Here is a 57,242-nt window from a genome sequence, read left to right on the forward strand (position 1 = left end):
TAAGCAGCTATCTATTTGTGATCGTTTCGACCTCAAAGCCGAGCACGCCTCGGTTGGCTTTGCTGAACCGGGCGCCGATCAGGTGCATCGGTTCGCCCCCGCCGTCCATCACGTCAGCCAACTCACCGCCAGCGAGAACGTCACAAAAGCCGCCGCTGTTGACACCAGAATGATGCGTGCAATGCGGCCGTTGTCGGCGCCAAAGCGCTCGGCCAGCAAGGAGACGTTGCTGGCGCTGGGCAGCGCGGCCACCAGCACCAGCACGGTGAGGGCAAAGCGGTCCAGCGGCAGGCCCAACTGGATCGCGCTGCTGCCCACCAGCAGCACCAGCAGCGGGTGCAAAAACAGTTTGAGCGCAGCCACCGGCAGGTAGTCCCCCAACGGGATGGGCGGGTGCTTGTGCCGGGCAGCCAGCATCTGCGAGCGCGCCAACACGGCGCCGATGGTGAACAAAGCGACCGGCGAGGCGGCATCGGCCAGCAGGCCGACCGTTTGCGCTACCGGCTTGGGCAACTCCAGTTGCAGGGCCGAGGCCAGCGCACCGAGCAAGATAGCCCAGGGCAAAGGGTTGCCGGCCACGCCTTTGAGGGCGCTTTTGAACGCCTTGCTGGCGCCGTGCACGTCCGTCCCGTCCAGCCTTGAGAACGCAATGCACAGCGAGGTGGTCACCAGCATGTCGATCACCATGGTCGCAATCACCGGGCCGGCCGCCTGCGCGCCCAGCAAGGCCACCAGCAACGGCACACCCATGAAACCCGAGTTGGGGAACGCCGCCACCAGCGCACCGAAGGCGGCGTCGTTCCAGCCAATGCGACGGTTCAAGCTGATGGCCACCGTGAACGCCACCATCACCAACGCGCAGACCGAATAAGTCAGAAAAACACCGACGTCGAGCAACTGCGGCAGCGGCGTATTGGCGCCAAAGCGGTACAACATGCACGGCAGCGCAAAAAACAGCACGAAGCTGTTCAGGCCGGTGACCGCCTCCAACGGCAACAGGAGCCGCCGAGCCGCCGCGTAGCCGCACAACACCAGCGCGAAGAAGGGAAAAGTAATAGAGAAAATTTGCAGCACGCGGGTATTGTGTCAGCAGAGGTCGCCAAGCTTCGCTGCCGTCCCGGCGCCTTTGGAGGCCACGGCGGACCCGGTCCGGCATCCATGGCGTGGTGGCACGTCTGTATGATGCGCGGCTTTGCAGCACCGATCGTTCATCGGTTTCATGAATGTCATCTTCCCCCTCCTCCGCATCTGCCGGCCTCAATCTGGCGCAACAGGAAGCCGTCAACTTCATGCACGGGCCGTGTCTGGTGCTGGCCGGCGCCGGCTCCGGCAAGACGCGGGTGATCACGCACAAGATTGGTCGGCTGATCCAGGCCGGCTTGGCGCCCAACCGCATCTTTGCCATCACCTTCACCAACAAGGCCGCGAGCGAGATGCGGGAGAGGGCCAAGGAGCTGATTGGCAAGGCGGCGCGCGAGGTGGTGATTTGCACCTTTCACGCACTGGGCGTGCGCCTGCTGCGTCTGGACGGCGCGGCGCTGGGCCTGAAACCCAATTTTTCGATTCTGGACAGCGACGACGTCACCAGCATCCTGAAAGATGCGGGCGGCACGGTCGATGCGGCCACGGCGCGCAGCTGGCAATGGACCATCAGCCTGTGGAAAAACCAGGGGCTCAACGCCCAACAGGCCGCGGCGCTGGCCAAGGATGACAACGAGCGCATCATCGCCCGCGTCATGGCGCACTACGAGGAGCGGCTGACCGCCTACCAGAGTGTTGACTTTGACGACCTGATCAGCCTGCCGCTTAAATTGCTACAAAATCATGAGCAAGTCAGGCAGAGGTGGCAGGGGCTTGCAGGCCATATTCTTGTGGACGAGTACCAGGACACGAATGCCACGCAGTATGAATTATTGAAGCTGCTGGTGGGCGGTAACCCGGCAACGCAAGCACGGTTTACCGCCGTCGGCGACGATGACCAGTCGATCTACGGCTGGCGCGGCGCCACGCTGGACAACCTGAAGCGCCTGCCGGTCGATTTCCCGACGCTCAAAGTCATCAAGCTGGAGCAGAACTACCGCTCCACCAGTGCCATCCTGCGCGCCGCCAACAATGTGATCGGCCCCAATCCGAAGCTGTTCCCCAAGAATCTGTGGAGCGACCTGGGCGAAGGCGAACCGGTGCGGGTGGTCGACGCCGACAGCGAAGAGCACGAGGCCGAGCGCACCGTGGCGCGCATCCAGAGCCTGCGCGCCAGTGGCCTGCCGCACGGCGGGCCCCAGTTCAAGGAGTTGCGCGACTTTGCCGTGCTGTACCGCGCCAACCACCAGGCCAAGACCTTCGAGAAAGCGCTGCGCAAGGCGCATATCCCGTACAAGGTGTCGGGCGGCACCAGCTTTTTTGACCGCGCCGAAATCAAGGATTTGTGTGGCTGGTTCAGGCTCTGGATCAACAACAACGATGACCCGGCGTTCTTGCGCGCGGTGACGGTCCCCAAGCGCGGCATCGGCCACCAGACCCTCAGCGCTTTGGGCGTTTTTGCCGGGCAATACAAGATCAGCCTGTTCGAGGCCCTGTTTTCATCCTCATTGGGCAGCGTGCTGAGCAGCAAGGCGGTCGGCAGCTTGCATGAATTTGGCCGCTATGTGAATGACCTGGAGTTTCGCGCCCGGCGCACGCTGGGGGCCGAATCAGCCAAGGCCTTCTTGCTGGAGTGGCTCAAGGACATCGGCTATGAAAAGCATCTGTATGACGGCGAGGACAGCGAAAAATTGGCCGCGGCGCGCTGGACCAATGTGCTCGATTTTTGCGACTGGATGTCCGCGCGCTGCGGCGGGCAACTCGACGACGCAGCCGGGGTCTCCACCACCGTTGAGCCCAAGTCGCTGCTGGAGGTGGCGCAAACCGTGTCGTTGCTGTCGACTATTCAAGAGCGTGAGACCGAGCAGAACGTGGTGACGCTGTCGACCCTGCACGCCGCCAAGGGCCTGGAGTGGCCGCATGTGATGCTGGTGGGCGTGACCGAGGGCATGCTGCCGTTCAAGCTGAAGGACAGCGGCGAATCGGGTGCCGCCTCGGTCGGCGGGTCGCAGCAGCAGCATGAAGCAGCCAATGAGGCCACGGCCGTGCACCTGCAGGAAGAGCGCCGCCTGATGTATGTGGGCATCACGCGGGCCCAGCGCAGCCTGGCGGTGAGCTGGCCGCGCAAACGCAAGAAAGGCCGCGAGATGGTGGCCGCCCTGCCCAGCCGCTTCATTGCCGAGATGGCGCTGGACCAGGCCACCACCAAGGAAGACCCGCGCGCCAAGCTGCGCGCGCTGCGCGCGGAGTTTGCGCAAAAGGCGCAGGAGGCGCAGGCCATACAAGTGCTGGCGCGTCCGCTCTAAGGTCGCGGCCAGTTTGAAATCTGAAACAATGACCCATGTTGTCCCTCCGAGCAAGCCAACCATGAACCCGTTGTGTACTACTATTTTAATAGCTACTTGCGCAGTAACGACGGGGGCTAGAGCCCAGAATGATATAGATGTTTCGGCAGTGCCCACGGCCTGGCAAGCGTGCGCGAATCTGACCGGGGACAGCGAAGCGCGGCTGATCTGCTTTGACCGCTGGGCAGCGCAGCAGGCCGGCGCCGCGGCAAGCCGTTCGCCGTCGCCAGGCGCATCGGCGCTGGCGCAGACGCCGGCCACACCCGCTCCAGCACCCGTTGCTCCCGCGCCGGTGACTATCACCATGGAAGCGCCGGCCGCCCACAACTGCAAGAACAAGCTGTTTTCCGAACTGTCGCGGTTTTGGGAACTGGAAGCCGGCAGCGACTGCGGCACGTTTGGCATTCGCGGTTTTCACCCCATCAGCCTGTCGTGGATCGGTTCTGACAGCGTCAACACCCAACCCAGCTCGCCCGTGCCCGAGCACACGGCGGCCGAGGCTTTGGGCTATGACAAAAACGAGGTCCGCATCCAGCTCTCGGTGCGCACCAAGATGGCCCAGGGCCTGCTGACCGGGCAGCAGGAGCTCAAGCGCGACTCGCTCTGGTTTGGCTACAGCCAGCAGTCCAACTGGCAAATCTTCAGCAGCGATCTGTCGCGCCCGTTTCGCACCACCGACCATGAGCCGGAACTTACCTACATCTACCCGACGGATTTTCAATTGCCGCTGGGCTGGCGCCTGCGCTACAGCGGCTGGAGCCTGGTGCACCAGTCCAACGGCCAGCCCCTGCCGCTGTCGCGCAGCTGGAACCGCAATGTGCTGATGGCCGGCATGGAGAAAGGCAGCCAGTTCCTGGTCAATGCCAAGCTATGGAAGCGCGTGAATGAAAACCAGGCCAATGACGACAACCCCGACATCAGCAACAAAATTGGCCGCGCCGAAGTGGCGGCTTTTTGGACCCCCAACCAGGACAACACCCTGGGCGTGACCCTGCGCCACTCGCTGCGCGCCGAAGCCAACGGCTCGGTGCGGCTGGAATGGCTCAGGCAACTCACCAGCAGTGGCCTGCCCGGCGGCCAGGACGCCTTGCGTTTTCACACCCAATTGTTCAGCGGCTATGGTGATTCGCTGGTTGACTACAACCGCCGGCGCACCGTGCTGAGCATCGGTTTGAGTCTGGTGGACTGGTAGCCGCGCGCGCAGCCGTTGCGCGCCGAGCATTGCGCGCCGCGGGCTTGGCCCCAGGCTTGAAAGCTGCTACATTACGAAAAATTGTAAAAATCTACAAATATCGTAATGTACGGGTTCAGCCTTGCGGCGGCCCACCGAGCGCATGAAGGTCAATCCGAAAAATCTCATCCTCGATCTCATGCTGGCGACCGGCGACAAGCCGATGGCCGCCCGCGATGCGATCCTGGCGGGCTCCCTTTTCCATATCAGCGAAAACAGCCTGCGGGTCACCTTGGCGCGCCTGTCGGCGGCGGGTCTGATCGAGACAACGGAGCGCGGCGCTTACCGTCTTGGGCCTGCGGCCACCGATTTGGCCGGCGAGGTGGCCACCTGGCGCACGATGGAATCCCGGCTGCGGGCATGGCAGGGCAGCTATATCGTCGTCCACTGCGGCGCGTTGGGTCGCAGCGACCGCGCCGCCCCGCAGCGGCGTGAACGCGCCCTGCAGATGATGGGCTTGCGGCTGTTGGAGCGTGGTCTGTATATTCGTCCCGACAACATCGAGGCGGATCTTGACGAGGTGCGCCAACGTCTCTTCAAACTTGGACTGGACCGCAATGCGGCTGTTTTTCGGGCCAGTGGCCTCGACCCGGCGCGTGAGGCCGTCGTGCACCAGCTGTGGAACGGTCAGGCGCTGACTCGAACCTACCGGCAGCTGCGCGTCGATCTGGAGGCGTGGCTGGCCCGCGCGGACCAGCTCCCGCTGGATGCAGCGGCGCGCGAATCGTTCCTTCTGGGCGGCAAAGCCATTCATCAATTGGTCTTTGATCCGCTGTTGCCGGAGCCGTTTGTCGACACCCGCGAGCGCCACGCTTTCATCCAGGCCGTGCACCATTTTGACGAAACCGGTCGTGCCATCTGGAACCGCTTTTTTGCATCCGTCGCCGACACCCCACCCGCTCTTCATCTCACCCCTCAACCCGCCGAACTGGAGACGCTCAATGAATAACCGTATGAACCCCGCACCCAACTCGCTCTACCTGGCCGACACCCATGAGCTGAGCAACTTGTCCACCGAGCTGTGCGACTACAACATGTACACCGAAGACGCAGCCTTGCGCGAGGCGGTGCAACGCGAGGGCGGGCAGTGGGCCGACGCTGAAGTCAGCGAGTTTGGCCAGATGACAGGCTCGGCCGATTATCTTGAGCTGGGGAACCTGGCCAATAAGTTCCAGCCCGAGTTTGATACGCATGACCGCTTTGGCAATCGCATCGATCTGGTGAAATTTCACCCAAGCTATCACCAGTTGATGAAAACTTCCATCGAGCACGGGCTGCACGCCTCACCCTGGACCGCGCCGCGCGCGGGCGCGCACGTCGCCCGCGCTGCCAAGAGTTTTCTGCATGGCCAGGTGGAGGCGGGTCACGGCTGCCCGATCACCATGACCTTCGCCGCCGTGCCCGCGCTGCGCCTGCAGAGCGACCTGGCCAGCGTGTGGGAGCCCAAGGTCACGGCCCGCGTGTATGACCCGCGCAACGTCCCGGTGGAACACAAAAAAGGCGTGACCATCGGCATGGCGATGACCGAGAAGCAGGGCGGCTCGGATGTGCGCACCAACAGCACGCGCGCCTACCCGGTGGGCACGGGTGGGCCGGGCCAGGCTTACGAACTGGTGGGGCACAAGTATTTTGTGTCGGCCCCCATGTGCGATGCGTTCCTGGTGCTGGCGCAAGCGCCCGGCGGCCTGTCGTGCTTCCTGCTGCCGCGCTGGCGCCCGGACGGCAGCAAAAACCCGATGCAGGTGCTGCGGCTGAAGAAAAAAATGGGCAATGCGTCCAACGCATCGTCCGAGACCGAGCTGCGCGGCGCGCTGGCATGGATGGTCGGCGAAGAGGGGCGCGGCGTGCGCAACATCATCGAGATGGTCAGCATGACCCGCTTTGACTGCATGATCGGCTCCAGCGCGGGCATGCGCATGGCGGCGTCGCAGGCGCTGCACCATTGTTCCGTGCGCTCGGCGTTCGGGCAGGTACTGAACCAGCAGCCGCTGATGCAAAACGTGCTGGCCGACCTGGCGCTGGAGAGCGAAGCCGCCACCACGTTGACGATGCGCATGGCGCGCGCCATGGACAACCGAGCCGATGAACAGGAAGACCTGCTGGTGCGCCTGGTCACGGCAGTGGGCAAATACTGGATTTGCAAGCGCACGCCCAACCATGCCTACGAAGCCATGGAGTGCATTGGTGGCAGCGGCGTGATGGAAGACAGCATGATGCCGCGCCTGTACCGGGAGGCGCCCGTGAACACCATCTGGGAGGGCAGCGGCAATGTCCAATGCCTGGACGTGCTGCGCGCGCTGTCAAAAACACCCACCGTGGCGGATGCTTTTTTTGCAGAAGTCAACCAGGCGCGCGGCGCCCAGGCCTTGCTGGACCGGCATATTGCCGCGCTGGCGACCGATCTCAAAGACTTGGCCGATTTTGAGTACCGCGCGCGTGATGTGGTCGACCGCATGGCGCTGGCTTTGCAGGCCTCCCTGCTGGTGCGCCACGCCCCGGCATTCGTGAGTGATGCGTTCTGCGAGTCACGCCTGGGGCAGGCCGGTCAGCACAACTACGGCACGCTGCCGCGCGGTGTTGATGCCGGCGCCATCATCGCGCGCGCGACACCCAGGATCGCACGGGCCTGAAGCGCCCGCCACTGGAATGCGCCCAGTCAAAGCCGTCAACGCATAATCGAACGTTCGCGAATCACCTCCCCCTGTGGGGATGTGCCGCATTAATTCTCAGAAGGCCAGCGTGAAAAAAACGTTTAAATTAGACATTGAAGGCAAAAACCGTGACCGGGTGCTGGAAGCCACCAAACACGAGATCCGCAAGTACGTCAAACGCCAACGGCGGGTGCCGCTGCCCGAGGGCGTGGACTATTGGGATTTTGACTGCAGATTTGGCAGCAATGAAGCCAGCGCCACGGTGGTCCATTTCGCCACCATCACGAGTTTGATTGATGCGCTGGCCAAGGACGGTGGCGCTGAGTTTTACCTGGAACTATTGGCCAAACCCGGCCATCGCGCGGCCCGCGCGGCCGGTGCTGAGCCGTCTGATCAGGCCGACCGCGACTGACCCAAGCATGCCGGGCCCGCCGCCCGATCCCAAGTGCGGGGATAATCGCCTGTTTTTAAAACTATCTGGAGTATTTCATGGCCAAAGAATTCCGTACTGAAGCTGAGCGCAAAGCCAGTCCCCGTCCTGTCGCCCCCAAAGGCGTGTGCTACACCGCCGGTCACGGCCAAATGCGCAGCCTGGAACGCGGCGTGGCCACCAACAACAAGAAAAACCCCGGCAAGCGCTGCAAAAAAGGCGGTTAATCGCCCTTCACAAACCGGCGCCGTCATCGCACGTTGCGCCAGTGCTTGCCGCCTGAGCGCCAGGGTTTAAATCCACCCCAGCAAGGCCGCCAGCCCCAGCCCCAAGAAGATCAAGGCAGACACGATGTGCACCGCGCGCAGCGGCAGCAGTCGTGTCATGCGTTCACCCAGCCAGACCACCGGCGCATTGGCCAGCATCATGCCCAGCGTGGTACCGGCTATGACTGAAAAATAAGCGTGGTATTGCGCCGCCAGCATGACGGTGGCAACTTGGGTTTTATCCCCCATCTCCGCCAGGAAAAAGGCGATGACGGTGGTGCCGAAGACACCAAACCGGGGCGCCGCGCCCGTTTCGTTGTCATCCATCTTGTCGGGAATCAACATCCAGACCGCCATGGCGATGAACGAGCCGCCCAGCACCCAGCGCAGCACATCCGGTCCCAGCACGGTGGTCACCCAGGCCCCCACAGCCCCTGCCAGGGCGTGGTTGGCTATTGTTGCGACAAAAATGCCCAGCACAATCGGCCAAGGCCGGCGAAAGCGCACCGCCAGCAGGAGTGCGAGTAATTGGGTTTTGTCACCCATTTCGGCCAAGGCCACGATACCGGTTGAAACGAGAAAAGCTTCCATCCCTTAATGTTAGCCTTGATGAGCGGCGCGCCCGGGCGCTTGCCTGAATGGGTGGGAACAAATCAAAGCAAAGCAAAGGCTTACATCAGACCGATGCGGTCAAATCAACGCCCAAGTAAGGCAATTACCACGCCGCGCTGATCGCGGCCAACTGCTTTCCGCTGGCACTGACCTATTTCTTCCCGCCAGGGCCTGCGCCCATACCGCCGCCCATTCCCCCACCCGCGCCAGCCCCCATGCCAGCGCCAGCCCCCATGCCAGCACCGGGGCCAGGGCCAGGGCCAGGGCCAGGGCCAGGGCCAGCACCGGGACCAGGGCCCATCGCCGGACGCGAGGTTGGTGGGGTTTCAGGCAGCGTGACGCCCTTGGCCTTGGCCCGTTCCTGCATTTGTTTGTGATGCTCCAGCCGGTAGGTCTCGCGTTCTTGCTCCGTCTTGAGGCTGCGCATTTTGGTCCGGTATTGGTTGCGCTCTTGCAGCGTCATCAACTGACTGCCGTAGATCGGGTCTTGCAGCCGCACCTGGTCCCGGGTCCGGTCTTGCGTTTGGTCCCGTGTCTGGTCCTGCGCCATGGCGCTGGCGCTCATCCCAGCGGCCAACAGTGAAACTGCACCGGCCAGTGCCAATCGGGTCACACTGGTTTTTCGTGTCTTCATGCTTCGCTCCTAGTGTAAAAAATGGTGGGGCGTGCTCACCCCCTCTCAAAAAAACGTCCGCTGACACATCAATCCAACTGATTCTGGTAGCGGACGTCCCAGCCTTTGTTGAGGCTTCTCAATGCTCCGGGTAAGTGAAAGTATCAGGCGTTACCCAACGCTTCAGAGTTGAATCCGCCCGACGGGCCCGCGCGGCGACGCCTTGACAAGGCCAGCGCACCCAGCGCCAGCACCATCAATGCGCCAATCGACGGCTCCGGCACCACCTGTGTCAGATACACGCCGGCCCAGCCATTCTCTGCGTCTGCCATGCTGGCACTGACCGCCAGCCAGCCATTGCGAAAGCCGTCGCGTTCGATCGACAGCGCCACAATGGGCAGGTCCGTCGCCATTGAGTCCAACACCTCACCGAACATCGCCGAGGTCAACAGCGCATACGGCTCCAGCAGGTCGCTCAGATCGAGATACAGTCCAAAAATGCCGGTAACGGGCTCAGTCGCCTTGAAGACCACTTTCGCCCCGTCGCCCGCGATGAAAGCCGTCGAACGCCAGCGTGCGCCCTCCTCATCTTCAGACTCCTCACCGCCACCCTGGCCAGCGTTGCCCGAGAAGTTCCAGAACAGGAAGTCCTCGTAGTCAGAGCCGGTCTGCGAAACCAGCTGCAGATTGCCGGTGACCGTGTCTTTGAGGAAGATGCCCTGGTGCAGTGGCACCTCACGGGTGGTCTGACCTGTGGGATTGCCGTTGGCGTCCGGGTCGCTCTGGCCCATGCAGGCGGCCAATACCGACGCGTTACCGTCAGCCGCACATCTCAGCGTCACCTGGCGCGTCTCGGTTCCCCACGCGCCCCAGAACGACACATAGCGGCCGTCGAAGGACAGGCCTTCGCCCAGTCGGTTCAGTGTCGTGCCAGTTGCGTTGGTGACGCCAGAGACGGTTTCCCCGATGCTGACCAAGGTGGTGAGACCGGGCTGGCCGACTTTGGCCCGGTAGATGCCGCCCGCGGTCGGGGCGTCTTCATTGTCCAGCCCGGTGAACACGACTTGGCCCTTGGCCGCGCTCGGTGGTGCGGTCGAGCCGAACGTCGTACCAGCAGGAACATAGGGACTGGCGGGCATCTCCATCCCTCGCCACGCGATGGCGACGGCGCCCGCCGTTCCGCCAGCGCTGACAATGTCGCGGTAGAACACACCGGTCTTGCCCACCGTCTCTTCGGTGTAGTTGCCCTTGAAGGCGATGTACTTGCCGTCGAATGCGGCTGGCGCACCGGGGAACTGGTCAAAGCGCAGGCCATCGCTGCTCACCGCGGGCTGCGGAATCTGGAACTGCGGGAACGCGGGCACTGCGCCCAGCAGGCTCGCGCCGGTGGTGAGCGTGCCGCCGGGCGTGGCGTAGATGCCGGAGGTGCCGACTCGGGTGTCAGCTCCGGTCGAATCGGTGTACTCCCAGACCGGCTGCGACTGGCCACGGGTGGCGACCAGGTTGGAGCCGCTGTCGATGCGCGCGAACGACGGGAACTCGTTGAACGTCGCGGCGAGATTGTTCGGCTGGGGCACGAGCGAACCCTGGGTGGCGATGGCTTGAACCGGTGCCAGGGTCTTCATGTCACGCTGGAACACACCGGAAACCCGCTGTCCACCGACGCCACCCTGGCCGCCTTCGCCGCCCTGGGTGCGGCCGCGAAACACGACCATCGCCTCGTCGTTGACCGACGGGGGGCTATAGCTGTTGAACGTCTTGGTCGAGTCCGGATTGGTCAAATCCGGTGCCACAAAACTGTTGTTGACGACGGTCGTCCAGTTCAACACTGGCGCTGCAGCCACGCCAGGTGCCCAAAAAATACAGCCGAGAGCTGCCGATAACACGCCTAACGAAAAAATTCTATTTGTTACCAAATGTCTCGTTGTGTTTGATTTCTCCGGCCTGTTTTTAATTTCGGATGCATCAACAGCCGCAATGGCGTCAATCCCCCGCAAGTCGGTTTTCAGCCCCGCATATTTATTCATCATGTTTTCCCAATTGAAGGCCCTAGCGCCGTCAGGCCAACAGGTTGTGGTTCAGGCGCAAGATCAATTTAGAGAGAAGCGCGGTTATTTCTGTTGACAATTCGTATCACTCAGTTACCAATTTGAAATATTTCGTAACACGTTGACAATCATCAAAGGGGACGGGCGAGGTTTTTTCTGGCCAATGGGTGCCGTCTCAAGACAAGGCGAACCCGCAGGGAATGGAGCCGGTTTGATTCTTCTGTGCACAGCAATGGGTTTGCTGTCTTCATCCTGGCTCGGTTTTTGCTTTAAATTGGTGCATTTGGCGTTTTCACACAGTAAACGCACCAATTAAATTCATTTCATATCAAAAGGTTTTCATGGAAGCACTCAAACAGGGCGCCGACACCTTGTTCATCTTGCTCGGCGCCGTCATGGTGCTGGCCATGCATGCGGGTTTTGCATTTCTGGAGCTCGGCACAGTCCGCCGCAAGAATCAGGTCAATGCGCTGGTCAAGATTCTGGTGGACTTTTCGGTCTCGACCATCGCGTATTTTCTGGTGGGTTATGGCGTGGCCTATGGCACCCATTTTTTTGTCGGCGCCGAGCAGTTGGCCGCCAAGAACGGTTTCGAGCTGGTCAGGTTCTTTTTCTTGCTGACGTTTGCCGCCGCCATTCCGGCCATTATTTCGGGTGGCATTGCCGAGCGCGCCCGCTTTTGGCCGCAACTGATCGCCACGGCGGTCATCGTCGGCTTTGTCTACCCGTTCTTTGAGGGCATTGCCTGGAACCAGCATTTTGGCGTGCAGGGCTGGATCAAAAGCCTGACCGGCGCCGAGTTTCATGACTTTGCCGGCAGCGTGGTGGTGCACGCGGTGGGCGGCTGGGTTGCGCTGCCCGCCGTGATCCTGTTGGGCGCGCGCGCCAACCGCTACCGCAAGGACGGCGGCATCTCGGCCCATCCGCCGTCAAGCATTCCATTTCTGGCGCTGGGTGCCTGGGTGCTGACGGTCGGCTGGTTTGGCTTTAACGTGATGAGCGCGCAAACCCTGGACAAAATCTCGGGTCTGGTGGCGGTCAACTCGCTGATGGCGATGGTGGGCGGCACGCTGGCGGCGCTGGTGGCGGGCAAAAATGACCCCGGCTTTGTGCACAACGGACCCCTGGCAGGGCTGGTCGCCGTGTGTGCTGGCTCCGATCTGATGCACCCATTAGGCGCACTGGTGGTGGGTGTGGTGGCCGGAGCGCTGTTTGTGCGCATGTTCACCCTGACGCAAAACAGATGGAAGATTGACGACGTGCTGGGCGTGTGGCCATTACACGGCCTGTGCGGCACCTGGGGCGGCATTGCCGCCGGTATTTTTGGCAGCCAAGCGCTGGGCGGCCTGGGGGGCGTGAATCTGGGTGCCCAACTGATGGGCACCGCCATGGGTGTGGCTTGGGCCGTGGCGGGTGGTCTGCTGGTTTATGGCGGGCTCAAAACCGTCATGGGCTTGCGCCTGAGTCAAGAAGAAGAATACAACGGCGCCGACCTGTCCATTCACATGATCAGCGCCACGGCCGAGCGCGAAGCCAACTGGTGAAGCCCTTCAGGGCAGAACAGGATCAGCGCGTCATTGCTACTGTTTAAATAGCGTGTTGTGCATATACAGCGGGGGCTAGAGGCCTATTTCTTATATATTCCCCAGCCTACCCTCGGGCCCGTCACAGCGTCCGGACCGGCGCCGTCTATTGCGGTGCGCTGAGCCGCTTGACCCCGGCCACAAAGCGCGACAGCGTTTCCGACAGCACGCCACGCGGGATCACAATGTCAATCAACTGAAAGCGCCCGCGGGTTGCAATCGCCTTGTCCAGCGCGGCCTTGAGCTCGGCGCGGGTGTTGACCCGCACCCCATCACCCCCCATGCCGGCTGCCATTTCGGCAAAACCCCAGTGGTCGAGGTCATTGAAGCCAGACTCGGGCTGGAAGGTGCGCAGCATTTCCCAACTGGCGTTGTTGAACAGCAGCACGATCGGGTCCCAGCCGTAGCGTCGGCAATTGCCCAGCTCCCAACCGGTCATCTGAAACGCGCCGTCACCGACCAGGATCAGCGGGCGCTCACCGGTCGCGGCCTGCAGACCCAGGCCGGCGGGTACACCAAAACCCATGGTGGCGTAGTAGCCGGGCGCGATCAGGGCGGTGTGTTCAATGTCCAGCGCGGTAAACAGGCAGTCACCCATGTCGGAGGCAATCGGCAGTTTGCCGTGCCTGGCCATCAGGTCATTGACGGCGGTGGCAATGTCAGTGGGTGTGATGGACCCGGCGTCCGCCACAAAGCCGTGCGGATAGCTCTGGTGTTTGACCGAAAATTTCTTGCCGGTGGCCTGCACCCGCTCAAGCAGGTGGTCCACCAGCGCCGCCAGCGGTATATGCGAATAGGTGTGGTAACCCATCGTGACCTGGCCAGCCAAGGCGCGTATGGTCTTGCGCATGTCAATTTTCTTTTCCGACACGGCAAAATTGGTGTCCGACACGATGACACCGAGCAGAAACAAACCATCGGAGTTCTCCACCAGTTGCGTCACCTCGGGCAAGCCCGCCACGCCGAGGTAGGTGCCGACCAGGGGTGCCTCGGTTTGCGCCAGCAAGCCGATGCCCATGAAACTGGTGACCACCGGCAGCGCCAGTCGACTTGACAATTCGGCGACTTTGGCCTCCAGCCCGAAACGCCGCACTTCGACGCCGGCCATCAGGACAGGCGCGCTGGCCGCGCCCAAGCGCTGCAAAATTTCTGTCACGCACGCGTCCAGCGCATCCGGGGCAACCGCCAAAGGGGGCTGCGCCGTCACCGGCAAGCAGGGTTCGGCCACCATGTCGCGCGGAATCTCGATGTACACCGGTTGCGAATGGCGCAGGCAATTGGCCAGCGCCCGGGCGATGTCGGCCGGCGCGCGCTCGGCATCATCCAGCCGAACCTGGTCGCAGGTAATTTCCTTGTAAATCTGGAACTGCGAATCCAATGTCTTGGCTTGGTGGTGCAACAAGAGTCCGGATTGAGATTCACCCTTGCCTGGACCACCCGACAGCACTACCAGCGGTGATTTCTCGGCGTAGGCCGACGCCACCGCATTGACCATGTTGAAGGCGCCGGCGCCATAGGTCACAGCCGCCACACCCAGGCCACCGCTGATACGGCCACAGGCGTCAGCGGCAAAACCCACGCCCGGCTCGTGCGACAAGGTGTACAGCGGCAGGATGGCGGACTTCTCAATAATGCGAAAGTACGGCAGCGCAAAGTCGCCGGGGATGCCAAAGATTTGCCGTGCGCCGTGCGCCTTGAGGGCGTACAACAGGGATTCGGTGAGGTTCATGGGACGGGTCTTGTTCAGTACAGGAAGACGGTGATTATTTCACCGGAACGGACATCCTGGCACAACTACCGCCTGGCCCGCTCATACAAAGGCGTCACTTTGGGCAGGTTGCGTTCAATATCGCTGATGCGGGTGCTGCCCGAGGGGTGGGTAGACAGCCACTGCGGCGGCGCACCCCGATTGGCGGCGGCCATTTTTTGCCACAGCGTGACACCGGCGCGCGGGTCAAAGCCGGCACGAGCCGCCAACTCCATGCCCACCAGGTCAGCGTCAGATTCGTCGCTGCGGCTGAACTGCAGCGTCAGTAACTGCGCGCCGTAGTTGGTCACGGTTTGACCCAGATCACCCAAGCCAAGCACCTGTCCCAACAGGCTGGCGCCGATGCCGGTGGCGGCATTTTTGCCCAGGCGAGCGCGGGCGTGCTCCCGCAGGGCATGGGCCATCTCGTGCCCCATGACGGTGGCGATTTCAGCATCAGTGAGTTTGAGTTGTTCCAGGATGCCGCTGTAGAAAGCAATTTTTCCGCCCGGCATACAAAATGCGTTGATCTGCTTGCTGCCGATCAGGTTGACTTCCCAGCGCCAGTTGCCGGCCCGCGGATTCCAACCGCTGGCAAATGGAATGATCTTGTTGGCAATGGCGCGCAGACGCCGCACCTGAGGATGGTCTTTGCTGCCCAGCGCGTGCTGCGTCGCCGCCTGTTGCAACAACCGGGCGTATTGCTGGCCGGCTGAGCGCTCCACCGTTTCGGCCGGCACCAGACTGCTGAAGACCGAGTTGCCGCCGACATCGACGCCCTCACCTGCCAGCGCGATCGGTAATGTGGCGCCCGGCAGAACCAGCGTCAGGGCCATGCCTTGCAGCGCCAGGCGGCGCGATAGACACAATGGGCAGTGGTATGGGGTATTCATAAGTGGGTTCAGGGCACGACAGGGCTCCGCGTATTATTCCCGCATGACATCAAGTGCCTCCAACACCCCCCAAATCAAGCCCGCCTGGATCGACACTTTCAAAGTTTATCTGGAGCCACCCACGCTACGCATGCTGCTACTGGGGTTTTCGGCCGGCCTGCCCTTGCTGCTGGTGCTGGGCACCTTGAGTTTTTGGTTGCGCGAGGCCGGCCTTGACCGCACCACCATTGGTTATTTGAGCTGGGTCGGCCTGGCCTACGCTTTCAAGTGGGTGTGGGCGCCGCTGGTGGACCGGATGCCCATTCCGCTGCTGACACGCTGGATGGGCCGCAGGCGCAGTTGGCTCTTGCTGGCCCAACTTGCCGTGATGGCCGGTTTGGTGGCCATGTCATTCAACGACCCGCGGGTTGCGCTGCAGCCCGTGGTGTGGGGTGCCCTGGCGGTGGCCTTTGGCTCGGCGACGCAAGATATTGCACTGGATGCCTTTCGCATCGAATCGGCCAATATCAATCGCCAGGCGGCGCTGGCAGCGGCTTACCAGACCGGCTACCGTCTGGCCATGATTTGGGCCGGGGCTGGGGTGTTGTGGGTGGCGGCGCGAGCCGAAGTGGCCGGTGTGGCCGGCTATCAGCATGGTGCCTGGCAAACCGCTTACCTGGTGATGGCGGCCAGCATGTTGCTGGGTGTGTTGACGGTGCTGCTGTCGCCCGAACCGCTGCGCCGGGCCATGCCATCGGCCAAAAATGCGCGCGAATGGCTGCGCGGCGCCTTGATTGAACCGTTTGCCGACTTTTTGCATCGCTACGGCAAGCAGGCGCTGCTGATCCTGGCTCTGATTGCCGTCTACCGCATCAGCGACGTGGTCATGGGCATCATGGCCAATCCGTTTTATGTGGACATGGGCTACACCAAGGACGAGGTGGCGGCAGTGACCAAGATTTTTGGCGTCATCATGACGCTGGTCGGCGCTTTTGTGGGCGGCGTGCTGTCGATGCGGCTCGGTGTGATGCGGGTGCTGATGCTGGGCGCAGTGTTGGGTGCCGCCACCAATTTGCTGTTTGCGGCTTTGAGTACACGGGGCCATGATGTCACGGCACTGATTTTTGTGATCTCGGCTGACAACCTGGCCAGCGGAATAGCCTCGGCGGCCTTCATTGCCTACCTGTCCAGTCTGACAAATATCAACTACTCGGCCACCCAGTACGCGTTGTTCAGTTCTATGATGCTACTCGCCCCCAAATTTCTGGCTGGCTATTCGGGCCGGTATGTGGATGCGTTTGGTTACCAGCATTTCTTCATTGGAACGTCCCTGCTGGGCCTGCCCGTGTTGTTGCTGGTCTGGCTGGCATCCCGGGCCCGACAGGCGTAAATTGGCAACCCTATTTCTATCAACCACGCCTTAATTTCATGTTGACCAGCGATGCAAATTCCCTTGCCAACGGGTCCGGCTTGCCGTGTAAAACCGGGCAGTCCTGGCCGCTGGGCGCCACCTGCATGACGCTTGACGGCCAGAGCGGCATCAACTTCGCTGTCTATTCCCGCCACGCCGAGGCGATTGAGCTGTGTCTGTTTGACGAACATGGTGCGCAGGAGACTGCTCGCATCCGCCTGCCCGCGCACAGCGACGGTGTCTGGCACGGCTTTGTGCGCGGTTTGAAGGCCGGTCAGCTGTATGGGCTGCGTGCACATGGACCGTATCAGCCCGCGCACGGTCAGCGTTTCAACCCGGCCAAATTGCTGCTTGATCCCTTTGCGCGCGCGCTCAAAGGGTCCACGCAGTACCTGTCTCTGGAGCGCGACTACCTGGGGCAAGCGGCCGCCGATGCAACCGTGTTGGATGCCGCGCCCGACCAGCACGACAACGCGCCACGCATGCCCAAGGCCCAGGTGGTGGACCTGGCGGCCGAGTTCCAGGCGGGAGCGGCCATCACCCGCAACCCCGGGGTGCCGCTGGCCCGCACCGTGCTGTACGAAGCGCATGTCAAAGGGCTGACGCAGCGCCACCCCGACGTGCCGGTCGCCTTGCGCGGCACCTATGCCGGCTTGGCCAGTTCACCCATGCTGGCGCATTACGAGCGCTTGGGCATCACCACCTTGTGTTTGTTGCCGGTGCAACTGTTCGTGACCGAAGCGCATCTGCTGCAAAAGGGCTTGCGCAACTACTGGGGCTACAACACCCTGGCTTATTTCATCCCTGAGCCGGCTTACGCCAGCGGCCAGTTTACCGATGACCGTACCGAATTCAGGCACATGGTGGACCAGTTGCACCAGCACGGACTGGAGGTGGTGCTGGATGTGGTGTTCAACCACAGCGCCGAGAGTGACACTTTTGGCCCCACCTTGAGCTGGCGCGGCCTGGACAACGCCAGTTGGTACGCACTGGACCCGGCGGGCCAGTACCTTAATTTCAGTGGCTGTGGCAACAGCTTCAATCTGGCGCAGCCCTGCGCCGTACAGATGGTCATGGACAGCCTGCGCTGGTGGGTGCAGGCGTTTGGTGTGGATGGGTTTCGCTTTGACCTCGCCACAGCGCTGGGGCGCGACCCGATTCTTCATCACGATTTTCACCCCATGTCCGGCCTGCTGACGGCCCTGGCACAAGACCCGGTCTTGGCCGGTATCAAGCTGATTGCCGAGCCGTGGGACCTTGGGCCGAATGGCTACCAACTCGGACGATTTCCCGCTCGCTGGCATGAATGGAATGACCGTTTTCGCGATACCAGCCGCGCCTTCTGGTTGGGCCACCACAGCACGCGGGGCGAGCTGGCGCGTCGGCTCACGGGTTCCAGCGATTACTTTGACCATGACGGCCGCTCCCCCCTGGCCTGTATCAACCTGCTGAGCGCCCATGACGGCATGACGCTGGCGGATTTGACCTCGTACCGTCACAAGCACAACCTGGCCAATGGCGAAGGCAACCGCGACGGACACCACCATAACCTCAGCGCCAACGCCGGGGTGGAAGGCCCCACCGACGACCCTACGGTGCAGTCCGTGCGCGCGCAATGGCAGCGCGCCTTGCTGGCCACGTTGTTTTGTTCGCAGGGACTGCCACAGTTGCTCGCTGGTGATGAACTGGGCCAGTCCCAGCAGGGAAACAACAACGCCTATTGCCAGGACAACGAGACCAGCTGGCTCGACTGGTCAGGTTCACACCCCGCATTGACCGATTTTGTCTCGCGCCTCATCCACCTGCGCCAAACCCACGCGGCGCTGCGCCATGCACGCTGGTTCACCGGTCGCGCCACGGCTGGGGCCACGGCAGCAGACATCGCCTGGCGCAGGCCGGACGGCGCGGCCATGGCTGCATCCGACTGGGACGATTCTCGATCGCGCAGTTTTGCCGGCCTGATCGAAGTTACCGACACGGCCGAAGCGACTGACGCCATGCCGCTGCGCTGGTTGCTGCTGGTGCATGCGAGCGATGAGCCCCAGATTTTTGCGCTGCCGCCGGGGCGCTGGCACACCGTGCTGGACAGTGCCGCCGGCTGGGTGTTGCCGGATGCCCAATGGCGTGCTGCGCCCGCCTGCACGCAGGCGATCACTGCCGCACCACGCACGATGCTCGGACTCGTCCAGCACGTGACGAATCCCGTGTTGCCTCTTGAGGCTCACACATGAGCTCGGCGCAAGCGGCCACGGCGGCCATTTTTTCGCAGCGCTGCAGCGGCGTGCTGCTGCACCTGACCTCTCTGCCAGGCCCCCATGGCTCAGGCGACCTCGGGGCTGAGGCCTACCATTTTGTGGACTGGCTGGTGTCGGCCGGACAGCGACTCTGGCAAATACTGCCACTCTCGCCGGTGGGGCCGGGCAACTCGCCCTATCACAGCCCCAGCACTTTTGCCGGCAACCCGCTGCTGGTGGACCTGGATGAACTGGTGAAAAACGGCTGGCTGTCAGCGCAGGAGCCGCCGGTGTTTGAGGTGGTGCGCTGTGACTTCGAGCGCGTGGCGCCGTACCGCATGCAGCGTTTGCGTGAAGCATGGCAGGGTTTCCTGGAACACACGCAAGCCAGCGACTGGGCCGAGTTCGAGCGCTTTCGGCTGCAGCAAGCGCACTGGCTGGAGGGTTATGCCTTTTTCATGGCACTGGAGACACGCCATGGCAAACCCTGGACCCAATGGCCCGCGGGGCTGGCGCAGGCTGACCCGGCGGCGCTGGCCGCAGTGGGCGAGTCGATGGCAGACGAGCTCGGGTTCTTCAGCTTCATCCAGTGGCGCTTTATGGTGCAGTGGCAGCGTTTGCGTGACTACGCTCACGCACGTGGCATCGCGATTGTGGGCGATGCGCCTATTTTTGTTGCGCATCACAGTGCCGATGTGTGGCTCAACACCGACTTGTTCCTGCTGGATCCGTTGGGCGAACCAACAGTCGTGGCCGGTGTACCGCCCGACTATTTCAGTATGACCGGTCAGCGCTGGGGCAACCCCTTGTACCGCTGGGACGAGATGGCAAAGCAGGGTTTTGCCTGGTGGAAAGACCGGCTCAGTCACCTGCTTGAGCTGGTGGATGTGATCCGGCTGGATCACTTTCGCGGTTTCGAATCGTATTGGGAAATTCCGGCCACCGAACCCACGGCAGTTGCCGGTTGTTGGCGCCAGGGGCCAGGCCGAGCCTTGTTTGACGCATTGGCCCAAGCCCGGCGGCAGCAAGGAGCCAGCGGCCTCCTGCCGATCATTGCGGAAGACCTCGGCATCATCACCCAGGCCGTCACCGATTTGCGCCAGGACTGCGGCTTTCCCGGCATGCGCGTGATGCAGTTTGCATTTGGCGACACCCCTGCCAATCCTTACCTGCCGCACAACTTTGACGTCCAAACGGTCGCCTACACCGGCACGCATGACAACGACACCACATTGGGCTGGTGGCAGACGGCGGGCGCTGGGCAACGGCACATCGCCCGCGCCTATCTTGGCCCTCTGGCGGACTTCGAGATTCACTGGGCCATGATGCAATCGCTCTCGCAGTCAAAAGCGAACACGGTCATATTTCCGCTCCAGGATGTACTGGGACTGGACGGCTTGCATCGCATGAACACGCCCGGTGTGGCGCAGGGTTGCTGGCAATGGCGTTTTGCCTGGCGCCAGGTCGGCGATACACCGGCCCGGCGGCTGAAAGACATGGCTCACGCCCATGGCCGCAATCTGCTTCGCTAGCCTGATTATTGATGTTTTCTCCAGGAGGTTTCTCATGAAAGATAGTGCGCATCACCGCCCGGTCCGTCGAACCATTTCCCTGGTCCTGGCGGGGGGCCGCGGGTCCCGGCTGCAGGACCTGACGGAAAATTGTGCCAAACCGGCCGTCCACTTTGGTGGCAAGTTCCGGATCATCGATTTTGCGCTCTCCAATTGTGTCAATTCAGGGCTGCACCGCATCGGCGTGTTGACGCAGTACAAGTCGCACAGCCTGCTGCGCCATTTGCAGCATGGCTGGTCTTTCTTGCGCAGCGAAGTCAATGAGTTCATCGATTTGCTGCCCGCCCAGCAGCGCGTTGACGAGGCCTCGTGGTACCGGGGCACGGCAGATGCCGTCTATCAAAATATCGACATCCTGCGCGAACACGATCCCAAATATATTTTGGTGTTGGCGGGGGACCATGTGTACAAAATGAATTACGCCAGCCTGATTGAAGACCACGTGGCCCTGGGTGCGCGCTGCACCGTCGCCTGCATTGAAGTGCCGCTGGCAGAAGCCAGCGCCTTCGGTGTCATGACGGTGGATGCCACGCGCCACATTACCCGGTTTGATGAAAAACCGGCGCACCCGCAACCGATGCTGGACCAGCCGGAACAGGCGCTGGCGAGCATGGGGGTGTATGTATTTGACGCCGACTATCTGTTTGCCGCGTTGCAAACCGACATTGAAGATGCCGCCTCTCACCACGACTTTGGCAAGGATTTGATCCCGGCCATCGTGTCACGCGGCGAAGCCATGGCCCATCCGTTTGACCTGTCCTGCGTCAAAACCAGCCCGGAGAGTCCTTCTTACTGGCGCGATGTCGGCACGGTCGACGCCTACTGGGCCGCCAATATCGACTTGACCGCCACCATTCCCCAGCTCGATCTTTATGACAAGGATTGGCCGATCTGGACCTACCAGCCAACCTCGCCACCGGCCAAGTTTGTCTTTGATGATGAGGGGCGCCGCGGTATGGCGGTCGACTCGCTGGTATCCGGGGGCTGCATTGTGTCGGGTGCGCTGGTGCGGCGATCCGTGCTGTTCACCGGGGTTCACCTTCACTCTTACAGCAGCGTGGAAGAGTCGGTCCTTCTGCCGGAGGCTGATGTCGGGCGGCACTGCCGGTTACGCAAGGTGGTGGTTGACGAAGGCTGCCGTATTCCTGCGGGCATGACGATCGGCTTTGACGCTGAGGACGACGCGCGGCGTTTCCATGTCAGCGCCGAAGGTGTGGTGCTGGTCACGGTGGCCATGCTGGAGGCGTTGCGGGTGAGTCAGGCATGAAGGTTTTGTATGTTTGCACCGAACTGTTTCCATTTCTCAAGACCGGGGGGCTGGCCGATGTCAGCGCCGGTCTGGCCCCGGCACTGCAGGCTGTGGGCTGCGAGGTGCGCTTGCTGCTGCCGGCCTTCCCGGCCATTGCCAACCAGGCCCTTTCAGCGCAGCCTATTGCCCCCTTGCCTGAGGGCCAGATGCCTTGGGGCCCCGCCCCTGCCTTGCCCCCCGCCAGCCTGACGCTGATCACCCTGCCCGACTTTGAGTTGCCGGTTTATCTGCTTCAAGCCCCGGCCTTGTATGAGCGTCCCGGCAACCCCTACCTCGGGCCGGACGGCAAGGACTGGAGCGACAACGCGATTCGCTTCGCGGCGCTGGGATGGGCTGGGGCGACCCTGGGGCAGGGGCTGGATCCAGACTGGCTGCCAGATGTCATTCACTGCCACGACTGGCATAGCGGCCTGACCCCGGCCTATGTGCGGGCCTTTGCCGCGGCCAAACGAGCCACACCAGCGACAGTTTTCACCATTCACAACCTGGCGTATCAAGGCCTGTTTCCAGCGGCTGAATTTGCCCGGCTGGGCCTGCCCAACGCCTGGTTTGATGTCAACGGCCTGGAGTTTTTTGGCCGGGTTTCCTTCATGAAAGCAGCGCTTCGGTACGCGGACCGCATCGCCACGGTCAGTCCGACCTATGCCCGCGAAATCATGGCGCCGGCGCAAGGCCACGGTCTCGACGGCCTGCTGCGCCAGCGTGCCAACGCATTGTCAGGCGTTCTCAATGGCGTGGATGACCAGGTATGGAACCCGGCCAATGATGCGCTGCTGCCTGCGCGCTTTGATGCGGACAAGTTGCAGGGCAAAGCCCTCGCCAAATCAGCACTTCAAGCCAAATTTTCGCTGGAACCGCGGCCGGCCGCCCTGGTGTTTGGTGCCGTCAGTCGCTTGACGGAGCAAAAAGGGCTGCACCTGCTGCCCCAGGTGTTGGCGGACATGGTTCAGCGTGGTGGTCAACTGGCCTTGCTGGGCCAGGGTGACGCGGCGCTGGAGCGGGCCTTTGTGGATGCGGCCACCCGCTACCCCGGCCAGGTCGGTGTGCGCATTGGCTACGACGAGGTCACCGCCCACGCGGTCATTGCCGGTGCCGATGTCATCCTGGTTCCCTCTGAGTTTGAGCCTTGCGGCCTGACGCAGCTTTATGGCTTGCGCTACGGCACCTTGCCTTTGGTACGCCGGGTCGGCGGTCTGGCCGATACGGTGGTCGATTGCACGCTGGAAGATCTGGACGAAGGCAGTGCCACTGGCTTTGTGTTCGACGAATTGAGCCCCGCAGGCTTGCTCAGCGCCGTGCGCCGGGCCTTTGTCTTGTTTCGACGCCCCGACGAATGGTCGGCAGTGCAACGACGGGCCATGGGGCTGCGCTTTGACTGGCTCGCTTCCGCGCGGCACTACCTGGCCATGTACCAAACATTGCGGCCGGGTGCAAAATAATTCATCTGTGTATTTTCCGGAGCCATTGACCATGCCCGCCACCGCTATTTTTCAATTTGATAAACCCACCAACAGCGTCGAAGCGCTGCGCCGGTCAATCTCGAACCGGCTGGTCTACCAGGTCGGCAAAGACCTGCACTCGGCCACCCAGCGCGACTGGCTGTTTGCCGTGTTTCATGCCGTGCGCGACCGCATCATGGACGGCTGGCGGGAGTCGTTGACCAAGGTCGAAGACCAGGATGCCAAGCGCGTGTATTACCTGTCGCTGGAATTTCTCACCGGGCGGGCACTGACCAATGCGATGCTGGCGACTGACATTTATGAACCCGTCAAACAGGCCTGCGCCCTGCTGGGTGCCGACTTTGATGCCCTGATTGAGCTGGAGCCCGACGCCGGCCTGGGCAACGGCGGCTTGGGTCGCCTGGCGGCCTGCTTTCTGGACTCGATGGCCACCTTGGGCCTGCCCGGCATGGGTTATGGCATCCGCTACGAATTCGGCATGTTTGCCCAGCGTATCGAACATGGACAGCAAGTGGAAGAGCCCGACTACTGGCTGGTCAACGGCTATCCGTGGGAGTTCATGCGCCCCGAACTCAGCTACACCATCCGTTATGGCGGACGTCTGGTGCCGCAAAACGGCCAATCGCTCTGGCTCGATACCGAAGATGTGATTGCCACCGCCTACGACAGCGGCGTGCCCGGCCACCAGATGCGCAGCGTGGTCACCATGCGGCTCTGGTCGGCACGTGCCAGCGGCGGCGTCAACCTGGACGCCTTTAACCGGGGCGATTACATCCAGGCGGTGGAGGCCAAAAACCAGTCGGAAAACGTCTCGCGGGTACTCTACCCGGACGATCGCACCGAGCACGGGCATGAATTGCGCCTGCGCCAGGAATACTTTTTTGTCAGTGCCTCGCTGCAGGACATTTTGCGGCGTCACCTCAAAAACCACAGCGGCTTTGAACAACTCGCCGACAAGGTGGCCATTCACCTCAACGACACCCATCCGGCGCTGGCGGTGCCCGAGTTGATGCGACTCCTGCTGGACGAGCACCAACTGGACTGGGAAACCGCCTGGGGCCTGTGCACGCGCATCTTCTCGTACACCAATCACACCCTGATGGAAGAGGCCCTGGAGACCTGGCCGGTGGACCTGCTGGGCCGCGTGCTGCCCCGGCACATGGGTCTGATTTTCGACATCAATGCCCGTTTTCTGGCTGAAGTTCATACCCGATTCCCGGATGACCATGCCTTGTTGCGGCGTATTTCACTGATCGAAGAGCGCGGCGTGCGCCGGGTGCGCATGGCCCATCTGTCGGTGTTGGCCAGCCACAAGGTCAATGGTGTATCGGCCCTGCACAGTCAATTGATGGTGGACACGATCTTTTCCGATTTTGTGCGGATGTATCCGGAGCGCTTCTGCAATAAAACCAACGGCATTACCCCGCGCCGCTGGCTGTCGCTGGCCAACCCCTCGCTGTCGACCTTGATCGACAGCCGCATCGGCCCCGACTGGCGGCGTGATCTGGATCAATTGGCCCAGTTGCACGACCTGGCCGACGAGCCGGAGTTTCAAAATGCCTTCCGGCTGGCCAAGCAGCAAAACAAGCGCCGTCTGACGGACCTGATGGCGCACTGCCCGGGCATCATCGTGGATCCCAACAGTCTGTTCGACGTCCAGGTCAAGCGCATGCATGAATACAAGCGCCAACTGCTCAATGTGCTGCATGTCATCACGCGCTACCACCGCATACTGGCCCAACCGCATGCCAACTGGGTGCCACGCACCGTGATCTTTGCCGGCAAGGCAGCCTCCGCCTACTTCATGGCCAAACTCATCATCCGGCTGATCAACAACGTGGCGCGCGTGATCAACAACGACCCCCTGATCGGTTCGCTGCTGCGTGTCGTGTTCATCCCCAATTACCGGGTGTCGCTGGCAGAAATCATCATTCCGGCGGCCAATTTGTCGGAGCAGATTTCAACCGCCGGCACCGAAGCCTCGGGCACCGGCAACATGAAATTTGCCCTCAATGGCGCCCTCACGATTGGCACCTGGGATGGTGCCAACATTGAAATTGCCGAGAAGGTTGGCCTGGACAATATTTTCGTGTTTGGCAACCGCGCCGACAAAGTGACCGAACTGCGGGGTTACGGCTATCAGCCGCGCAGCTACTACGAGGGCAATTTTGATCTGAAGTTTGCCATTGACCGCCTGGCTCAAGGTGGGTTTTCGCCCGAGGAACCCGGTCGCTACCGCGATGTGGTCAATGTGCTGCTGGAGTCTGACTACTACCAGTTGTTGGCCGATTACGGCGATTATTGTGCCTGCCAGGACAGGGTGGACGATCTCTATCGGCGCCCCGGCGCATGGACGCGCAGCGCGATCCTGAATGTTGCCGGCATGGGACCTTTTTCTTCCGACCGCACGATTCGCGAATATGCCACCGATATCTGGGGCGTGGCGCCCCTGCGGTGACAGCTCCATTTACCGAAACTTTACAGTCACCCCAAGCCCTTTCACCTGCCCTGCCCTAGACTATTTCCATGACTCAACACCTTTTGATGATCGAAGATGACGCGCGCCTGGCCCAGATGGTGAGTGAGTACCTGGCGCAATCAGGGTTTGTGGTGGGCCATGCCGGCGACGGCCAGACCGGGCTGACCGACCTGCAGTCCGACCCGCCTGACCTGGTCATCCTGGACCTGATGCTGCCCGACATGGACGGGCTGGAGGTGTGCCGGCGCATCCGCTCGCTGCCCGGCGCCCTGGCGCAAACACCGGTGCTGATGTTGACCGCCAAGGGTGACCCGATGGACCGCATCATCGGGCTGGAGATCGGTGCCGACGACTACCTGCCCAAGCCGTTTGAACCACGCGAGCTGCTGGCCCGCATTCGCGCTGTGTTACGCCGCCATGTGGAGGGTGCGCACCCCGTTCAAACACAGCTGCGTTTTGGCACACTGGAAATTGACCGCGACGCCCGCTCCGTCAGTGTGGCGGGCCAACTCTGCGACTTGACCTCTTACCAGTTTGATCTGCTGGTGGCGCTGGCCGAGCGCGCCGGGCGGGTGCTCACGCGTGACCAGATCATGGAAGCTGTGCGCGGACGTGAACTCGACGCCTTTGACCGCTCGATCGACGTGCACATGGGACGCATCCGCGCGGCCATTGAACTCGACGCCAAGGATCCCAAGCGCATCCTCACGGTGCGCGGCGTCGGCTATGTATTCGCCCGCCAGCAAGACTGAGCATGTTCTTCAAGAAACTGTATGTGCGGATCTGGCTGGCCGTGGTGCTGGCGGTGGCGGTTCTGACCCTGCTGGTCGGTTGGGCCTGGCGGCTCACGGCCGAGCCACCCCTGCGCAACGTGGTCATCCGTGACCATGTCGGGAGAATCATTGGCAATGGGCACTCCCGCATGCGCCGGCCACCGGACATCGGGTTTGGGGAGAACAGCGACCGGGCGCCTGATGCGCAGGATCGCTGGCTCGGCCCCTACAGCCAGTATGGCAACGACCCGGAGTTTGTGGTGGTGATGAACGATGGGCAAATGGTGCACCTGCAATTCCCGCGCCCGCCGCAGTCACCCTGGAGCCGCCCGCCCTTCGGTTTTTTCTGGACCCTGTCCCTGGTCGGCATCGCGGTGGCGCTGGCCACCTATCCGATCATTCGCAAGCTCACGCGCCGTCTGGAGTTGCTGCAAAACGGGGTGGTGAAGTGGGGTGAGGGCGACCTTTCGATCCGGGTGCCGGAGGCCGGCGCCGATGAGGTGACCTTTCTGGCGGCGCGTTTCAACCATGCGGCCGAGCGCATCGAGACCCTGGTGAAGTCGCATGAATCGCTGCTGGCGTCGCAAAAATCATTGCTGGCCAACGCCTCGCATGAGTTGCGCTCGCCACTGACCCGCATTCGCATGGGGCTGGAGTTGATGGGTTCGTCAGCGTCCCCGGCGTTCAAAAACGAGATCTCCCGCAACATCAGCGAATTGGATCAGTTGATTGAAGAGATTTTGCTGGCCAGTCGCCTCGATGCCCGCGAAGCCGACATGGGCACGATTGAGTCGGTTGACCTGATTGGTCTGGCCGCGGAGGAGTGCGCTCGGGTCAACGCCGAGCTCGATGTGCAACTGGCCAGCGACCCATCAGCCACGCAGGCCGAGCCTGCAGGCCCCTCCGACTTGCCGGTGCAAGGTGTCACCAAATTGCTGCGCCGCGCGATGCGCAACCTGCTGGAGAATGCCAGGCGCCATGCGGCGGGTGAGATCACGGTGACACTGCGCAAGACCGACAGACAGGCCACAATCAGTGTCTGTGACCGCGGCCCAGGCGTGCCACCCGGGCTGCAAGAGAGGATTTTTGAGCCTTTTTACCGCTTGCCAGGCGCCACCGAGCGCGACGGCGGCGTCGGCTTGGGGCTGGCCCTGGTGAAATCGATCGCCCTGCGCCATGGTGGCACGGTATCTTGCGAGAATCGCCCCGATGGCGGCGCCTGTTTTGTCGTCCGGTTGCCGCTTTCGCCGGTCGACAAAGTATAAAAGTCGCAAAAAGCGACATTTTTCTACCCAAAAACCTCGCCATATCCCCCAAATGGGGGATGGCACATTACACGAATGCTCGGTAAAGTGTCCCCAACTGCTGTCACAGTGCTCAAGCGTTGGAGTCCAGTCAGTCATAGACGGGCGCTCAGACCTTCAAAGAATCCAACGAGGTTCCTTCGGGAACTTTTTTACAGCCACCTTCGGGTGGTTTTTTTATATAAAACAAGCCTCTAGCCCCCGTCGATATTGCTTATGTAGCTACATATTTAATAGCACACGGGTAGCCGTGATATCCACCAGGCAGCGCGTATGCCCAAGCGGACATTCGCGCTCAAAACAGGGCGCGCAATCAAGCGGCGGCTGGTAACTTGCATCGTTCTTGAGCCACAGCACGGTCGCTCTGTCATTGAGGGGCGGCGTGTGCAGCGGGCTGCTGGAGCCGAACAGGGCCACCTGACGCACACCCAAGGCGGCTCCCACATGCATCAGGCCGGAGTCGTTGCTGACCAGGCATTTTGCAGCGCCGATGACACTGAATGCCTGGGCGAGCGAGGTTTCGCCGGCAAGATTGCGGCACTTGCCCGGTTGGTCGGCATTGACCAGATCGGCAATCTCCTGGCACAAGCCACGTTCCTTGGCGGAACCCAGTAACACAACCGGCAACTCAAGACGACGGGCCAACTCGGCAAAATGACGGGTCGGCCAGCGCTTGGCCGGGCCGTATTCAGCCCCAGGGGCAAACACGTCATAAGCACCGCGCTGCAACCCCAGTGCCGCCAGGGCGGTGTCAACCTCAACCGGATTCAGCTGCAGTTGCGGCCGGTCATTGCCTGGGTCAGCCGCACCACTGAGTGCCGAGTAAAACGCCACCATGGGCGGGCGCTGGGCCTTGGGTGGGTTTTTCAAACGGTGCGTCAGCAAGCCCACCCGTGCCTCGCCCAGGTACCCTACCCGCTTCGGAATACCCGCCAGCAGCGGCAACAAGGCGCTTTTCAGGGAGTTGGGGCAAACATAAGCCACGTCAAACCGGCCTGTCAGTTGCCGGGCCAGGCTGCGCCGGGCCTTGAGTTGCAGGCCACCGTGGGCGAAGGGCAATTCAATCACCTCCGCCACCTGTGGCATCAGCCGGTACACGGGCGCCACCCACGGCAGCGCACCGACCGTGAGGCGCTCGCCGCGCGCCTGCAGGCGGCGCATCAGCGGCTCGGTCATCACCGCATCCCCAATCCACTGGGGCGCGATGATCAAAGAATGAAAAGAATGGGGGAGAGACCCCGATTCTTTAGTGCCCGGCGAAGTGCTCACCCGCCTTGAGTTTGTAAACCGTGCCGCAGTAAGGGCACTTGGCCTCACCGCTATGGGCCACGTCCAGGTAGACCTTGGGGTGGCTGTCCCAGAGTTTCATATCGGCCTTGGGGTTGGGGCAGAACACGCCACCTTGGTGGTTGAGGTCTGCAGCCAGGAGTTCGACAGTAGATTTGTTCACGGTATTTTTCTTTCAGACTTTACTCAGCCAATGGGCATATTTCGGGTTGCGGCCATTGACGATGTCAAAGTAGGCGCTCTGGATTTTTTCGGTGATCGGGCCGCGGCTGCCAACATAGTCACCCTTGCCCAGTTCGATGCGGTCAAGTTCGCGAATCGGGGTGACTTCAGCCGCCGTGCCGGTAAAGAAGGCTTCGTCACAGATATAAACCTCATCACGGGTGATGCGTTTTTGAATCAGTTCCAGCCCCAGGTCCTTGGCAATGTGGAAGATGGTGTTGCGCGTGATGCCGTTGAGTGCGCCGGACGACAGATCCGGTGTGTAAATCACGCCGTCTTTGACGACGAAAATATTTTCACCCGGGCCTTCCGACACAAAGCCCGAGCAGTCGAGCAGCAGCGCTTCGTCGTAACCTTCGTCGGTGACTTCCAGGTTAGCCAGAATCGAGTTGCTGTAGTTGCTCACCGCCTTGGCCTGCGTCATGGTGATGTTGACGTGGTGGCGGGTAAAACTGCTGATCTTGACCCGAATGCCACGTTTCATGCCTTCTTCGCCGAGATACGCACCCCAGGGCCAGGCTGCCACCATCAGGTGAATGGTGTTGCCTTTGGGGCTCACACCCAATTTCTTGTCGCCAATCCAGCTCAAGGGACGGATGTAACCGCCCTCCAGCTTGTTCTCGCGCACCACGGCCTTTTGCGCCGCCAGCACCTCCTCCATGCTGAACGGGATCTTCATGCGCAGGATCTTGGCGCTGTTGAAAAGGCGTTCGGTGTGATCTTCGAGCCGGAAAATTGCGGTGCCGCCGACGGCGTTGTAAGCGCGCACGCCTTCAAAAACGCCGCAGCCGTAATGCAGGGTATGCGTCAGCACATGGATCTTGGCGTCGCGCCAGTCGACCATCTGGCCATCCATCCAGATTTTGCCGTCGCGGTCGGACATGGAAGGGGGTACAGGACTCATAGGTATTTCCTCGGGTGTGGGACTTGCAAATACTGCAAAAAAATTGATTTTACGAGGCCGCGACAGGTGCCCTGCGTTCAAGCCGCATGGGCGTCGCGTACCGAGCTTTCCAGCTCGGTAAAAGCCTCTTGCACATAGTCACCCAAACGCTGCAAATTGGGCAGCTCGTCGGTCGCGATCAGGCCAAAGAAAAGCTCCCCGGCGTAGCTGAACAGGGTGATGTTGAGCAGATTGCTGGGCGGCAGGGTGCTGATGGGGTGCATTTCTTCCATCTTGGCACCTTTGATGTACAAGTACTCTTTGGGCCCCGGCACGTTGGAAACCAGGGTGTTGCCCATGGGGGGCAGCGTGTTGCTGAGCTGGAGCAATTCTGCAATCTGCGCCACCAGCCCGGTGATGATGGTGTAGGACTCGATCGCCTCGGGCGCCACGCTGTCGATCATGGTGCGCACACTGCGCAGCGAAAACCCGATGTTGCGCAGCCGCACATAGGGGTCGTCGGTGGGCGCCGATAGTTCCACCTGAATAATGCCAATCTTGTTGCCCGCTGTCTTCTCGCCCTCTTTGCGCAGGTTGACCGGCATCTGAATCGTGATCGGGCGCTTGAGCTCAACCCCCTGATCCTTGAGGTAACGCCGCAAGGCGCCATCCAGACAGGTCAGCGCCACATGATTGATGGTGGAGCGGGTCCGTTCCCGAATCTGGTTGACCCGCGCCAGTGAAACGCCGGCGGTGGTGAACTGACGACCGGCCGTCACCTGCCCGGTCAAAGGCGTCTTGGCGGTGGAGACAAAGGGCAAGGCGATGGCATTCTTGGTCAGCTTGACACTCTCCAGCAGCAGCATGGTGGCCAGGCGGGCGATGCCTAGAAAACGCAGCGTGGTGCCGCCGACATCTTTCCACAAGGAATGCATCAACTCCTGCATGGCTTGTTTGTGCCGATCGCCATGGCCGCCGTGCTTTCTGGTCCACACCGGCGTCAGTTCGAGATCATCGGGCGTCTGCGCCATGCTCTCCGAGATCCAGCGCGACATCGTGATGCCGTCGGCGCACGCGTGGTGCATTTTTTGATACAGCGCAAAGTAGCCCTTTTTCTGGTCGATCTCCAGACCGTCAATCACGTGCACCTCCCACAAGGGGCGCGAACGATCCAGCATGGGCTGGTGCAGCTTCGATACAAAGTCGTACAGCGCCTGCCGGTCATTGCAGCCGCCGGCGAGCTTGTGATAAAAAATGTGTTGCTTCAGATCGACCGCCTTGCTGTACTGCCAGTGCGGCATGGCCTTCAATGAAAACTTGATCACGCGATTGAACGGTGCCTTGACATCGGTGAACGTCAGCAGTTCACGGTACAGATTTTTGGCAAAGGCAAGCGTCGATTTGGGCGGCCGCCTGCAAATCAGCAGGCCCGCCACATGCTTGGGACTGGCCTGCGTCTCGGCAATAAAAAACCCGAGATCCAGTAACGACAGTTTGCTCATGGTGCCTCGTTCTTGCTTTGCAATGGGAGGCGCCATTTTGCGTCATCTTTGCTCGTTCATTTGAGCCATTTGGCTTGAGCCGTCAGCGCGGCCAGCGCACCGTCACCGCCAGGCCGCCCAGGCGTTCAGAGCGGCTGACCTGCACCTGAGCGCCAAATACAGTCGCGATTCTCTTGACAATCGACCAACCCAGGCCACTGCCGGGCTGGTCGCTACCCAGCACGCGGTAAAACCGCTCGCCCAGGCGTGCCATCTCGGGTTCGGTCATGCCCGCGCCGCTGTCTTGCACGCGCAGCACAGCTTGCCCGGACTCCATCGCCACGCTGACCCAAACCTGCGCCTGGTTCGGGCTGTAGCGCAGGGCGTTGTCAACCAGGTTGCGCACCAGCACCCCGATCAGCGCTTCATCACCCGCCACCCGACAGGCGGTGGGCGCTTCGAGCTGCAGGGTTTGCCCGCGCGCCAACGCGGTGGGCGCCAGATCGGCCGCCACACGGCGTGCCAGCGCGCTCAAATCCACCCTGGCCACCGCATCGGCAGCGCTGGCGGGGGCCGCCTCCAGCCGCGCCAGCGTGAGCAATTGCTCGACCAAGTGGGTGGCCCGATCACAGCCGGCCAGGGTGAACTGCAGCGCATGGTCGCGCTGCGCGGCATCATGACCGGCACCCAGCGCCACCTGCGCCTGGGCGCGGATGGCGGCAATCGGGGTGCGCAGCTCGTGCGCAGCGTCGGCCGTGAAGCGCCGCTCCGACACCAGCATCTGCTCAATACGTTCAAACAGGCCGTTCAGGGCCTGCACCACGGGCACCATTTCTGTGCTCAAGTCAGGGACCATCAGCGGTTCCATGGCCTGCGGGCGGCGCTGTGCCAGCACCCGACTGAGGTGGCGCAGCGGCGCCAGGCCCTGACGGACGGCCCACCAACCAACCAGTGCCAACAGCGGCAGCGCAATCACCAGCGGCAACAGCACCCCTTGCAGCACGGCCCACAGAATGGAATCGCGCGACTCAGTCTGCTCGCCGACATAGACTTGCACATCGTGCTCGGCGCCGCGCGTCGCAAAGACCCGCCACTGGTCATCATCGACCAAACGCACGGTTGAGAAACCCTGCTCTTTCCTGGAAATCGGCACCGTGCCGGCGTTGGTCGAGCTCAACACCAGACGCCCTTCGTGGAATACCTGAAACACCACGTCGGAGGCGTATTTGTGCAACGAAGGGGGGTATTTTTGCAGGGAGGGCGCATCTTGCGCACTGTCGTGCGCATGCGGGTTGGCCTGTTGCATGACCAGCAAGGCGGCGGCCTGGGCCAGATGGCCGTCCAGCAATTCATCGAGTTCGTGGCTGGCATCGAACCAGATCATGACAGCCGCGCCCAGCCAGACTACGGTCAGCAGCCCCAGCAGGGGTGCCAGCAAGCGGGCCTGCAAGGACTTCAGGCGGCGACCGGTCCTCATGTGGACGCCGATGCCGGTGCTGACCCGCGTTGCACGGTGTACCCGATGCCGCGCACGGTCTGGATCAAGTCCGGCTGCAATTTGCGGCGCAGATGGTGGATGTGGACCTCGATCGCATTGCTTTCCACTTCATAGCCCCAGCTGTAGAGCTGCTGCTCCAGTTGCTCCCGCGACAACACGCGGTCGGCGTTGAGCATCAGCACGTGCAACAAATCGAATTCACGGGTGGACAGCGCCACCGGCTCGTCGTTCAGACTGACGCGCCGGGCCGAAGGTTCCAGCAGCACCGCACCGCAACGCAAGACATCCTGCATCTGCCCATGGGCGCGGCGCACCAGCGAACGCAGGCGCGCACCCAGTTCATGCAAATCGACCGGCTTGACCACATAGTCATCGGCCCCCAGGTCCAGGCCGCGGATCCGATCCGGCACGGCGTCGCGGGCCGTCAGCACCAGCACCGGGGTGGTGATCTTGCTCGCCCGCACAGCTTGCAGCACATCGATGCCGTCCTTCAAGGGCAAGCCGAGGTCCAGCACGGCGGCCGCGTAGTCACCCGAGGCCAGCTCGCGCTCGGCCGCCAGACCGTCGCGCACCCAGTCCACCTGAAACCCCAGTTGGCGCAAGCCCGCGCGCAGCCCATCGCCCAACATCGAGTCGTCTTCTGCCAGCAAAATTTTCATCCATCAACTCCCAAAAAATCCAACCGCCGCGTGCCTTGCCAAGCGGCAGCCGGCGCAGCACACCGCATCAATCATCATCATGCGTATGCGAACGGTATTTTGCTTCTTGTGACGCCAAGCCCTTGCCGCTCAAGCCGGGCGTGACTGGACTCTGCCATTGCAGGTACCAAAAGCCCAGAACCGCGGCCACCATCAGCAGCGCCAAAGGCCGCCAGGCCCGGCGAATACCCTGGTTGGGAGCGCCTTCTTTCTTGCCATTGATCATGGCGCGCACCAGGTTCTCGCGGTGCAACAGGCTGGTCAGCACGGCGCCGCCAATGTGCAGGCCGACGACAGCCAGCATGAAGCCTGCCGCCCCTTCGTGTATCTCTTTGAGCCACCTGGCCCCCGGCACGTTGTAGAACAACCAGCCGGTCGCCACGATAGCCATGCTCAACGACAGCAACAGCACAATCGCCACCGCACCCGCCGGGTTGTGCCCGACATGATGCTCTGGCCGGCCAGCCAGCATGGCACGCCCGTAACGCACCAGCGTTTGCGGGCCACGCACAAAGCTGCCAAAACGGGCGTAGCGCGTGCCCAGCAGGCCCCACAAAATCCGAAACGCAACCAGCCCGGCCATGGTGTAGCCCAGGGTGACGTGCAGCGTCAGCCAGCGATCACTTTCTGCGCTCACATAGGCCCCGGCAAAGCTCAGCGCCAGCAGCCAGTGGAACACCCGCACCGGCGCGTCCCACACCAGGATTTGGCTTTTTTCTTTCGCCTTGTCAAAAATTTGCATCCCATCTCCAAGAAGCGGCCATGGTAGAAGTCACAGATTAAGCAAGTCTTAAGGCGCTGGCGCTTGCGTGGACACACCCAAGCGCTATGCTTGCGCGTTGCATCCCCATCGGGGTGATAACTTTTCTTTCATATTCCAGGAGCCAACCATGAAGAAAACTGTGTGGACAATGACTTGTGGTCTTATTTTTTCGAGCCTGGCTGCGACCGCGCTGGCCCAAACACCCATGTCGCCAAAGGCCCAGTACACGGCCGACAGCAGGCAGGCGCAGGAGCGCTACGCCGCCGACAAAAAACTCTGCAATGACGAGGCCTCGTCCACGGCGCGCCTGCAATGCCGCCGCGACGCCAAGAGCGAGTACGACAAAGCCATCTCGGCGGCCAAGGCGCAACTGGCAGCCCAGACGCCCGCTGCAACGTCAAAGCAGAATGCCACGGCGGCCTGCCCTGATTGCGGACGGGTGACTGCCGTCAACGTGAGCGACAAAAAAGGCGAAGGCAGTGCCGTTGGCCTGATTGCCGGCGGCGTCACTGGCGCCATATTGGGCCATCAAGTGGGCGGCGGCATGGGCAAAGACTTGGCCACGGTCGCCGGTGCGGCGGGCGGTGCGTATGCGGGCAAAAAAATTGAAGAAAACGTCAAGACGCACAAGGTGTGGACGGTTCACGTGCAGTACCAGGACGGCCGCAAACACAGCTTCAGCTTCGAGCAGAACCCCGGCTTCAGGACCGGCGATGCCGTCAGGAACTCGGGCAACAGCATCGTGCGCCAGTGAATTGGCGGATAGAAGCCCGCAATGACACCCCGGGAACCGGGCAAGATTACAGCCCCCGCACCACCTCCATCGCCTGCTCGACGCGCTCCACAGCGTGGATGGTCAAGCCTTCAATCGGTTTTTTCGGCGCGTTGGCCTTGGGCACCAGCGCCACGCTAAAGCCCAGCTTGGCGGCTTCCTTCAGCCGCTCCTGACCACGCGGCGCGGGCCGCACTTCACCGGCCAGGCCAACCTCGCCAAAGGCGAAAAACCCCTTCGGTAGCGGCTTGCCGCGCAGGCTCGACGTGATCGCCAGCAGCACCGCCAGATCGGCAGCGGGCTCGCTGATGCGCACACCGCCGACCGCGTTCACAAACACGTCCTGGTCCATGCAGGCCACGCCCGCATGGCGGTGCAGCACGGCCAGCAACATGGCAAGGCGGTCTTTGTCCAGCCCCACGCTCAAACGCCGGGGCGAGGGCCCGCCGCTGTCGACCAGCGCTTGAATTTCCACCAGCATCGGCCGTGTGCCCTCCAGCGTCACCATGACGCAACTGCCGGGCACGGGCTCGGCGTGCTGGCTCAGAAAAATGGCGCTCGGGTTGCTCACCCCCTTGAGACCTTTCTCGGTCATGGCAAAGACGCCAATTTCATTCACCGCGCCAAAGCGGTTCTTGATGGCGCGCACCAGCCTGAAGCTTGAATGCGTGTCGCCTTCAAAGTACAGCACCGTGTCCACCATATGCTCCAGCACGCGCGGGCCCGCCAGGGCGCCTTCCTTGGTGACATGGCCGACCAGCACGATGCAGACCCCGCTGGCCTTGGCCGCGCGCGTCAGGTGCGCGGCGCATTCGCGCACTTGCGCCACCGAACCGGGGGCCGACGTGAGCTGATCCGAGTAGACCGTCTGGATCGAGTCGATGACGGCGATGTCAGGCTGGGTGGCCGCCAAAATGGACAGGATTTTTTCCAGCTGGATCTCGGCCAGCACCCGCACCTGCGAGTGGTCCAGCCCGAGGCGGCGCGAGCGCAGCGCGACTTGCGCGCCGCTTTCTTCACCCGTCACGTACAAGGTGCTCTGGCCGCCGCGTTGCAGCGAGTCGAGCGCCTGCAGCAGCAAGGTTGATTTGCCAATGCCGGGGTCACCCCCGATCAGCACGACGCCGCCTTCGACCATGCCGCCGCCCAGCACACGGTCAAGCTCCTCGTGGCCGGTGGGGGTACGCGCCATGTCCACCGCGTCGATGTCACCCAGAATGGCGACTTCGGCCGTCTTGGCCAGGGAGGCGAAACGGTTTTTGGCGGGGGACAAGCTCTCTGGCACCGCTTCAATCAGCGTGTTCCAGGCGTTGCAACTGGGGCATTTGCCCTGCCATTTGGGGCTGGTGCCGCCACAGTCGGAGCAAACATAAACGGTTTTTTCTTTGGCCATGCGGGCAATGTTACTGTATAAAAAAACAGATACCGGCAGGGCCGGTTTGGCAATCTGTGTTTGCTATATTATTAATAGCATATTACGTAGCAATGACGGGGGCTATAGCCAGTTTTATCTCTGAAACATTCAGGCTCAGTCGTCGTCTTCCTTGTCCTTGCGCTTGCGCTTACCCGACCCTTTGTTCTCTGGCTCCTCCTGGGCGCTGCGATGACATTCAACGCAGTTCTCGAAGTTTCCAATGCCTTCTTCCTGATGCTCCGAACGTATTTTGTCCAGGCTGTGTTCATGGCAACCGTAGCAGGTGTAGCGGCGGTAGTCGTTGTTGCTGTGACAGGTCTCGCATGAGGCGGCGTGGTCCCTGTCGAGCAAAAACAATTTGTCATGTTCAAACGTGGCGGGTTTCCAGGCTTGCTGGCTGTGACATTGGTTGCAGTTGCCTGTGATTTGGCCGTGCAGCTTGTCGGTCGGCGCCTGGTGGCAACTCTGGCATTGCTCACGCACCGCTGTTTTGAGCAATAAATGCGAGAACGGCTTGCGACTGCGCCGGGTGAGTTTGGGGGCTGCGTGATCGCTGTGGCAGGCCATGCAGTCCTGCTCGACCAGCGCCTGGTGGAACGAAGTCTTGCGCGTGCGTTGAACAATGGCCACGCCCTTGCTGGTGCGCAGGCCGATGTCGGGCAAAACATGGCAGCTGACGCAGCGCGCCGCTGATGCGCCGCGCCAGGGCGCATGGCAGGCGAAGCAGTCGGTGGCGATTTCGGCGTGGGCCGCCACCACCGGACCGGGGCTTACCATCAGGTGCGGATAGGTAAAGATCAGGACGACCAGCACCAGCAGGTTGGCCGCTATCAGGGCCATGAGCCAGCCGCGTTTCATTTCCAGCCCCAGAATAAAAAGACGGCCATGATGTGTGCCAGGGCGAGCACGGCAAACGCCAGCGTGATCGGAAAGTGAACCGAGCGCCACTGCTTGACCGCATCAAACGTCAGGCTGTCCCAGTACAGGTGCTCGTCGAGTTCATCGGCAGCCATGCCGTGCTGGCGCATCCTCTGCCGTGCTTCTTCCAGTCGCCGGCGCGAACGGTCGAGCAAAAATTTGCCGGTCAGCCCGCTGGTGACGTTGATCAGCATGGCCACGACCGCCAGCCAGGCCAGAATCGAGTTGAAATGAATACCGGCGTGCACCAGCACCAGCAAGGAGCCGAGCCAGGCCATGCGCTCATGCCAGCGCAGCAGCTGCAGCGGGCGCCCCGCTTTGATCAGCCGGCGTTTGCGCAGCGAATAGCCGAATGAACCCAGAATCAGCAGCGTTCCTGGAATCCCCAGATAGCGACCGATCCAGGCGATGTTGGCCAAGTGCAACAAGGCGTCGATCAACACGGTGGCCAGCGCCAGCGTGCCCAAAGACAGCAAAAAGGGCAGGACTTCGCGCCGGATCAGTCTGGCTTTCATACTCGTCAGGCCTCAATTTCCAAGGCTGATTCCGGCCTGCCGACGCAGAGCAGGCAATGCCCTGGTGCGACGTCATGCTCCGGCGGGTTGGCGTAGCGCACGCGGCCGGAAATCAGTTTCGTCTCGCAAGTTCCGCAGCCGCCCGAGCGGCAACCTGAAGCCACGGCCACGTCATGGCGCTCGGCAAAGTCAAGCAGGGTGTCGTCCTGGCCGTCCCACGTGAGCGTGCGGCCAGAGCGGCGGAAATGGATGGCGAGCGGGGCGGCCAGACCCGCAGCTTGCGCCTGGGATGTGGCAGCCGGCAAACGCACCGATGCCGGGCCGAACGCTTCGAAGTGGATGTCTGCTTGCGGCACGCCCCAGCGGGCCAGCGCCGGCACCAGGCTCTCCATCATGGCCGCCGGGCCGCAGACATAGAACTGATGCCGGCCGTGCGGCAAGGTCCGCCGCAGCAGATCGATGTCCACGTGCCCGGCATGCTGGTAGTCGCGCTCCGGCGCGTCGTTCGGGCCGGGGCGGCTGTAGACCACGCTCAGGTGAAAGTTGGGATGCGCGTTGGCCAACTGTTCGAGCTGCAGCTTGAACGCATGTTCGCCGCCTTGGCGCACCCCGTAGTAGAGGTGAAGCGTGCGCCCGGGCTGCTCGGCCAGACACCAGCGCAGCATGCTCATCATCGGCGTGACGCCGATGCCGCCCGCGATGAGCACGGCCGGCACCTGCGGGTCGGGATCGATGACGAAGTGACCCGACGGCGCCTTGATCTGGAGCACATCACCCGCGCGGACCCGGTCATGAAAGTGACTTGAGGACGCGCCGGGCGGAACCTGCGGCCGATCGTCCGGGGTCGGGATGCGCTTGATGGTGACGCGATAACACGTCGGCTCCGGCTGGTTGGACAACGAGTAGCAGCGCGTGATCGCGCGTTGGCCGCCTGGCGCGCCTGCGTCGGCGACCTGCAGCGTGAAGGTGAGGAACTGGCCCGGCTTGAACGGCGGCAGCGCGGCGCCATCGACCGGCGCGAGATAAAAGGAGCACTGCGTGTGGGTGTCGTCCTCGAATTCGCGGCGCAGCACGCGGAACTCGCGCCAGCCGGACCAGGCGCCCGATGAAACGGGCCGGGTTTCGACGCCCGCGGCGACCGGCGTCTGGGCCACCACACCGCGTCGCCGCCACACCATGACGCCGATCCCGAGCGCAAGCTGAAACAACAATGCCGCACAGATGTAGGCAAGAAGCAATGGGGCGGTCACGGATAACTTAAGCTGCTGCTGAAGGCGTCGGGTGGTCCAGATCAGGCCGGCGCCAAGGGTCCACATGCGTCATCAGGTTCAGCACCCGATGGCGCTGCAGCACACGCTGCCTGGCCTCGACGGCAATATCATGGCCGGCCTCGACGCTGATCTCGGCATCGACTTCGATGTGCGCGTCGACGACGATCATGTCGCCCATCTTGCGCGTGCGCACGTCGTGCACGCCGCTCACGCCCGGGGTTTCGATCAGCGTCAGGCGGATGGCCTGCACCTCCTGCTCGTCCACCGCGCGGTCCATCAGGTCGTGCAGCGCGTCCCAGCTGAAGCCCCAGCCCATCCGGGTGACCATGAAACCGACGATGAGCGCGGCGATCGGATCCAGGATCGGGTAGCCTGCCAGGTTGCCGATGATGCCGATGCCCACCACCAGCGAGGACGCCGCATCCGAGCGCGCATGCCAGGCGTTGGCCACCAGCATGCTCGACTTGACGCGCTTGGCCACTGACAGCATGTAGCGGAACAACAGCTCCTTGGCGATCAGCGCGCCAGCGGCCACCCACAGCGCCATGATGTGGACGGTTTGCACGGTCTCGGGCGCTTCCAGCTTGCGCGCGGCCGACCACAGCATGCCCAGGCCGACGGCCAGCAACAGCGTGCCCAGCACCAGTGAGGCGGCGGTCTCAAAACGCTGGTGGCCGTAGGGGTGGTCGGCGTCAGCGTCTTTTTTACTGTGGTGGCTGGCGAACAGCACGACAAAGTCCGCCACCAGGTCCGACAGCGAATGAATGCCGTCGGCAATCAGGCCTTGCGACTTGGCCACGACACCGATCGCGATCTGGGTGATGGTCAGGACCAGGTTGACACCCACGCTGACCCAGGTGCTGCGCGATGCAGCGGCGACGCGCTCGGCCGGGCTGTGGTCTGTGTCCTCGGGGTCATCGGCAAGTTCGGTGAATTTCATGGGAAGTTTCTGCTGAATTTTGATGCTAGCGCGTCAATGGTAACGAAGGCCTCAAGTCATGTGCTGTGCCACCGGCGCTGCAGCAGATCGAACGTCACCGGGGTGGCCGCCAAGGTTGAACGGAATCGACATGAAAGCGATCAGGATCACGGGTACCAGTGCGGCCAGCACGACGCCGCCGAATTGACGGATGAATAAGCGAAGGGATGAATCCATGGAGAGCCTCTTGGGTGAAGTGAATCAATGTCGCTATCTTCGCGCTCTGGTCTTAAGGGCGCCTTATGGCGAAACTGGGCAACTTGAGGGCCTGTGCCACAACAAGGGATTGACCGGTTTGACGCAGGCTATCAAAATTGGAGCGGCGAACACAAGCAAGGCACGCAGACCCGATGAAAAGGCAACAAATATGAAAACACCTGTCAACACCTTCAAACAAGCCCTGCAAAACCAGCAAACCCAGATCGGCCTGTGGCTGGGTCTGGCTGACCCCTATTGCGCTGAAATTCTGGCCGGCACCGGCTATGACTGGCTGGTGATCGACGGCGAGCACGCGCCCAACGATCTGCGCTCGGTCCTCGGGCAACTGCAAGCCATTGCCAGCGCCACCAGTGCGCTGGCGGGCCCTGGTTCGCACCCCGTGGTTCGCGTGCCGGTGGGCGAGACGGCGCTGATCAAACAATACCTCGAACTCGGTGCGCAGACCATTCTGGTGCCCATGGTGGACACGGCGGCCCAGGCCGCCCAACTGGCGCAGGCCATGCGCTACCCGCCGCAGGGCATGCGCGGCATTGGCAGTGCGCTGGCGCGCTCCTCGCGCTGGCAGCGCTACCCGAACTACCTTCATGAAGCCAATGAGCAGGTCTGTCTGCTGGTGCAGACCGAGACGGTGGAGGCGATGAAAAACCTGGACGCCATCGCCGCCACACCGGGCGTCGACGGCGTCTTTATCGGCCCGGCCGACTTGTCGGCCTCGATGGGATTTCCCGGCAATCCGGGTCATCCCGAGGTACAGGCGGCGATTGAAGACGGTATCGCCCGCATTCTCAGGGCCGGCAAGGCGCCCGGCATCCTGGCCGGCAACGAAGACCAGGCTCGCAAGTGGTTGACTGCCGGGGCCTTGTTCGTGGCTGTGGGCGTCGATACCATCCTGCTGTCGGCGGCAGCGACAGCGCTGCTGGAGAAGTTCAAGCTGCCGGCGGCCGGCGCCGCTGCGAACAGTGGCTATTGAACATTGCTATCAAAATAGCAGCTACTTAGGCATATTCGACGCGGGCTAGAGCCAGATATGGCTCATTACCCACTCAGCCAAGTGTGTCTTCAAGACGCCGGTGCCAGCGCTGACTGGCAAAAATGTCAGGTTTTCTCTTTGACCGTCTTGGATGCGCCGTCCGCCTTGACGCGGGCGATGTCGGCCTCACGCGCGGCCTCGGTGGCATACATCTGACTGGTACCGATGACCTGATGATTGGCCGCCTTCAGGTTGAAGAACGCTTTTCCATTGGACGCGGTCTTGCGCTCATAGCGCTCGTCCAGCAGACTGTTGGCCTGAGCCGATGCCACGCCCTGCTCGGCCGAACTCCTTGCTTTGTAGAGTTCACTCGTCAGCAGCGTGTCGCCCGTGCCGTCCTTGAGGACGAAGCGGAACTGTCCATCGCTACTCTTGCTCAATTCATACCAGCCAGCCATGTGAATTCTCCTGTAGTGAGGAACCGCGCCCTGCAAGTTTTCCCTCGGTTTTTCCAATCTCTGCCCGAGCGTAGGCAAAGGCCACAGGTTCCGGCTTGCGAAATCTCAAGGACCCGGCCTCATCCGCGCGGCAGCGCAAAATGCTGCCGTCGGCTTGAGTACCGTCAATAGCGGCGCGAACTGCCGCAACCACAATGATCGGCCCCATCCGCTCTCAGCATGACCCCTGTTCTCTTCCTCGCTGCCCCTCTTGATCCCCTGCAGGATTCATCGCAGTGGCAGCTGCGCGTTGAGGATGGGCCATGACCGGCCTGACCGGTCTTGCCGCCGCCGCCCGGCTCAGGCAATACGGCCCCAATCGGCTTCAGCCCGCCAGACAACGGGCGCTGCTGCTGCAGTTTCTGGCGCACTTAAAAAACCCCTTGGTCCTGGTGCTGCTGGCGGCCAGCGGCCTGTCCGCCTTGACGGGTGACGTGACGGGCGCCGTCATCATCGGGGCGATCGTGCTGATGAGTGTGACGCTGGATTTTGTGCAGTCCTACCGGGCCGGGCGTGCGGCCGAACAACTGGCGTTGCAGGTGGCCGTCACCGCCACCGTGCTGCGGGACGGCCAGCGACGCGAACTGCCGGTGGCCGAGCTGGTGCCCGGTGACGTGGTGCTGCTGTCGGCAGGCGATCTGGTGCCAGCCGATGCGCGGCTGCTGGAAGCGGATGACTTCTTCGTCAACCAGGCACAACTCACGGGCGAGCCTTATCCGGTGGAAAAGCGGGCCTCGTTGCCGGACAAAGCCGAGGCTGAACAAGCCGCGTCCGAGAGCTGGGCGCTGGACGCGGTGGACGCGGTCTTCATGGGCAGCTCCGTGGTCAGCGGCTCGGCGAGCGTGCTGATTGGACGCACCGGCAGCACCAGCGCGCTTGGTCAAATTGCAGTCAGCCTGGCTGATCAAGCACCGCCCACCGCCTTCGAGATCGGTACCCGGCATTTCGGCATGCTGATCATGCGCTTGACGTTTCTGCTGGTGCTGTTCACCTTGCTGGTCAATGTGGCCTTGCACCGACCGCTGCTCGAATCATTTTTGTTTGCGGTGGCGCTGGCCGTCGGCCTCACGCCTGAATTGTTGCCCATGGTGGTGTCGGTGACGCTCACGCGCGGCGCCCTGCGCATGGCGGCCTTGAAAGTGATTGTCAAGCGCCCGTCGGCGATTCAGGACATGGGCGCCATGGACGTGTTGTGCACCGACAAGACAGGCACCCTGACCGAAGCCAAAATTCGACTGGAGCGCCACGTGGACGCCGGGGGCCAGGACGATCCGCACGTTCTGGAGCTGGCCTACCTCAACAGCTATTTTGAGAGCGGCCTGAAAAGCCCGCTGGACGATGCCATCCTGGCGCATGAAGAGATTGATGTGTCCGCCTGGACCAAGATCGACGAGGTGCCGTTTGACTTTGAGCGCCGCCGCGTCTCGGTGCTGGTGCAGCGCGCCGGTGCGCGCCGGCTGGTGGTCAAAGGCGCACCCGAAGACATGGTTCGCTTGTGCACGCACTACCAGGACAGTGCAGATGCCACGGTGGCCCTGGACGCGGCGGCGCGCGTGCGCATCACCGAGCTGTTTGACAGTCTGAGTGAAGAGGGTTTCCGGGTGCTTGGCATCGCCTCGCGCGATGTGCCCGGCGATCACCCGCACGCCATGGTGTCGGACGAGAGTGAACTGGTGTTCGCGGGTTTTGCCGCCTTTCTGGACCCGCCCAAAGCCAGCGCCGGCGACGCGCTGAAAGCGCTGGCGGCCAGCGGTGTGGCCGTGAAGATCGTGACCGGTGACAACGAGCGGGTGACGCGCCATGTCTGCACCCAGCTGGGCGTGGCCATCGAAGGCGTGCTGACCGGCACCGAACTGGCAGCCCTAAACGACGACGCGCTGCGGGCCCGGGTGGAGGGTGTCAACCTGTTTTGCCGCGTCAACCCGGCGCAAAAAAACCGCATCCTCCTGGCACTGAAAGGCCGCGGCCATGTGGTGGGTTATCTGGGTGACGGCATCAACGACGCGCCTTCCCTGCACACGGCCGACGTCGGCATCTCGGTCGATGGCGCGGTGGACGTGGCCAAGCAGGCGGCGGCCATGATTCTGCTGGAGCGCGACCTGATGGTGCTGCACCAGGGCATTCTGGAAGGCCGTCGCACCTTTGGCAATGTGATGAAGTACATCATGATGGCCACCAGTTCCAACTTCGGCAACATGTTCAGCATGGCCGCCGCCACCTTGTTTCTGCCGTTCTTGCCGATGCTGCCGATGCAGATTTTGCTCAACAACCTGATGTATGACGTGTCCGAAATTACGCTGCCCATGGACAACGTGGACGAGGAAGATCTGGCGCAACCCAGACGCTGGGACATGACCTTCATCCGCAATTTCATGTTGACCATCGGGCCCATCAGCTCGCTGTTTGATTTTTTGACGTTCTCCCTGCTGCTCAGCCTGTTCGATGCGCACGAGTCCCTGTTTCGCACCGGCTGGTTTGTGGAATCCATCGCCACCCAGGTGCTGGTGATTTTTGTCATCCGTACCCGGCGCAACCCCTTGCGCAGTCACCCGAATCGGTGGCTGGTGCTGACGTCTTTGGCGGTGGTGGTCACGGCGATGCTGTTGCCGTTCACGCCATTGGCGCCCTATCTGGGGTTTACGCCCTTGCCGCTGTCTTACTTTGGGTTGCTGGGGGCGTTGGTGGTCGCGTATTTGTTGATGGTAGAAGGGGGCAAGCAATGGTTTTACCGGCGAGTGACGCGGGCCTGACCACAGCGCAAGCCGCCCAGCGCCTGGCTGAGGACGGCCCCAACGCGCTGCCCGGCGACCAACGGCGCACGCTGCTGGGCATCGCCCGTGAAACCCTGCGCGAGCCGATGTTCCTGCTGCTGCTGGCAGCGGGCTTGCTGTATCTGGTACTGGGTGACTTGCAGGAAGGCCTGATTTTGTTGGGCCTGGTGCTGGTGGTGCTGGCGCTTACCCTGTACCAGGAGGGCAAGACCGAGCGCGCGCTTGAATCGCTGCGCGACCTGTCCAGCCCGCGCGCGCTGGTGCTGCGCGACGGCCAACCGCTGCGCATTGCCGGGGCCGACGTGGTGCTGGGCGACATCCTGATCCTGGCCGAGGGCGACCGCATTCCCGCCGATGCGGTGCTGCTGAGCGGCGCCGACGTGCAGGTCGACGAATCGCTGCTGACCGGAGAGCCGATGCCGGTGAGCAAGGTGGCCGATGTCTTGGCGGCGCAAGCGGCAGCACCGCGGCCCGGGGGCGACGGCCAAGCGTATTTATTTTCCGGCACGCTGCTGGTCAAGGGCCACGGCAGCGCACGCGTCACCGCCACCGGCGCGCGCAGCGAGATCGGGCGCATTGGCACGGCGCTGGTGAGCCTGAGCAGCGAGCCTTCGCCCCTCAAAAAACAAACCGCCAGTCTGGTCAAGGTGTTGGCGCTGATGGCCTTGGCCGCCAGCCTGTTTCTGGTCGCGGCATTTGGTCTGCTGCGAGGCGACTGGCTAGGGGCGCTGCTGGCCGGCATTGCGCTGGCGATGGCCTTGCTGCCGCAGGAGTTCACCGTGGTGCTCACGGTGATTCCGGCCTTGGGCGCCTGGCGTTTGTCAAAACAGAACGTGCTGACCCGGCGCATCGCTGCCATCGAAACGCTGGGGGCAACCTCGGTGTTGTGCGTGGACAAGACCGGCACGCTGACCGAAAACCGCATGACCGTGGCTGAGCTGTATGTGCAAGGACACAAGCTGTTGATTGACTACGCCGTCACGTCGGAATTGCCCGAGCGCTTTCATACGCTGGTGGAGTTCTCCATTCTGGCCAGCGTGGTCGACCCGTTTGACCCGATGGAAAAAGCCTTTCACCGTCTCGGCCAGCATTTTCTGCAAGACACGGAGCACCTGCACCACGACTGGACCTTGATGCAGCAATATGGTTTGACGCCCGAACTGCGCGCCATGTCCCACGTCTGGAACGCGCAGCAGGATCAGCAGCATGTGGTGGCGGCCAAGGGTGCGCCTGAAGCCATCGTCGACCTGTGCCACCTGGACGGCGCCGCACAAGCCCACATTGCGGCAGCGGTGGATGCCATGGCGGCAAAGGGACTGCGCGTGCTGGGCGTCGCCCAGGCGCGTTTTGAGGGCGAGCAGTGGCCTGCCATCGAGCACGACTTTGAGTTTGAGTTCATCGGCTTGCTGGGGCTGGCCGACCCGCTGCGCGGCGAGATTCCAGACGCGGTGGCCGAGTGCCGCAGCGCCGGCATTCGCGTGGTGATGATCACCGGCGACTATCCCGCCACCGCCAGCGCCATTGCACGCCAGGCGCAGTTGCAGTCGACCCCGAACGCCGACGCTGCCGACCCGCTGCTGACCGGCGACGCCATGGCCGCCATGAGTGACACCGAACTGCAGACACGCATGCAAAGCGTCAGCATCTGTGCCCGCATTGCACCCGAGCAAAAGCTGCGCATCGTGCAGGCACTCAAAGCCAATGGCGAGGTGGTCGCCATGACCGGCGACGGCGTCAACGACGCCCCGGCGCTGAAAGCGGCCCACGTCGGTGTCGCCATGGGTGGGCGCGGCACCGACGTGGCGCGCGAGGCCGCTTCGCTGGTGTTGCTGGACGACAACTTTGCTTCCATCGTGCGCGCGGTGCGGCTGGGGCGGCGCATTTTTGACAATCTGCGCAAATCCATGTCCTACATCCTGGCGGTGCATGTGCCGATTGCCGGCATGGCGCTGCTGCCCGTTTTGCTGGGCTGGCCCACCGTGCTGTTCCCGCTGCACATTGCGTTTCTGGAGCTGGTGATCGACCCGGCCTGCTCGATGGTGTTCGAGAACGAACCGGCCGAATCCAATGTGATGCAGCGCCCCCCGCGCAACGTCAACACGCCCCTGTTTGGCGGCATGACGCTGCTGCTGGCGCTCTTGCAAGGCCTGGGCGCGCTGGCGGTGGTCATGGCCGCCACGGTGTGGGGCGCCGGCCAGTTGGCCGAAGGCGCGACGCGGGCCTTCGCTTTTGCCACGCTGGTCTGCACCAACCTGGCCCTGATTTTCTCCAATCGCAGCCGCGCCGGCTCGCTGTGGGCCAGCTTGTGGGTGCCCAACCGCACGCTGTGGATCGTGGCGAGCGCGGCGCTGGCCCTGATGGCGCTGGCGCTGTATCTGCCGTGGCTGGCGCGCCTGTTTGTGTTTGAGCCGCTGCCGCTGCCTTATTTGGGGGCCGCGCTGGGCTTGGGTTTGGCCAGCATGTTGTGGTTTGAGGCGGTCAAATTGGGGCAGCGTTTGAAATCAACGGCTTGACGCACTTGGGTCAAAGTCCCAAAATGGCGCCATAATGGAACTTGAATCCATTTTGGAGCCACTATGCCAAACCTCTCCATCAAAGACGTGCCCGAAGCCTGGGCCCAGGCCCTGCGCGAGCGCGCCGCGCGCAACCACCGCTCCTTGCAGGGCGAGTTGATGGCGCTGATCCAGCGCGCGGTTGAGCCGCAGGCGGGCACAGCGTCAAACGACACGGTCAACCCGGAGCCCGACAGCAGCGCCCCATCTCAGCCCATGAATCCACTGGCAGCGACGCAACGGCAAAGAACCGTGGTGGGCTTGGACCGCTTTGGCCACCCCATCATCCGGCAAGGCTGGAAAACGGTGGAGCAAGTGGTGGCGGAGCTGCGTGAAAAGCCGCATGACGCAAAGCTATGCCATGCTTTGCCCCGGGGCGTGGACATCATCCGTGAAGAGCGGGACGCCCGATGAGCCGCCCTGCCGGCGCCTTGTTTGTTGCCGAGCCACCCCAGCACTATCTGGTGCGCCCGCCGTTGGTGCTGGACTGCAGCACCCTGGCTGGGCTGGTATTTGAAGAAGACTGGCAACGCGAAGCGTTGCAGAAAATTGAAGGGCAGAGCTTGAATGCCCCCTTTTTGCTGGAAGTCGAAATCACCAGCGTGGCCCTTAAAAAACACCGCCATGGCGGCGCCGAGATAGCAGCCAGCGGCCTGGCGCTGTACGCCAGCATGACCATTGAACTGTTCGACGTGAGCGCCGTGCAAGTATTCGAGCTGGCCAAACGCTACCAGCTCAGCGCCTACGACGCCTCCTACCTCTGGCTGGCGGCTGAGCTCAAGTGCCCGCTGGCAACCTTTGACGAAAAATTGGCCGCCGCCGCGCAAGCGCACCTGAGTCAATTACCGTGATACGCCCCAAGCTTTGGGCTTTCAAGCTCAATCCCAAAGCTTGGAGCCAGGAAAGCTTTTAATCATCCCCAATTGCAGCGCCGGCCGCAAGCTGCGCCCGCAGCGTCTCCAGTTCATCGAGCAACTGCAGCGCCAGCGCGGCACCGGCCGGGTTCACGCCCAGGTCGCGTTGCAGGCGCGCCGCCACCGTGACCTGGCGGGTCTGTACGGTGGTAAAGCGCCAGTTCTCGGGCGCGCTACCCGCCAGCGGAGCCAGCGCGCCCTCCTCAATCAACTCAACAATGAAATCGGTCTGCACGGCGCAACAACGGCTGATCTCCAGCAGGGTCAACTCGCTGGCCGGTTCTGCGGTGGCGGCGCGCTTTGGCGTGGTACTCATGCGGCGGCTCCCAGTTTGGCGCGTGGCTTGAAGGATTTGAACTGTGTGGCCATGCTGCGGTAAAACGCCTGGGCCGCTTCGCTGTCGGCCGGGGGCAAGGCAATTTTCAGCACAAAGTAAAAGTCCCCGGGCGTGCGCGCCGGAATGCCACGGCCCTTCAGGCGCAGCTTGCGGCCTTCGACCGAACCAGCCGGAATCTTCAGCTCAACGAAGCCGCTCGGGGTTGGCACTTCAATTTGTGCACCCAGCGCCGCTTCCCATGGCGCTACCGGCAAATCCAGGTAAACATCATGCTTGTCGATGCGGTAGTGCGCATGTGGACGAAACTCGATTTCCAGGTACAGGTCACCCGGCGCGCCCTGCCCCATGCCGGGGTCGCCTTGACCGGCCAGGCGAATCTGCTGCCCGGCGCGCACCCCTTTGGGAATGCTGAATTCAATGGTGTGTTCGCGCGTGGCCACATGACCCTGGGCGTCCAGCGTCGGCACCTGCAGCGTGACCCGGCGCTTGGCGCCGTGGTAGGCGTCCTCCAGGTCGATCTGGATTTTGGCGTGCCGGTCCTGTCCCGGCGCATGAAAAGCGGCTCCCCCGCGCCGACCACCGCGCTGCGCGCCAAAACCGCGACTGAACAGTGACTCGAAAAAGTCGCTGTAGTCGCCGGCCTCACCTGCGCCAAATCCCGCACCGCCGGTTTCGAACCCGGCGTTCCAGTCCGGCGGCGGTCGAAACTCCTGCCCACCTTTCCAGTTGGCACCCAGTTGGTCATAGGCGGCGCGCTTTTCAGGGTCTTTCAACACCTCATAGGCCTCGCCAATTTCCTTGAAACGGGCCTCCGCGTTGGGCTCCTTGCTGACGTCGGGATGGTATTTGCGGGCCAGGGTGCGGTGCGCGCGCTTGATCTCGTCCTGCGTCGCGCTGCGCTGCAGACCCATGATCTGGTAATAGTCCTTGAATTCCACTTGCGTCCTCCCGGCCATAAATACGGCTCACCAGCGCAAGCCCGGCGCTGGCGCCGAGATTGATTGTCACCCCGCTCAAGGGCCGCGTCCATCGACGTCAGTCAGTGTGTTCCTTGCGCGCTTTTTGCACCTTCTCCAGACTGACCTTGACCTTGATCCGCTCCGCATTAACGGGCGTGCGAATGCCAAACCGCGGGTTGCTGGTCTCGCGGTAGAGATATTTGCTCACGGGCATGCCGCCCGCATTGACAATACTCACGACCTCGGGCTGGTTGGCGCGCAGGCCGCGCGCAACGACGACCGCTTTTTCTCCGTTGACCAGTTGAACATAAGTGCCCGGTGGATAAAACCCGAGCGCCGTCGCCATGGCCGAACCGATGCTGGCGGTGTCTGGCGTCGCACCCAAAAATACCGACTTCGCCGCGCCCAGGGGCGACATGGCGAGTCGTGTCTTGCGCGCCGCCATCTTGGCGACAAAACCATCCGCCAGGCGCAGCAGGCGCCGAGCCATCACGTTGTGCGCCAGCCCGTGTGACTCATTAACCTCATGGTGCCAGCGCACGATGTCCAGCTGGTCTTCGTCGCTCACCCCCATGTGCCGCAGCAGCTCGACACTTTTGCAGGGGTGTTCCCGCACCAGCACGCGCTGCGCCTCGGTCGGCAACGAGCTCTGCATGGCCAGCTTGTCCTGCTCCCGCGCCATGCCGATGTTCATGACCAGGGCGGCACGAAACAGGCTGCTGCCGGCAGACGCCGCCGTGTCCAGTTTTTCCGCGGTCAACGCACAAACCACCGCTGACAGCAGGGCATGGGTCGCACAGTAGCCCAGGCTGATGTCGGCCAGCGCCTGAAACAGGATGAACAGGCATTCATCCGGATCGCTACGAAGCAGCTCCAGCGCCCGGCTTTCGATGCCCGCCAGCCGGGGCAAGGGGTTGATGGCGGCCTCGCCCTGGTACAGCAGCCCGCGCAGAATCTCCTGCAGATCGAACCAGCCCCCCAGCACCTGGGCGCCCGACAGGTAATCGGTCTCCACGAGCTCACTGGGCAGTTCCGCTTGCATGATGGCGTCGAGATCAGCGCCCCGCTGGAGCAAGGTGTTGATCAGCCGCTCATAGCTTTTTTGCCAGGCGCGGGCATCGCTGGCGGTCATGCAGGCCTGGTGGGCATGCAGCATCTCGCGCTGCTGCTCCGACAGGATCGTCTGCCCCCGTCGCAGCAGCAGGCGCCCGTCCGGGGCCCACACGTCAACCGGCAGCGTGTTGCCGAGCTTGAGCCGGGCCACGGGAAGCATCACGTAGTCCATCACTCTGCGACCTGCACGGGGACACGCGGCGCCAGTGCGCACATCAGCTCGTAGCCCACCGTCCCGGCCGGCTGCGCCACCTCGTCAATCCCCAGCACCATGCCATTGGCGGCACGCCCCCACAAAGTGATCTCGCTGCCGATCCCAACCTGGCCGCCGGCTGCCGTCACGGCACTCAGGTCAACGGCGAGCATGTCCATGCTCACGCGGCCCACGGTGCGCGTGCGAATCCCGTTCACCAGCACCGGCGTGCCCGTGGGGCACAGGCGCGGGTAGCCGTCGGCATAGCCGCAGGCGACAACACCGACCTGGATCGGCTTGTCGGCCACAAATGTTGAGCCATATCCGACGCTAGCCCCCGTATCCAGTGCCTGAGTAGCTATTATTTTTGCAGCAAGTGTCATGCTGGGCTGCAGCCCCCAGTCAGTGGCACTGTGCTGGGGAAAGTCAGGCGCGCTGCCATAAATGGCAATGCCGGGGCGCACCCAGTCGGAGGCGACGAAGCCGTCGCCCGACTTGTCGTGCGCCTGCTTGGCGGGCGTGTGAAGCAGGGTGGCCGCGCTGTTGCTCAAGGTGCGCTCGCCCGGCAGGTCGCGCGTGACTTCGGCAAACACCGCCATCTGCTCGGTGATGCCGCGCGCGCCATCGGCGTCGCTGAAATGCGTCATCAGGGAAATTTCATCAACCTGCGGCAGGGCATTCAGACGCGTCCAGGCGGCGCGGTAGCGTTGCGGCGTAAAGCCGAGCCGGTTCATGCCGGAATTCATTTTCAGGAACACCCGTTGCGCCACCTTGGTCTTGTGGCTGGCCAGCATGTCGATCTGCTCGTCGCAGTGCACGGTGTGCCACAGGTCCAGGCGCGAGCACAGCTCCAGGTCGCGCAACTCGAACGCGCCCTCCAACAAAAGAATCGGTCCACGCCAGCCCAGCGCCCGCACGCGCTGCGCTTCGTCCAGGTCCAGCAGGGCAAAGCCGTCGGCTGCGCGCAAGCCTTCAAACACGCGCTCAATGCCATGGCCGTAGGCATTGGCCTTGACGATGGCCCAGACTTTTGCATCTGGCGCGGCCAGACGGGCGCGCGCCAGATTGTGGCGCAGTGCAGCGGTGTGAATGGTGGCTTGAATCGGGCGGGGCATGGGCACTCTGAGGTTAAAGCTTGGAGCCTGGATTTTGACACTTCGGTAGCGTGCTATAAACCCGCATCGTTCGGAGACACACCACAACAATTGCATCAGCCACTGATGCGCGCCTGTAGACAATGAAACGCGGCTTTTTTACCATCATGTCGGCGCAGTTTTTCAGCTCGCTGGCCGACAACGCCTTGTTTGTGACCGCCGTGCAATTGCTCCGAAGCAGCCACGCTCCCGAGTGGCAGCAAGCCGCTTTGGTGCCGATGTTCGCGCTGTTTTACGTGGTACTGGCGCCGTTTGTCGGGGCTTTTGCCGACTCCATGCCCAAGGGCAAGGTGATGTTGCTCAGCAACTTCATCAAGGTGCTGGGTTGCTTGTTCATGCTGTTTGGCTCGCATCCCTTGCTGGCCTACGCCATCGTGGGGCTGGGTGCGGCGGCCTATTCGCCGGCCAAATACGGCATCCTGACGGAATTGTTGCCGGCCTCGCAGCTGGTCAAGGCCAACGGCTGGATCGAGGGCCTGACCATTGCCTCCATCATTCTGGGCGTGCTGCTGGGCGGGCAACTGGTGGGGCCGGTGATAGCGCCCTGGCTCCTGGCGTTTGATGTTCCCCTGATAAACACCGGCGTGAACAACGCGCCCGAGGCCGCCATTTGCGTGCTGATTTTTGTCTATTTGCTGGCGGCCTGGTTCAACACCCATATTCCCCTGACCGGGGTGGAAATGCGGCCGATGTCGCGACGCGTCACCTCTTTGTTGCCTGATTTTTGGGCCTGTAACGTCCGTTTGTGGCGCGACAAACTGGGCCAGATTTCGCTCGCCGCCACCACGCTGATTTGGGGTGTGGCGGGCAATTTGCGCTTTATTGTGCTGGCCTGGGCGGCGGCAGCACTGGGTTACTCGGTGACGCAAGCCTCGGCCCTGCAAGGCGTGGTGGCGATTGGCATGGCGGCCGGCGCGGTCGTGGCGTCGATGCGCATGCGCCTGGAAGACGGACCCCGGGTCATCACGCTGGGTATCGTCATGGGCATCCTGATCATCCTGCTGATCTTTATCACCAACGTCTGGGTGGCGGCGCCGTTTCTGATTTTGCTGGGGGCGTTGGGCGGCTTCCTGGTGGTGCCGATGAACGCGCTGCTGCAGCATCGCGGCCACAATTTGATGGGGTCGGGACGCTCCATTGCAGTGCAAAACTTCAACGAGCAGGCCTGCATTCTGGGGCTCGGCGCGGCCTACAGCCTGTCCACCGGCTTAGGCGTGCCGACCTTCGCCGCCATCACCGGCTTTGGTCTGGTGATCGCCGGCTTCATGTGGCTGATCCGGCGCTGGCACGCGCGCAATTGCGTGGCGCATCAGGTCGAGATCGAGCATCTGCTGAACATTGCGCGCAACGACAAATTTGAGGTTTGAGGCCATTGAAGCGATTTTTCGCCGTCCGCCCTTGAGCAAAACGGCGCTGGCCGCGGCGGCACTGACGCTCAACGCCCTCGTCTGGGGGGTTTCGTGGTGGCCGTTTCGCACCTTGCAAGTCCTGGGCCTGCACCCGCTGTGGACCACAGCCCTGATTTATACCTTTGGCCTGCTGTGTCTGGCGCTGGTTCAGCCGCGCGCCTGGCGCGGCTTCTTGCGCCACCCCGAGTTGTGGTGGCTGCTGCTGGCGGCCGGGCTGACCAATGTCGGCTTCAATTGGGCGGTGACGGTGGGCGACGTGGTGCGCGTCGTCTTGCTGTTCTACCTGATGCCGGCCTGGGTCGTGCTGCTGGCCTGGCCCCTGCTGGGCGAAAAACCAAGCACCGGTTCATTGGTGCGCCTGGCATTGGCGCTGGCGGGCGTGGTGATTGTGCTCAAGACCCCGGCATCGCCCTGGCCGGTGCCCGAGAGCCTGGCCGACTGGCTGGCCCTGATGGCTGGCTTTTGTTTTGCCCTGACCAACATCCTGCTGCGCCGTCTCAACCACACGCCGGGCGAGTCGCGCGTGCTGGCCATGTTTGTGGGCGGCGCGCTGCTGGCCGGCGCTGCGGCTGTGCTGGGTTGGGGGCTGGACGTGGTGGCGCCGCTGCCGGCGCCCGAGCTGGCCTGGGTCGCCTGGGTGCTGCTGATCAGCCTGGCGTTCCTGGCAGGCAACCTGGCGCTGCAGTACGGGGCTGCCCACCTGAGCGCCAGCGCGACCTCGCTCATCATGCTGTCAGAAGTGATTTTTGCCAGCGGCTCTTCGGTGCTGCTGGGGGCCGGGACGCTGTCGGCGCGCACCCTGGTCGGCGGCGCGTTGATTCTGTTGGCATCGCTGCTGTCAGTGCTGTCGTTTCGCCCGCCTTCTTAGTCCGGCGCGCCAGGCTCCGCAGGCAGCACCGGCGCTGTCGGAGCGTATAAACTTGACTGGCCGCAATAGCCGACGATCCAGCTTTAGGAGGCCCCCCATGAAGCCCCAGTCCTCACGCGGCAGCTGCCTCTGTGGCGCTGTCCAATTCACAGCCCTGCTGCCGACCAAGTGGGTGGCGCATTGCCATTGCACACGCTGTCAGCGCGCCCATGGCGCGGCCTTCGTCACTTGGGCGGGCTTCCCATCTGAGGCCGTCGAAGTCCATGATGACCAGAACAGTCTGCGCTGGTACGTCGCCCAGGAAGGCGGATCACGCGCTTTCTGCGGCCAGTGCGGCAGCCCCATGTTCTTCAAGTCTGGACGTTGGCCCGGCGAATTGCACATTGCCAGAGCGCTGTTCCAGGATCCAATCGACCAGGAACCGCAGAGCCACGTCTTCTTTGAGACGTCTGTTCCATGGGTCACGCTGGCGGACGAGCTTCCCAGGGAAGTGAGCGAGCCCCCGCCGCAGGCTACCGTGTCCGGCGCCAACGCGACTTGATCGGAAGTGCGACACTGGCAGCCCCATTCACCCACCTGGAGCGCCCATGGGCACTGTGTACGATTTTGAGGCCCTGCAAATCAACGGCCAGCCGGTCCCTTTAAGCCGGTTCAAGGGCCAGGTCATGCTGATCGTCAACACGGCCAGTGCCTGTGGCTTCACGCCGCAATTTGCCGGTCTGGAAGAATTACACGAAACCTATGGCAACAAGGGGCTGGTGGTGCTGGGCTTCCCGTGCAATCAGTTTGGCGCGCAAGACGCCGGCAGCAACGATGAAATCGCCGAGTTCTGCCAGTTGAACTACGGCGTGAGCTTTCCCATGATGGCCAAGATCGACGTCAACGGCACGCAGGCACACCCGCTGTACCAGTGGTTGACCCAGGAGGCGCCCGGCCTGCTCGGCAGCAAGGCGATCAAATGGAATTTCACCAAGTTTTTGATCGGCAAGGACGGCGCTGTTCTCAAGCGCTATGCACCCACCGCCACGCCCGCGAGCCTGGCGAAAGATATTGAAACGGCGCTGGCGGCCTGAGCCAACTCAGTTAACGCCCCACGGCCTGATCTGGGCCAGCGCCGGCGAGGGCCGGGTCACGCGGGCATCAAACGGATGCGCCAGCGTGCCCACCGCGCGCACGATGCGCTGCACGTAGGCGCGGGTTTCCTGGTAGGGCGGCACGCCACGGTAGCGCTCCACCTTGCCCTCGCCCGCGTTGTAGGCGGCGGCCACCAAGGCAATATCGCCCTCAAAATAGGCCAGCAACCAGCGCAGGTAGGCCAGGCCACCGCGGATGTTCTGCGCCGCGTCAAACGGGTTGCGCACCTGAAAGCGCTGGCTGGTCTCGGGGATCAGCTGCATCAGGCCCTGGGCGTTCATGGGCGACAGCGCCTGGCTGTCGAAATTGGATTCGGCGGCGATGATGGCCAGCGCCAGTTGCGGCTGCACCTGGTACTGGGGTGCCATTTTCATCACCAGCTCAAAAATCTTGCGCGGCGCAATCGCGTGGTAGTCCACGCCCGGCTCCGGCACCAAGTCGGTCGCCGACGCTGGCGGCGGTGCCGGCGGGCGCAGGCACTCGGGCACGTCGGGGGTCGGTTCCCCCACAATTTTCAGCATCCGTTGGGCCGCGTCCAGCCCCTGCGCGGCGGCGGCCTGGAAAAAGTAGGCCGCCGTAGCGTCGTCGCGTGGCACGCCGCGTCCGTTGGCGTAGATCCAACCCAGGTTGTAGTGGGCTTGGGCGTCGCCCAGAGCAGCAGCCTGGCAGTACAGGGAAATGGCCAGCGGCGGGTTGCGCGGCACGCCCTCACCGTTCTCGTAGGCGATGGCCTGCTGGCGCAAGTCGACAGCGCGGGCATCCGGGGTGCTGATGCCCGGGGCGCTGTTTTGGGCCAGCACCGGCAAGGCAAGGGCGACCCCGAAAAGGGTGATCAACAGCGGACGGCGGCATCGGACCAGGGCGTGCATACGGCGCAGTGTCAGCACTTCTTGTGCTGCGCCGCTTGCGAAAACTCAACCCGGCATCGTGCGCAGGCGTTCCGCGGCCTCGCGCAGGCTGGCGGCGGTGCTGTCCCAGCCCAGGCAGGCGTCGGTAATGGAGACGCCGTAGCGCAAGTCTTGCGGGCGCGCCAGCTTTTGGTTGCCTTCGAACAGGTTGGATTCGAGCATCACGCCCTTGATCGAACGGTTGCCGTCCAGGATTTGCCCGACCACGTCTTTGAGCACCAGCGTTTGCAGCGCATGGTTTTTGCGCGAGTTGGCGTGGCTGCAATCGACCACGATGTTGACCGGCAACTTGGCCGCCTTCAGTGCGGCCTCGGCTTGCGCCACCGCCACCGAGTCGTAGTTGGGCACCGCGCCGCCGCGCAGGATCAAGTGGCCAAACGCATTGCCGCGCGTCTGCGTCAGCGCCACCTGACCGTCACCATTGATACCCAGAAACGCATGCGGCTGCGCCGCCGACAACATACCGTTCAAGGCGACGTCCAGGTCACCGTCGGTGCCGTTCTTGAAGCCGACCGGGCTCGACA

General features: G+C 62.6%; 51 protein-coding genes (1 of these 51 only partly in view). 25 read left to right on the forward strand and 26 right to left on the reverse strand.

Annotation, left to right across the window (positions count from 1 at the left end):
- Positions 1-108: 108 nt before the first annotated feature.
- A complete protein-coding gene (locus WA157_RS13350) occupies positions 109-1,074 on the reverse strand; it encodes an AEC family transporter (RefSeq protein ID WP_422621422.1) in 966 nt (321 codons plus the stop codon).
- 149 nt (positions 1,075-1,223) lie between these two features.
- On the opposite strand from WA157_RS13350, the gene WA157_RS13355 reads away from it, so the two are divergent.
- From WA157_RS13355 to WA157_RS13380, 6 genes are all read left to right on the forward strand, one after another.
- The gene (locus WA157_RS13355; protein ID WP_422621423.1) at positions 1,224-3,386 is read left to right on the forward strand and encodes an ATP-dependent helicase; all 2,163 of its coding nucleotides are present in this window, start codon (positions 1,224-1,226) and stop codon (positions 3,384-3,386) included.
- Positions 3,387-3,447: 61 nt separating this feature from the next.
- Positions 3,448-4,617, forward strand: coding sequence for a phospholipase A (locus WA157_RS13360; protein ID WP_422621424.1), 1,170 nt, complete (start codon positions 3,448-3,450; stop codon positions 4,615-4,617).
- A gap of 142 nt (positions 4,618-4,759) precedes the next feature.
- The gene (locus WA157_RS13365) at positions 4,760-5,605 is read left to right on the forward strand and encodes a PaaX family transcriptional regulator C-terminal domain-containing protein (protein ID WP_422621425.1); all 846 of its coding nucleotides are present in this window, start codon (positions 4,760-4,762) and stop codon (positions 5,603-5,605) included.
- Positions 5,598-7,286 carry an isovaleryl-CoA dehydrogenase gene (locus WA157_RS13370; RefSeq protein WP_422621426.1) on the forward strand — a complete coding sequence of 563 codons (1,689 nt, stop codon included), beginning with the start codon at positions 5,598-5,600 and terminating at the stop codon, positions 7,284-7,286. The genes WA157_RS13365 and WA157_RS13370 overlap by 8 nt, the downstream gene beginning before the upstream one ends.
- A gap of 109 nt (positions 7,287-7,395) precedes the next feature.
- Positions 7,396-7,719, forward strand: a complete 324-nt coding sequence (locus tag WA157_RS13375) for a DUF6172 family protein (protein WP_422621427.1) — start codon at positions 7,396-7,398, stop codon at positions 7,717-7,719.
- Between the two features lie 77 nt (positions 7,720-7,796).
- A complete protein-coding gene (locus tag WA157_RS13380; protein WP_296483709.1) occupies positions 7,797-7,964 on the forward strand; it encodes a hypothetical protein in 168 nt (55 codons plus the stop codon).
- Between the two features lie 66 nt (positions 7,965-8,030).
- Here WA157_RS13380 and WA157_RS13385 read toward each other — a convergent pair whose 3' ends face one another.
- From WA157_RS13385 to WA157_RS13395, 3 genes are all read right to left on the reverse strand, one after another.
- Positions 8,031-8,594, reverse strand: a complete 564-nt coding sequence (locus WA157_RS13385; protein WP_422621428.1) for a TMEM165/GDT1 family protein — start codon at positions 8,592-8,594, stop codon at positions 8,031-8,033.
- Positions 8,595-8,766: 172 nt separating this feature from the next.
- A complete protein-coding gene (locus WA157_RS13390; protein ID WP_422621429.1) occupies positions 8,767-9,249 on the reverse strand; it encodes a hypothetical protein in 483 nt (160 codons plus the stop codon).
- 143 nt (positions 9,250-9,392) lie between these two features.
- The gene (locus WA157_RS13395; protein ID WP_422621430.1) at positions 9,393-11,072 is read right to left on the reverse strand and encodes a PEP-CTERM sorting domain-containing protein; all 1,680 of its coding nucleotides are present in this window, start codon (positions 11,070-11,072) and stop codon (positions 9,393-9,395) included.
- 545 nt (positions 11,073-11,617) lie between these two features.
- On the opposite strand from WA157_RS13395, the gene WA157_RS13400 reads away from it, so the two are divergent.
- Positions 11,618-12,820: an ammonium transporter gene (locus WA157_RS13400; RefSeq protein ID WP_422621431.1), complete on the forward strand. Its 1,203-nt coding sequence runs from the start codon at positions 11,618-11,620 to the stop codon at positions 12,818-12,820.
- A 145-nt stretch (positions 12,821-12,965) separates the two neighbouring features.
- Here WA157_RS13400 and ipdC read toward each other — a convergent pair whose 3' ends face one another.
- Complete coding sequence (gene ipdC, locus WA157_RS13405) at positions 12,966-14,588, reverse strand: indolepyruvate/phenylpyruvate decarboxylase (RefSeq protein WP_422621432.1); 1,623 nt, start codon at positions 14,586-14,588, stop codon at positions 12,966-12,968.
- A 65-nt stretch (positions 14,589-14,653) separates the two neighbouring features.
- The gene (locus WA157_RS13410) at positions 14,654-15,499 is read right to left on the reverse strand and encodes a M48 family metallopeptidase (protein ID WP_422621433.1); all 846 of its coding nucleotides are present in this window, start codon (positions 15,497-15,499) and stop codon (positions 14,654-14,656) included.
- Positions 15,500-15,542: 43 nt separating this feature from the next.
- Between WA157_RS13410 and WA157_RS13415 the strand changes: the two genes are divergently transcribed.
- From WA157_RS13415 to WA157_RS13450, 8 genes are all read left to right on the forward strand, one after another.
- Positions 15,543-16,868 (forward strand): AmpG family muropeptide MFS transporter, encoded by a 1,326-nt coding sequence (locus tag WA157_RS13415; protein ID WP_422621434.1) that lies wholly within the window; start codon positions 15,543-15,545, stop codon positions 16,866-16,868.
- A gap of 38 nt (positions 16,869-16,906) precedes the next feature.
- Positions 16,907-19,120 (forward strand): glycogen debranching protein GlgX, encoded by a 2,214-nt coding sequence (glgX, locus tag WA157_RS13420; RefSeq protein ID WP_422621435.1) that lies wholly within the window; start codon positions 16,907-16,909, stop codon positions 19,118-19,120.
- Positions 19,117-20,655 carry a 4-alpha-glucanotransferase gene (gene malQ / locus WA157_RS13425; protein ID WP_422621436.1) on the forward strand — a complete coding sequence of 513 codons (1,539 nt, stop codon included), beginning with the start codon at positions 19,117-19,119 and terminating at the stop codon, positions 20,653-20,655. The genes glgX and malQ overlap by 4 nt, the downstream gene beginning before the upstream one ends.
- A gap of 34 nt (positions 20,656-20,689) precedes the next feature.
- On the forward strand, positions 20,690-21,961 hold the full coding sequence (gene glgC, locus WA157_RS13430) for a glucose-1-phosphate adenylyltransferase (protein WP_422621437.1): 1,272 nt from the start codon (positions 20,690-20,692) through the stop codon (positions 21,959-21,961).
- A complete protein-coding gene (gene glgA, locus WA157_RS13435) occupies positions 21,958-23,442 on the forward strand; it encodes a glycogen synthase GlgA (RefSeq protein WP_422621438.1) in 1,485 nt (494 codons plus the stop codon). The genes glgC and glgA overlap by 4 nt, the downstream gene beginning before the upstream one ends.
- A gap of 31 nt (positions 23,443-23,473) precedes the next feature.
- Positions 23,474-25,921 carry a glycogen/starch/alpha-glucan phosphorylase gene (locus tag WA157_RS13440; RefSeq protein WP_422621439.1) on the forward strand — a complete coding sequence of 816 codons (2,448 nt, stop codon included), beginning with the start codon at positions 23,474-23,476 and terminating at the stop codon, positions 25,919-25,921.
- A gap of 68 nt (positions 25,922-25,989) precedes the next feature.
- Positions 25,990-26,694 (forward strand): response regulator, encoded by a 705-nt coding sequence (locus tag WA157_RS13445; protein ID WP_422621440.1) that lies wholly within the window; start codon positions 25,990-25,992, stop codon positions 26,692-26,694.
- 2 nt (positions 26,695-26,696) lie between these two features.
- On the forward strand, positions 26,697-27,980 hold the full coding sequence (locus WA157_RS13450; RefSeq protein ID WP_422621441.1) for an ATP-binding protein: 1,284 nt from the start codon (positions 26,697-26,699) through the stop codon (positions 27,978-27,980).
- A 261-nt stretch (positions 27,981-28,241) separates the two neighbouring features.
- On the opposite strand, the gene waaF is transcribed toward WA157_RS13450, so the two are convergent.
- From waaF to WA157_RS13485, 7 genes are all read right to left on the reverse strand, one after another.
- Positions 28,242-29,231 (reverse strand): lipopolysaccharide heptosyltransferase II, encoded by a 990-nt coding sequence (gene waaF, locus WA157_RS13455; protein ID WP_422621442.1) that lies wholly within the window; start codon positions 29,229-29,231, stop codon positions 28,242-28,244.
- Between the two features lie 34 nt (positions 29,232-29,265).
- On the reverse strand, positions 29,266-29,469 hold the full coding sequence (locus WA157_RS13460; protein ID WP_011462832.1) for a zinc-finger domain-containing protein: 204 nt from the start codon (positions 29,467-29,469) through the stop codon (positions 29,266-29,268).
- A gap of 12 nt (positions 29,470-29,481) precedes the next feature.
- Complete coding sequence (locus WA157_RS13465) at positions 29,482-30,432, reverse strand: branched-chain amino acid transaminase (protein ID WP_422621443.1); 951 nt, start codon at positions 30,430-30,432, stop codon at positions 29,482-29,484.
- Between the two features lie 77 nt (positions 30,433-30,509).
- Complete coding sequence (locus WA157_RS13470) at positions 30,510-31,913, reverse strand: wax ester/triacylglycerol synthase domain-containing protein (protein WP_422621444.1); 1,404 nt, start codon at positions 31,911-31,913, stop codon at positions 30,510-30,512.
- Between the two features lie 82 nt (positions 31,914-31,995).
- Positions 31,996-33,369: an ATP-binding protein gene (locus WA157_RS13475; protein ID WP_422621445.1), complete on the reverse strand. Its 1,374-nt coding sequence runs from the start codon at positions 33,367-33,369 to the stop codon at positions 31,996-31,998.
- Positions 33,366-34,049, reverse strand: coding sequence for a winged helix-turn-helix domain-containing protein (locus tag WA157_RS13480; RefSeq protein WP_422621446.1), 684 nt, complete (start codon positions 34,047-34,049; stop codon positions 33,366-33,368). The genes WA157_RS13475 and WA157_RS13480 overlap by 4 nt, the downstream gene beginning before the upstream one ends.
- A gap of 67 nt (positions 34,050-34,116) precedes the next feature.
- Positions 34,117-34,830 carry a cytochrome b/b6 domain-containing protein gene (locus WA157_RS13485; protein WP_422621447.1) on the reverse strand — a complete coding sequence of 238 codons (714 nt, stop codon included), beginning with the start codon at positions 34,828-34,830 and terminating at the stop codon, positions 34,117-34,119.
- 148 nt (positions 34,831-34,978) lie between these two features.
- Here WA157_RS13485 and WA157_RS13490 point away from each other — a divergent pair, with 148 nt between their 5' ends.
- A complete protein-coding gene (locus WA157_RS13490) occupies positions 34,979-35,605 on the forward strand; it encodes a glycine zipper 2TM domain-containing protein (RefSeq protein ID WP_422621448.1) in 627 nt (208 codons plus the stop codon).
- A 46-nt stretch (positions 35,606-35,651) separates the two neighbouring features.
- Here WA157_RS13490 and radA read toward each other — a convergent pair whose 3' ends face one another.
- From radA to WA157_RS13520, 6 genes are all read right to left on the reverse strand, one after another.
- Complete coding sequence (gene radA / locus WA157_RS13495; protein ID WP_422621449.1) at positions 35,652-37,016, reverse strand: DNA repair protein RadA; 1,365 nt, start codon at positions 37,014-37,016, stop codon at positions 35,652-35,654.
- Positions 37,017-37,151: 135 nt separating this feature from the next.
- Positions 37,152-37,895, reverse strand: a complete 744-nt coding sequence (locus tag WA157_RS13500; RefSeq protein ID WP_422621450.1) for a cytochrome c3 family protein — start codon at positions 37,893-37,895, stop codon at positions 37,152-37,154.
- Positions 37,892-38,470: a hypothetical protein gene (locus WA157_RS13505; RefSeq protein WP_422621451.1), complete on the reverse strand. Its 579-nt coding sequence runs from the start codon at positions 38,468-38,470 to the stop codon at positions 37,892-37,894. Before WA157_RS13505 ends, WA157_RS13500 begins: the two co-directional genes overlap by 4 nt.
- 5 nt (positions 38,471-38,475) lie before the next feature.
- Positions 38,476-39,786: a 2Fe-2S iron-sulfur cluster-binding protein gene (locus WA157_RS13510; protein WP_422621452.1), complete on the reverse strand. Its 1,311-nt coding sequence runs from the start codon at positions 39,784-39,786 to the stop codon at positions 38,476-38,478.
- Positions 39,728-40,681 carry a cation diffusion facilitator family transporter gene (locus WA157_RS13515; RefSeq protein WP_422621453.1) on the reverse strand — a complete coding sequence of 318 codons (954 nt, stop codon included), beginning with the start codon at positions 40,679-40,681 and terminating at the stop codon, positions 39,728-39,730. The genes WA157_RS13510 and WA157_RS13515 overlap by 59 nt, the downstream gene beginning before the upstream one ends.
- Positions 40,682-40,732: 51 nt before the next feature.
- Positions 40,733-40,897 carry a hypothetical protein gene (locus tag WA157_RS13520; RefSeq protein ID WP_422621454.1) on the reverse strand — a complete coding sequence of 55 codons (165 nt, stop codon included), beginning with the start codon at positions 40,895-40,897 and terminating at the stop codon, positions 40,733-40,735.
- A 190-nt stretch (positions 40,898-41,087) separates the two neighbouring features.
- Between WA157_RS13520 and hpaI the strand changes: the two genes are divergently transcribed.
- The gene (gene hpaI, locus WA157_RS13525; protein ID WP_422621455.1) at positions 41,088-41,909 is read left to right on the forward strand and encodes a 4-hydroxy-2-oxoheptanedioate aldolase; all 822 of its coding nucleotides are present in this window, start codon (positions 41,088-41,090) and stop codon (positions 41,907-41,909) included.
- Between the two features lie 125 nt (positions 41,910-42,034).
- On the opposite strand, the gene WA157_RS13530 is transcribed toward hpaI, so the two are convergent.
- Positions 42,035-42,367, reverse strand: a complete 333-nt coding sequence (locus WA157_RS13530; RefSeq protein ID WP_422621456.1) for a YegP family protein — start codon at positions 42,365-42,367, stop codon at positions 42,035-42,037.
- Between the two features lie 302 nt (positions 42,368-42,669).
- Here WA157_RS13530 and mgtA point away from each other — a divergent pair, with 302 nt between their 5' ends.
- The 4 genes from mgtA to WA157_RS13550 all read left to right on the forward strand — a co-directional run bounded on the left by mgtA (position 42,670) and on the right by WA157_RS13550 (position 48,580).
- Positions 42,670-45,156: a magnesium-translocating P-type ATPase gene (gene mgtA, locus WA157_RS13535; protein ID WP_422621457.1), complete on the forward strand. Its 2,487-nt coding sequence runs from the start codon at positions 42,670-42,672 to the stop codon at positions 45,154-45,156.
- Positions 45,126-47,690, forward strand: coding sequence for a cation-translocating P-type ATPase (locus WA157_RS13540; protein WP_422621458.1), 2,565 nt, complete (start codon positions 45,126-45,128; stop codon positions 47,688-47,690). The genes mgtA and WA157_RS13540 overlap by 31 nt, the downstream gene beginning before the upstream one ends.
- Positions 47,691-47,753: 63 nt before the next feature.
- Positions 47,754-48,143 carry a FitA-like ribbon-helix-helix domain-containing protein gene (locus WA157_RS13545; protein ID WP_422621459.1) on the forward strand — a complete coding sequence of 130 codons (390 nt, stop codon included), beginning with the start codon at positions 47,754-47,756 and terminating at the stop codon, positions 48,141-48,143.
- Positions 48,140-48,580, forward strand: a complete 441-nt coding sequence (locus tag WA157_RS13550; RefSeq protein ID WP_422621460.1) for a type II toxin-antitoxin system VapC family toxin — start codon at positions 48,140-48,142, stop codon at positions 48,578-48,580. Before WA157_RS13545 ends, WA157_RS13550 begins: the two co-directional genes overlap by 4 nt.
- A gap of 58 nt (positions 48,581-48,638) precedes the next feature.
- Here the strand turns inward: WA157_RS13550 and WA157_RS13555 are convergent, their stop codons facing one another.
- The 4 genes from WA157_RS13555 to alr all read right to left on the reverse strand — a co-directional run bounded on the left by WA157_RS13555 (position 48,639) and on the right by alr (position 52,360).
- Positions 48,639-48,959 carry a chaperone modulator CbpM gene (locus tag WA157_RS13555; protein ID WP_422621461.1) on the reverse strand — a complete coding sequence of 107 codons (321 nt, stop codon included), beginning with the start codon at positions 48,957-48,959 and terminating at the stop codon, positions 48,639-48,641.
- The gene (locus WA157_RS13560) at positions 48,956-49,918 is read right to left on the reverse strand and encodes a DnaJ C-terminal domain-containing protein (protein ID WP_422621462.1); all 963 of its coding nucleotides are present in this window, start codon (positions 49,916-49,918) and stop codon (positions 48,956-48,958) included. The genes WA157_RS13555 and WA157_RS13560 overlap by 4 nt, the downstream gene beginning before the upstream one ends.
- A gap of 97 nt (positions 49,919-50,015) precedes the next feature.
- Entirely contained in the window at positions 50,016-51,224 is a 1,209-nt protein-coding gene (locus WA157_RS13565; RefSeq protein WP_422621463.1) for a hypothetical protein, read from the reverse strand.
- On the reverse strand, positions 51,224-52,360 hold the full coding sequence (gene alr / locus WA157_RS13570; RefSeq protein WP_422621464.1) for an alanine racemase: 1,137 nt from the start codon (positions 52,358-52,360) through the stop codon (positions 51,224-51,226). The genes WA157_RS13565 and alr overlap by 1 nt, the downstream gene beginning before the upstream one ends.
- A 122-nt stretch (positions 52,361-52,482) precedes the next feature.
- On the opposite strand from alr, the gene lplT reads away from it, so the two are divergent.
- From lplT to WA157_RS13590, 4 genes are all read left to right on the forward strand, one after another.
- A complete protein-coding gene (gene lplT / locus WA157_RS13575; protein ID WP_422621465.1) occupies positions 52,483-53,766 on the forward strand; it encodes a lysophospholipid transporter LplT in 1,284 nt (427 codons plus the stop codon).
- 31 nt (positions 53,767-53,797) lie between these two features.
- A complete protein-coding gene (locus tag WA157_RS13580; protein ID WP_422621466.1) occupies positions 53,798-54,676 on the forward strand; it encodes a DMT family transporter in 879 nt (292 codons plus the stop codon).
- A gap of 97 nt (positions 54,677-54,773) precedes the next feature.
- Positions 54,774-55,217 carry a GFA family protein gene (locus WA157_RS13585; RefSeq protein WP_422621467.1) on the forward strand — a complete coding sequence of 148 codons (444 nt, stop codon included), beginning with the start codon at positions 54,774-54,776 and terminating at the stop codon, positions 55,215-55,217.
- 46 nt (positions 55,218-55,263) lie between these two features.
- Complete coding sequence (locus tag WA157_RS13590; RefSeq protein ID WP_422621468.1) at positions 55,264-55,749, forward strand: glutathione peroxidase; 486 nt, start codon at positions 55,264-55,266, stop codon at positions 55,747-55,749.
- Positions 55,750-55,755: 6 nt separating this feature from the next.
- Here WA157_RS13590 and WA157_RS13595 read toward each other — a convergent pair whose 3' ends face one another.
- Both WA157_RS13595 and WA157_RS13600 read right to left on the reverse strand, forming a co-directional pair.
- The gene (locus tag WA157_RS13595) at positions 55,756-56,697 is read right to left on the reverse strand and encodes a transglycosylase SLT domain-containing protein (protein ID WP_422621469.1); all 942 of its coding nucleotides are present in this window, start codon (positions 56,695-56,697) and stop codon (positions 55,756-55,758) included.
- A 27-nt stretch (positions 56,698-56,724) separates the two neighbouring features.
- On the reverse strand, positions 56,725-57,242 hold the 3' end of the coding sequence (locus WA157_RS13600) for a 3-deoxy-7-phosphoheptulonate synthase (protein ID WP_422621470.1). Its footprint extends 541 nt past the window's final position; 518 of the gene's 1,059 nt are visible here — the last part of the coding sequence; the start codon falls outside the window, past its right edge; it ends in the stop codon at positions 56,725-56,727.

It is taken from the genome of Rhodoferax ferrireducens (assembly GCF_049302455.1).
GTDB classification, from domain to species: domain Bacteria; phylum Pseudomonadota; class Gammaproteobacteria; order Burkholderiales; family Burkholderiaceae_C; genus Rhodoferax; species Rhodoferax ferrireducens_B.

What these genes read in the sequence shown, in the direction of transcription:
- WA157_RS13355 (WP_422621423.1), top strand. Translation starts at nt 1,224, where the DNA reads ATGTCATCTTCCCCCTCCTCCGCATCTGCCGGCCTCAATCTGGCGCAA.
- WA157_RS13360 (WP_422621424.1), top strand. Translation starts at nt 3,448, where the DNA reads ATGAACCCGTTGTGTACTACTATTTTAATAGCTACTTGCGCAGTAACG.
- WA157_RS13365 (WP_422621425.1), top strand. Translation starts at nt 4,760, where the DNA reads ATGAAGGTCAATCCGAAAAATCTCATCCTCGATCTCATGCTGGCGACC.
- WA157_RS13370 (WP_422621426.1), top strand. Translation starts at nt 5,598, where the DNA reads ATGAATAACCGTATGAACCCCGCACCCAACTCGCTCTACCTGGCCGAC.
- WA157_RS13380 (WP_296483709.1), top strand. Translation starts at nt 7,797, where the DNA reads ATGGCCAAAGAATTCCGTACTGAAGCTGAGCGCAAAGCCAGTCCCCGT.
- WA157_RS13385 (WP_422621428.1), bottom strand. Translation starts at nt 8,594, where the DNA reads ATGGAAGCTTTTCTCGTTTCAACCGGTATCGTGGCCTTGGCCGAAATG.
- WA157_RS13390 (WP_422621429.1), bottom strand. Translation starts at nt 9,249, where the DNA reads ATGAAGACACGAAAAACCAGTGTGACCCGATTGGCACTGGCCGGTGCA.
- WA157_RS13400 (WP_422621431.1), top strand. Translation starts at nt 11,618, where the DNA reads ATGGAAGCACTCAAACAGGGCGCCGACACCTTGTTCATCTTGCTCGGC.
- ipdC (WP_422621432.1), bottom strand. Translation starts at nt 14,588, where the DNA reads ATGAACCTCACCGAATCCCTGTTGTACGCCCTCAAGGCGCACGGCGCA.
- WA157_RS13410 (WP_422621433.1), bottom strand. Translation starts at nt 15,499, where the DNA reads ATGAATACCCCATACCACTGCCCATTGTGTCTATCGCGCCGCCTGGCG.
- WA157_RS13415 (WP_422621434.1), top strand. Translation starts at nt 15,543, where the DNA reads ATGACATCAAGTGCCTCCAACACCCCCCAAATCAAGCCCGCCTGGATC.
- glgX (WP_422621435.1), top strand. Translation starts at nt 16,907, where the DNA reads ATGTTGACCAGCGATGCAAATTCCCTTGCCAACGGGTCCGGCTTGCCG.
- malQ (WP_422621436.1), top strand. Translation starts at nt 19,117, where the DNA reads ATGAGCTCGGCGCAAGCGGCCACGGCGGCCATTTTTTCGCAGCGCTGC.
- glgC (WP_422621437.1), top strand. Translation starts at nt 20,690, where the DNA reads ATGAAAGATAGTGCGCATCACCGCCCGGTCCGTCGAACCATTTCCCTG.
- glgA (WP_422621438.1), top strand. Translation starts at nt 21,958, where the DNA reads ATGAAGGTTTTGTATGTTTGCACCGAACTGTTTCCATTTCTCAAGACC.
- WA157_RS13440 (WP_422621439.1), top strand. Translation starts at nt 23,474, where the DNA reads ATGCCCGCCACCGCTATTTTTCAATTTGATAAACCCACCAACAGCGTC.
- WA157_RS13445 (WP_422621440.1), top strand. Translation starts at nt 25,990, where the DNA reads ATGACTCAACACCTTTTGATGATCGAAGATGACGCGCGCCTGGCCCAG.
- WA157_RS13450 (WP_422621441.1), top strand. Translation starts at nt 26,697, where the DNA reads ATGTTCTTCAAGAAACTGTATGTGCGGATCTGGCTGGCCGTGGTGCTG.
- WA157_RS13465 (WP_422621443.1), bottom strand. Translation starts at nt 30,432, where the DNA reads ATGAGTCCTGTACCCCCTTCCATGTCCGACCGCGACGGCAAAATCTGG.
- WA157_RS13470 (WP_422621444.1), bottom strand. Translation starts at nt 31,913, where the DNA reads ATGAGCAAACTGTCGTTACTGGATCTCGGGTTTTTTATTGCCGAGACG.
- WA157_RS13475 (WP_422621445.1), bottom strand. Translation starts at nt 33,369, where the DNA reads ATGAGGACCGGTCGCCGCCTGAAGTCCTTGCAGGCCCGCTTGCTGGCA.
- WA157_RS13480 (WP_422621446.1), bottom strand. Translation starts at nt 34,049, where the DNA reads ATGAAAATTTTGCTGGCAGAAGACGACTCGATGTTGGGCGATGGGCTG.
- WA157_RS13485 (WP_422621447.1), bottom strand. Translation starts at nt 34,830, where the DNA reads ATGCAAATTTTTGACAAGGCGAAAGAAAAAAGCCAAATCCTGGTGTGG.
- WA157_RS13490 (WP_422621448.1), top strand. Translation starts at nt 34,979, where the DNA reads ATGAAGAAAACTGTGTGGACAATGACTTGTGGTCTTATTTTTTCGAGC.
- radA (WP_422621449.1), bottom strand. Translation starts at nt 37,016, where the DNA reads ATGGCCAAAGAAAAAACCGTTTATGTTTGCTCCGACTGTGGCGGCACC.
- WA157_RS13500 (WP_422621450.1), bottom strand. Translation starts at nt 37,895, where the DNA reads ATGAAACGCGGCTGGCTCATGGCCCTGATAGCGGCCAACCTGCTGGTG.
- WA157_RS13505 (WP_422621451.1), bottom strand. Translation starts at nt 38,470, where the DNA reads ATGAAAGCCAGACTGATCCGGCGCGAAGTCCTGCCCTTTTTGCTGTCT.
- WA157_RS13510 (WP_422621452.1), bottom strand. Translation starts at nt 39,786, where the DNA reads ATGTGGACCCTTGGCGCCGGCCTGATCTGGACCACCCGACGCCTTCAG.
- WA157_RS13515 (WP_422621453.1), bottom strand. Translation starts at nt 40,681, where the DNA reads ATGAAATTCACCGAACTTGCCGATGACCCCGAGGACACAGACCACAGC.
- WA157_RS13520 (WP_422621454.1), bottom strand. Translation starts at nt 40,897, where the DNA reads ATGGATTCATCCCTTCGCTTATTCATCCGTCAATTCGGCGGCGTCGTG.
- hpaI (WP_422621455.1), top strand. Translation starts at nt 41,088, where the DNA reads ATGAAAACACCTGTCAACACCTTCAAACAAGCCCTGCAAAACCAGCAA.
- WA157_RS13530 (WP_422621456.1), bottom strand. Translation starts at nt 42,367, where the DNA reads ATGGCTGGCTGGTATGAATTGAGCAAGAGTAGCGATGGACAGTTCCGC.
- mgtA (WP_422621457.1), top strand. Translation starts at nt 42,670, where the DNA reads ATGACCGGCCTGACCGGTCTTGCCGCCGCCGCCCGGCTCAGGCAATAC.
- WA157_RS13540 (WP_422621458.1), top strand. Translation starts at nt 45,126, where the DNA reads ATGGTTTTACCGGCGAGTGACGCGGGCCTGACCACAGCGCAAGCCGCC.
- WA157_RS13545 (WP_422621459.1), top strand. Translation starts at nt 47,754, where the DNA reads ATGCCAAACCTCTCCATCAAAGACGTGCCCGAAGCCTGGGCCCAGGCC.
- WA157_RS13550 (WP_422621460.1), top strand. Translation starts at nt 48,140, where the DNA reads ATGAGCCGCCCTGCCGGCGCCTTGTTTGTTGCCGAGCCACCCCAGCAC.
- WA157_RS13555 (WP_422621461.1), bottom strand. Translation starts at nt 48,959, where the DNA reads ATGAGTACCACGCCAAAGCGCGCCGCCACCGCAGAACCGGCCAGCGAG.
- WA157_RS13565 (WP_422621463.1), bottom strand. Translation starts at nt 51,224, where the DNA reads ATGGACTACGTGATGCTTCCCGTGGCCCGGCTCAAGCTCGGCAACACG.
- alr (WP_422621464.1), bottom strand. Translation starts at nt 52,360, where the DNA reads ATGCCCCGCCCGATTCAAGCCACCATTCACACCGCTGCACTGCGCCAC.
- lplT (WP_422621465.1), top strand. Translation starts at nt 52,483, where the DNA reads ATGAAACGCGGCTTTTTTACCATCATGTCGGCGCAGTTTTTCAGCTCG.
- WA157_RS13585 (WP_422621467.1), top strand. Translation starts at nt 54,774, where the DNA reads ATGAAGCCCCAGTCCTCACGCGGCAGCTGCCTCTGTGGCGCTGTCCAA.
- WA157_RS13590 (WP_422621468.1), top strand. Translation starts at nt 55,264, where the DNA reads ATGGGCACTGTGTACGATTTTGAGGCCCTGCAAATCAACGGCCAGCCG.